We start from the raw sequence: 55,296 nt of genomic DNA on the forward strand, positions 1-55,296 counted from the left end.
CGGAGCCTGGGATTCAAAGCTTCGGTCAGGACCATTCATCAGGCGAAAGAGGAAGGCATGCTTTAGAAACGTATTTAGTTTTTGTTTAGCATATCACGCCGGAACTGCACCGGCGTGATATGGGTACGCTGCTTGAATAATTTATGGAAGGACTGTGGGTGCTCAAAGCCCAGTTGATAGGCAATCTCAGCGGTCGTCAGACCGGTGCTATTCAATAGGATTTTTGCTTTTTCTATCAGCGCCAGATGGATATGCTGCTGGGTCGTCTTACCGGTGAGCGATCTGAGCATGTCAGACAAATAGCGCTGCGATACATTAAGGTGCGCAGCAATATCCTGTGGCGAGGGCAGGCCATTGACCGTGGCACAGGAGCCATCGAAGTGGCTTTCCAGGCAGTCATTCATCCGGGTGATCAGTTCATGGTGCAGATTCTTGCGGGTATGGAACTGCCGGTGATAGAACCGGTCGCTGTGATCGAATAATAATTCTAGTAGCGATACCAGCACCTTATCACTGAATTGGTCGATCTGGTTCTCCAGCTCGGAAGCGATCGCCTGGAAGACCATTTCCACCGTCTGTTTCTCTTTATCAGAGAGGTATAAGGATTCGGCTACGGTATAATCAAAAAAACCATATTGGTAAATGTGTTGAGCCAATGGCTGCCCCGTCAAAAGCGACGGATGGAAATAGAGCGCATAGCCCTGGTAATCCTCTCGGTCACCCGGCATCTGCACCGATTGGCCCGGTGCTAAAAATGCCATTCCGCCTTCCTTAAAATCGTAAGTTCCCGGCCCGTACTTCACGCTGCCGTTAAAATCCCTTTTAAACGTTATCTTATAGAAATCCAGCAGGAACCAGTTCCCGGCATCGCGCAGGCTGATCGTGTCCTTGTCGTAATTGACCAGGCTGATCAGGGGATGGGCCGGCGGAGCCAGTCCCAGCCTTTTCATCAGATCGGTGATATTTTCAAACTTTAAAGTGTTCAAATCATGTTTTGTTAAGCTATTGAATTAACTCTGCACAGCCGGACGGATCACAATATCGCCGACATCTACATTGTCCGGCTGGTCAATAGCGTAAGCGATCGCGCGGGCTATAGCCTCTGCCGGGATCGCCATTTTTTCAGCATTTTTCTGAATGTTCGCCCGTAAAGCATCATTCTTAATTTTACCGGCAAATTCGGTGGACACATAACCTGGCGATACACCTGTTACGCGCCAGCGTCCCTGAGATTCCTGACGCAGGCCTTCGCTGATCGTACGCACTGCATTCTTCGTGCCGGCATATACGCCCATGACCGGAACGATGGTTATACCAGCGGTAGGGATCACGTTGATAAAATGTCCTGAGCCCGCTTCTTTAAATATGGGCATTGCAGCTGCTATACCATACAAAGTGCCTTTCAGGTTGACATCGATCATCTGTTCCCAGCCTTCCACATCAATGTCTTCCATCGGATATAACTGGCTTATCCCGGCATTATTGATCATAACATCAAGTTTGCCGAACTTGTTTACCGCCAATTCGGTTAGCCCTGTCAGGTCTTCCCGGCGTGTCACATCCACTGCCAAGAATGCTGCCTCACCGCCGTTCTGCTGAATTTTTTCAACGATTCGTTCTAAATGATCGTCCCTTCGAGCGCCGAGAACGACTTTAGCGCCCATGGCGGCTAGTACTTCGGCTGTAGCCTGCCCGATGCCGCTGCTCGCACCTGTGATCGCAACGACTTTTCCTGCAATTCTGTTTTCCATGATGCAAAGGTCAGGCAATGGACCGGAAATCATGAAGCCATTATGGCCAGATATGTAGCCTTTTTGGAATCTATAGCAATAATATACCCGAACCCAATACAGTCCGGGTATCTTTTCGGCATGCTACCGGCAGATCAAAACCGTAGCTTGGTTAGCCATTCTGCAGTATCCGGGTCCCGATGGTCAAAGAAAACGCTTTTGCCGGTATCAAGAGTTTTTATCGCCTTCATATCTTCCGTGCTCAATTCAAAATCCCAGATGCTGAAATTCTCTACCATCCGTTCTTCGCGAACTGACTTCGGTATCACGGCGATCCCCTGTTGGGCCAGCCATCGTAAAGTTACCTGCGCTATCGATTTGCCATATTTTTGACCTATGCCGGCAAGTATTTCATTCCTGAATATGTCATTTTTACCCTCTGCAAAAGAGGCCCAGGATTGGGTCAATATATTATGTTTTTGCATCAATTCGTTTTCTTCAGTTCTCTGGTAAAAAGGGTTGACCTCTATTTGATTAACTGCCGGAACAACTTCGTTATGGGCAATCAGGTCTACCATACGGTCCGGAAAGAAGTTACTAACGCCGATTGCACGTATTTTACCTTCCCTGTAAAGATCTTCCATAGCGCGCCATGAGCCGTAATAGTCGCCCAATGCCTGATGGATCAGGTAAAGGTCGAGGTACTCCAATTGTAGTTCTTTAAGCGATCTTTCAAAAGCAATTTTAGTTTTTTCGTAACCCGCATCCTGTACCCACAATTTGGTGGTGATGAATAACTCTTCTCTGGTTACACCACTTTTTTTAATAGCGTTGCCAACGGCTGATTCGTTCAGGTAAAATGCCGCGGTATCGATTAGGCGATAACCGGCTTTGATGGCGGTCAATACAGTTTGTTCGCATTCTTTCGGGTCGGGGATCTGGAAAACGCCCAGCCCCAGCATCGGCATATCCACGCCGTTGTTCAATTTAATTGTTTGCATGTTTGTTGAATTATGAGAATTGATATCAGGTAAATTATTTTGTAAGGTTATGTGACGGTGTATTTACTGCGATATGTCTTTGACCAACCATCGGGTGTTCATTGGATCGGAGATAAAAAAGCTGGATGTTTTGGCACTGAGTTGTTCTATATATGTCCGCTTCATTTGCGCCTCATGGTCAGCTACTGTTTGCCAACCTTCCACCAAGGCGAATTTGTTCGCATCTTCGGCATACCGATAAACATTGAATTCCAGATTACCATGCGCCTGGCGGGAACGCTTGGCCAGATCGGCCATAAGCGAAACGAACGCTTCACTTTTTCCCGGTTTAACATCGAACAGTATAATCACATACCGTGTCGTCTCGGGCTTTTCAGAAAGTACAGGTACCCGGGCGGGTATCTCGCTCAGTTCTTTTAACCCGATCGATTGCGGTTTGCCTCGTAGCGACTGCTGGATTACTTTAATGGCATTTTTGAAATAGTCTTGTTTTTTGTGATCGTTGTGGGAAACTGTATCCCTGTACCTTTCAAACCAGATGGGTTGAAGTTTCCCTTCCTCCGGCTTATACAAGCTGAAAGATAAATTACCTTGTTCTTTTCTGGAATGGCGGATATTGTTTTGCACAGCACTTACAAAATCAGTCCATTGCCATTTTTTAATATCACCAAAGAACCCTAACTCCTGGAAGGTTTTAGGCGTATCTGCAACAACTGATGTGTCAGTGCTGTTGGTTGGCCGGTATCTAGTCCTAAGGCCATCGCAACTACACAAAAGAGCGATACACCCTACAACCATCCATTGGATGATAGGAAGTTTGTCCGGGTTAATGATGTTGAGTTTATTAAAGATCATAACATTATTGTTTTAAACCTTTCGTTCCAAAATGGGGCAAAAAATATCAGGATATTGTGCTTATCAAAATTTCGGCGTTCTGCCGGGTTAGCTGTTCGTCGCCAAACAAGATGTGCGTATTGTAGATAGACACTAACCCGGAGACGAGGAAATGAGCCAACGCTTTAGCGGGCTTATCAGATTGGAGTTCACCAGCCTCTTTCGCTTTGGCCAGCAATTCTTCAAAAAGTGCTACAGCATTTAATGTTTGCCTGGCCAGTATCGCACCGACCTCCCTATCTGTGGTGCCTAACTCGAAGACCGAGTTGGTGAACAGGCAATTGGTATCTTCCAATGCCGATTCCAGCACCGAATGAATTATATTCTTAATAGCCTCTAACGGGCCTTCACCTTTTTCGGCAGCTTTGCGGTATTGCTTGTCTTTTTTCTGAATATAATTATTCAGGGATTTCAAGAATAGGTCATGTTTGTTCCCGTAGGTAAGGTACAGGCTGCTACGATTAATTTTCATGCCGTCAACCAGGTCATTTAATGTAGTTGCGTTGTAACCTTTCTTCCAGAAAAGATCCCTTGCAACTATCAATTTTTCGTTATGGTCGAATTCTTTGTTCCTTGGCATGACGGTACAAAAATATATATTAAACCTATCGTTCCAAATTAATCTTGCCATACCAATGTCATCAATTGGAGGGATTTGGTTCAGGAGTTTTTGTTTCCCTGCATCTTACCTAAATTTAAATGCCAATACCGAGCTTAAGAAAAAGCCGTCGTCATGATTTGGGATAACGTCATTAATGAATTTACCGGTTTCAAAATATTGAACACCCACGTTCAAATTCAGGAAACGGTTGATAGTCCAGGCCACCGTGGATATGTACGACGTTCCGATGTAGCGTTCTGATGATCCCGAAGAAGAAAGGTTAAGCGAGCCATCCGGCCGGTAGATCCCGTCCTGCAGGGAACGGCGCCAGTAAAAAACCGTCTCCATAGATAGCTTTACGTGCTTCAAGGGATACCAAATGATATTCGGGTGCAACGACCATAAGTTGGCAGGGCCAGCCTGCGGGTTCATCCCGAAATAACCGCCATTAGGATACATGGCATTAAATGTTCCCAGTTTGCCGTCGCCTTTCGTATCATCCCCGGAAATAAGGTCGGCTCTCAGCTTCATTACCGGTGTTCCGTAAAGGTTGTTGATGCGGTAGCCGAGTTCTGAGGAACCACCCCAGGCACGGATCTTCCCTCTGCCGAATGTGCCAAACTGGTAACCGATCTCAAAATTATAGAGCCAACTATTAGTGCTTGCCCATAAGCGTGTGCCAAGGGTATGGCGCAATTCTTTAGCGGCACCTTCATCAAATACAGCTTGAGGGCGGTTAATACCGAGATAATACAGATCTGCATTGATCATTTTTGCTGCGGCATAGGTACTGTAGGCACCCCACAAACCGGCTTTATGATTAAGCGGATTATCGAAGGCCCCGGTTTTTACATTAGCGTTGGCCATCACAAAGGCATCTATCTTAAAGCCGGGAGATGCATAGGCTATTTTCGCCCCGTCGAAATACTGGCGAAGGTTGGGCCCTTCCCGAACGTCGATGAGCCTGCCGCTGCCATATTGCAATTCTTGCCGGCCCAGGCGTAAGGCTAGCGACTTGCCGGCTGTTTTCCAGGGAATGATGGCGGCAAAAAGATTCTGTATGTTTAGTTGGTCTTCATCAATGGGGCGCGGGCCTGTTTTTCGTCCGTATTCCAGGCCGCTGCGTAACTGCGCAAATATCCTGAAACGGCTTCCGGCGTGCAGGCCGGCGTGTAAGTTATACCGCTGCAGCGAGAAGTGGTCCGTTCCGGGGTTCCTTGCACCCCAGTCTTCATTATGCGCACGGTCAAATTCCTGGCGTACCTCACCGCCAAAGGAAATATAGGTGCTGCCATCTGCAGATAGGGGCAGGTATTTCAGCAGATTATAAAGAGTTTTTGAACTATCCTTTAAATTTGAATAATCCTCATCGTAACGTAACAGCTTGAAGTTCTGAGCACGCACAACATTGAATGACAAAAGCAAACCGATCAATAAAAAGCGCTTGATTTTCATGATAGGCCTATCGATGGATCAAATTCGGTTACGATATTGATAGTTCCCTTAAGTATCTTGGAGATAGGGCAGTTTTCTGCTACTCTTAACAGTCTTTCCAACAGGGCCGGATCTTCGATTCCCGGAATAACAATTCTGCGGTAAATATGCATGGCCGCGCCATTCTGGTCCAGCTTATGTATCATATTGGCTTCAACAACCAGTTCCGGCAGCAGCAGCCCTTTGTGGTCGGTATACATTTTGAGCGTGGCGAGCGTACAGGATACCAATGATGCCAGCAACAACGTATAAGGATCAGGGCCAATATCCCTGCCGCCGATCTTTTCGGGTTCATCGGTTATTAGTATACCATTCCGCCAGCGGATCTCTGTTTTATATTTCTCCAGGCCTATCGTTCCTGCGACAGGCGATTCCAGCAGGTATTTCATGAAGCCTCAACTTTAAACCAGATATCTGCATATACTTCAGGATGGTGCCTGAACTGCAGGTTAACGTAGGGGCAAAGCGGAATGATCTTCATGCCATTTTCCTTTGCATAACTCACCAATTTGTTGAGCAATATTTTGGCGAAACCATGGCCTTCATATTCCGGTTCAACTTCCGTATGATATACGGTGACGTTTCCGCCCGTGATGGCGATATCCATTTTCCCGATCTTATTATCGCCCGAAAAGAGCTGAACCTCACCGGAACGATGGTTCGTGAAGACGACTTTGGTAGTTTCCATTAGCTTTTTGTCTCGTTGTTGGTTATTAATTCTTTGATACTTAAAGCACCCGAAGGGCATTGAGTTACCTGGTCGACGAGTTGCCTGGTAGTAGAATTTTCAGGCCTTATCCAGGGGCGTGCTTTGGGGTCATATACCTGCGGTAATGTTTTTACACATATCCCCGAGTGTATACAGGCTTTGGGTTTCCAGAGGATCGTGATCTCCCCGTTGGAATATTCAAGAGTTTCCATTTGGCAGAATTTGTTTTGCTGAACTTATAAGGGAGCATCAGAGTTTTCCCCTGTAGGGTATCCGGTATAAGTTGAGTAGCAAACATCACCAATCGGGAAAAAAGAGAAAGATGATATAAGTCAAAAAAAAAAGTAGACCTAAGTCTACTTTTTGGAGAAAGCCCGAACGGCTTGTTCGTTTATCGCTGCAGAAGCTGCCGTTTTACGCGGCTCAGCGTATCTTTAGTGATACCAAGATAGGACGCAATGATGTGCTGCGGAAAGCGCTCGACTAAGACAGGGTAGCAGGCTACAAAATCAGCGTATTTCTTTTCTGCAGTTGCACTTATAGATGAAGTAAGCCTGCGTTGGTTGGCAATGTTGTTGCGTTCGTCGAGCTGGCGCATCATTTCATAAATAAAAGTTGTTTTGTTAAGCAGGTCTAAAATGCTCGCCCTTGTAACCAGCAGCATTTCCGTATGTTCCCAGGCATCTATATTGTAATTGCTCGGTGTTTTCATCACCCAGCTTTCCCGGTCACCCATCCACCAGTCTTCCACGCCAAGGCGTACAATGTGTTCGGTGCCTTTATCATCTACGGAGTACTGGCGCATGGCACCTTTCACCACAAATGCAAAATATTTGCAATGGTCGCCCGCCTGTAGCAGGTATTGTTTTTTTCTAAGTTTAAAAGGCGTAAATACCTGCCTGATCAGTGTCTTCTCCTCATCAGTCAGCGGTTCTGATTTAAATTTTTTTAAGTAGTTAAATAAAGCATCGTGCATTATTAAACAGCGCCCACCCAGCGGTTTTTAGTTAAAATAAATAAGTTTTAAAGATCGGTAATTTTATATGTAAAAATAAGCTTAATTGGGCATTGTTAAACAAAACTGCTTTGGAGAACCGATCCATAAGCCTTAGTGTTTTAAAGTTATGCGCCTGTTAACTTTTCTTTAAACATAAATCTTATAAAGGTCGCAATAATCCTTGTTGCTGGTTGTAGACATAAGTCTACTCTTTTTTATGATTTATGTCATCTTCCTGGTTTTGCGGGTTAATGAAATTTGTCCCCGGCGAAAGTCCAATAATTAACCATACAACTATCAAAACCATGTCGAAAAACGTAAAATCGGGCCTTGAAGGCTTGCTAACTCCGGACAACAGTATCCTTGTGCTGATCGATCATCAGCCCTTTCAATTTTCGAACCTGAACAGCCACGAACCAACAATGATCATCAATGCGGTTACAGGGCTTTCTAAAGCAGCAAAAATATTTAACGTGCCCACTATCCTGACCACGGTTGTGGAAGAACGCGGTGGTTTGATTATTAAACAGATACAGGATGTGTTCCCTGAACAGAAACCTATCAACCGGACATTCATTAATACCTGGCAAGACCCCAATGTTACCGATATAGTGGCAGCAAGTGGCCGCAAACAGTTGATTATCGCCGGGCTATGGACAGAGGTTTGCGTAGCTATGCCGGCTATACAGGCGGTAGGCGAAGGCTATGATGTTTTTGTTGTGACAGATGCCTGTGGCGCAGTTTCCGAAGAAGCGCATGATATGGCCATCCGCCGTATGGTACAGCATGGCGTTACGCCCATTACCTGGTTATCAGTTGCATCAGAATGGCAACGTGATTGGGCACGCCTTGAAACGGCTGGCCAGTTAGCCTCACTAATGATAGACCATGCCGGCGCTACAGGCGTAGCTTATTCCTGGGAGCAACAACTGTTAAATACCCCGATCCCCCAATAATTCCTTTCTGATTCAGCACCCCCGGGCAATCGGGGTGCTGTTTTTATCTGATTACCACAATTAACTCTACAGCTATTTACCTATGACAGACCACGCAGCCCAAATGATGGAAGACAACCTTAACCAGGTATGGAACGAAAGAGACCCGGCCACAAGGTTAAAGGCCATCGAAAAAATTTACAGCCCTGCCGCCACGCTTAATCACGTTGGCGAACAGGTTAGCGGTTTCGATGCGATAAACCGGAGCGTGTCGGCAACACAAAACTTCCTGCCGGCCGATTTCGTGTTCACAACGTTGAAACCGGTTATCATTAACAACAGCATCGGCAGGCTGATTTGGGGAGCGGGCCCTGCCGGGCAGCCGCCCGTTGCTACCGGGATGGACCTGGCCCATTTCGAGAACGGTAAAATCAGGTCGCACTACGTTTTTCTCGACAATTGATCGGTACAGAAACACTAAATCTCACACAAATCAACTACATCATTCACATCAAGATCGACATGTCAAATAAAGAGATCGTCGTTAAGGCAATGAAGGAATTCTTTGTTGACCGAGACCATAATGCCATTGAAAAATACTGGCAGGAAAATTATATACAGCATAACCCCGGAATGATAGATGGGCACCCCGGGTTAAGGGATATCCTGAAAAACAGCATCGATTCGGGCTTTAAATGGGAGCCTGGCATCTTTGTAGAATCGGGCGATTTGGTTATCGCTCACAGCGAGGTGCATGGCTGGGGGCCCAACCCGCTGATCGTAGTGGATATCTTCCGTTTTGAGGACGGCAAGATAGCCGAGCACTGGGATGTGGTGCAGGAAGAAGTACCTGCTTCAAAAACAGCGAGCGGCAACTCCATGACTTCTTTCAATCGGAAAGGTTCGGACAAATGAATAATAACCTAACCGGAAAAATGTTCCTGGCCGACCTGGGCGCATTCAAATCAGAGTTGTATTTCGAGTCTGGCGATACCCTTACTTTCAGGATTGTGGAGGGAGGCGGCCCCGGGGAACCCGGTCATACGGAAAAAGTGAAAATTACTATTGCCGAAGTCCGCCCGCAGGTTTTTATGGTTTGCTGGAAAGAGGCAACCGGGGCTACCGTTACGCACGTGGAAGACCATGAGCATGGCATTCTATACAGTAACGCCACCTTGCCTGATGGTAGTTTCTATCCGATGAAGGGAACGATCACACCGATACAGCAAAACAGGTTTTAAACCCGAACAAGGTAGTTTTTCCTCGGGTTTAAATTCCCTAAACCTTAAAGGATGGCAGATAAGTCTGCCATCCTTATCTGTTATTACCCGCTAATCCCAAAACTTAAAACAATGAGCCCACAATTAAATGATAAACAGAACAGCCCGATCAGGATCGGATACAGCCTGTCGCTTACCGGGCCGGTTGCTGAGAACACCAAAGCGGCAAGGCTTGCGCACAGGCTTTGGGAAGAAGATGTTAATGCAAAAGGCGGTTTATTAGGCCGGCCCGTTGAACTGATGTGTATAGATGACCTCGGCGATGCCTCCATTGTTCCCGGCATTTATAAACAGCTGCTCGATGGCGATAAGGTAGACCTGGTTATTGGCGGTTATGGCACCAATACCATCAAGGCATCGTTGCCGGTGGTAATGGAAAGAAACCGTTTGCTGATTGGCCTGATGGGGCTGGGCGTAAACGGCGATATTCAATATGAGAACTACTTTGCGATGATACCGACGGGGCCGGATCCGAATGCAGCGCTAACGGAAGGCTTTTTTGAGCTTGCCGCGGCCCAGGATCCGAAACCACGCACCGTTGCGCTACTGACCGCTGATGCGGAGTTCTCCAAAAATCCTGTACTTGGCGCGCGGGCTAATGCGGCAAAATATGGCTTTGATATTATTCACGAGCAAACCTATCCGCTGTCAACGCAGGATTTCGGGCCGGTAATTCAGCAAATGAAGGAGATAGATGCCGATCTGCTTTTCCTTTGCTCATACCTCGATGATTCTAAAGACTTGGTTAGAGCTATCCACGATAGCAGCTACCGTCCGAAAATGGTGGGGGGCGCAATGATTGGCCCGCAGAGCGCAATGGTTAAAACAGAGCTTGGTCCGCTGCTGAACGGCTTTGTGAATTATGAATGCTGGATGCCGGTACCCAAAATGGATTTTCCGGGCGTGGCCGATGTGTTGCGCAGGTACCAGCAAGAAGCCGCTGCGAGGAAGGTAGACGAACTGGGATTTTATGTGGTGCCGTTGGCGTATGCTCAATTGCAGGTGCTGGAGCAAGCGGTAAGGGCAACCGGTTCGCTGGATGATGCCCTGCTTGCAAAATATTGCAGGGGAAATGCTTTTGATACTGTAATGGGTACCATAAGTTTTGGTAAGGGCGGAGAATGGACGGAGCCCCGCGTGGTGCAGGTACAGTTTCAGCACGTAGAGAACGGCCGCCTGGATACTTTTAGGGACAGCAAAGTGCAGGTGGTTGTTTCTCCCGAAAGCTATGCATCCGGAAAACTGATCTATCCATATGACCCGTCGAAATAACGGCATCCTTTTAAAGTAAAGGGACTGAAAACAAGAATTAATAAAAAACGAGAAAATATAATATGGAAATAGGCATAGATAGTTTTGCATCCGCAATGTATGGCAGCAATGAGTTGAGCAGTGTTGACGCGATGGAGCAGCTGCTGGATAGGATTGTTGCTGCTGATGAGGCCGGGCTGAATGTCTTCGGTATAGGTGAACATCATAAAAAAGAATTTCTCGACTCTGTTCCCGCCGTGATACTGGCAGCGGCAGCAGCTCGTACCAAAAGGATCCGTTTAATGAGTGCGGTGACTGTATTAAGCACCTCGGACCCGGTGCGCGTATTTCAGCAATTTGCCACATTGGATATTATTTCAAAAGGGCGCGCGGAGATCATAGCCGGCCGGGGTTCTGCTACGGAAGCGTTCCCATTGTTCGGTTATAACCTTGATGATTATGATGCCTTGTTCAAAGAAAAATTAAAATTGCTGCTGCAGATACGCGACGAAGAATTTGTGACCTGGTCGGGTAAGTTTAGGGCTCCGCTGAATAACCAGCCGGTATATCCGCGCCCGTTGCAGAAGAAGCTGCCTGTTTGGGTAGGCGCAGGCGGCACGCCGCAATCTTTTGTGCGTGCCGGGATGCTCGGACTGCCTTTAATGGTGGCTATCATCGGTGGCGAAACCGCGCGTTTCAGGCCGTTGGTAGATCTTTACAGAAAATCCGGCGAAGAGGCCGGATTCAAACCGGAAGACCTGAAAGTCGGGTTGCATTCACCGGGCTATGTGGGCGATACCGATGAATCGGCCATTGCAGATTACTACCCGGGCTATGTTGAAAGTTGGACCAAAATAGGCCGCGAACGTGGCTGGCCGCCGGTTACCCGGGCGCAGTTTGATGCCGGCGTTGGGCCGGAAGGTGTGCTGGTTGTAGGCGGGCCGGAAACCGTAGCGGAAAAACTATTAAGGCACAGCGAAGCCCTCGGCGGCGTAGACGTTTTTACTTTCCAGATGGATATAGCCGGGCTTAAACACGAGCAGCTTATGCGTTCGATAGAACTAATCGGTTCGAGAGTGATCCCGCTCGTCAATGAAAAAGCATAAATTATTAACAATAACGCGAATAAGGAATTCGCGATCAATTTAGTACATGAAAAAGAAAAGCAGTTTTTCAACCCAGGGCCAAAGGGCAGATATAGGTGATCTGGTTATCTACAGGATACTGGCCAACCGTTATGCGGATGCCGTAGGCCCCTTCGTTTTTTTAGACCATATCGTACCAAAGATCCAAACCAAAGTTAATAAAGAGGGGACAGGTGCGCATCCGCACCGCGGAATTGCTACCTTAAGCTATATACTTAACGGCGAAGATGAGCACTTTGACAGCGCAGGCAATTATGCCATGGTGCATTCGGGAGGTGTGCAGTGGATGAACGCCGGCAACGGGATCATCCATGATGAAACGCTGAATTACGATTCAAAAACAGATTCCAAACTTACCCATGCCTTTCAGTTCTGGATAAACCTCCCCGCAAAGATCAAGGCCGAAAAGCCGGGCTACTTGGCCATCGAGGGTGATAAAGTGCCGGTAAAAGATCTGTTGGACGGTGCAGGCTGGGTTAAGGTTATCGTTGGTGCTTATGAAGAACTACGCTCCGCGATCCCCAGCTATTCGGAACAGTTCCTGTACCATATCCACCTCGAACCTGGCGCGGTATTCAACATTGATCTGCCGGAGAAGGCCGAAGTAGCGGCTTACTTGCCACTGCTTAAAGCGGTGATCAATGATGAGGAGTTTAAAGCCGGTGATTTTGTTGAATATGACCGCAATGCCGGCAGTATAGAGATCAAAAATATTAACGCGAAACCTTGTGATGTACTGCTTTTCGGCGGTGAACCGTACGGTGAGCCCATTGTTGCCGAGGGGCCGTTCGTCATGAATTCCAAACTGGAGATAGCTCATGCTTACCGGGACTATTACAACGGAGATTACGGCAAAATAGATCACGAGCGGCAGCGTGCGGGGAAATAAGTTTCAGTTTTTTACACCTCGTATCGGATAAACGACAGGATAAAGTGTGATAATGGACTGATAACATCCTGATATACTTCAATACAGCATATGTTTAAATTAAAATTGTCTTTTGTGCTGATCGGCTTTTTGCTTTGCTGCCCGGCCGTCGTTTTAAAGGCCCAGGTGATCGAAAAAGTGCCAGAACTCCACGGTGAGGTCGTTACCTTTCCGCTTATCATGATCGATGTTTATCCTTTTATATCAGCCACCGTTGACGGGGTAGAAGGTAAATTGATGTTCGACACCGGATACGGAACATCTATATCGCTTAACGATAATTTTATTACCCTGCCCCACAAAAAGCCGAAAAGCGTTGGAGTTGCCGGTAGCGGCCAGTCGTTCAATACAAATGTTAACGATACGATCGGAGAGGTCAAATTTCGGAACGGCCTTATTTATCGTAACCTGTTGGCCATTTCCAGTGCAAATTATGAGTTTCTGCAGAAAAATATCACGCCTGATTTCCTTGGGTTCATCGGACACGATCTTTTCAAGGGTTATCTTTTTAAACTGGATTATCTACACCGGAAGGCCACTTTCTATAAAGCCACGGCCGAGCGGAACACATCGATGGATTTTCTGATAGGCGAGAAGGTATTGGCGGTTGTAGATTTCGAGATCCGAAAATTGGTTAACCATCCGCTCGTTAAAATGAAAATAGACGGAGTAGATGTTGTGGGGGCATTTGATACTGGCCAAAATGGCTTATTGCAGTTAGATCCACTTTCTGAAAAGCGGCTTAAAAGTAAGGGTTCTGTGATGATATCCGATACGGATAGTTATGGCGATACTTTGCTTAACGTTAAGAACATCGTCATGGGCGGAAAGTTAACAACCTCGTTAAAAGGGTTGGTATCGACGGATCTGAAAAGTACGCAGATACAACGAGAGAAGTCGGGAATTATTGAGCCTAACTTAATGAATATTGGGTACAGGTTTCTTGCGCAATATAAAACGGTTTGGGACTACGCTAATAAGAAGATATATATTTTAGAGTACTGACCCCATACCGTTAACTTATAACTACCTATTAAAAACATACAAATGCAGATGGAAAACAAAACGATTTTTATTACCGGGGCATCTTCCGGCATGGGAAAGGCTACGGCCAGGTATTTTCATGAAAGAGACTGGAACGTAATTGCCACGATGCGCGACCCTGGTAAGGAAAAGGAGCTTATACATCTCGAAAATGTTACCCTTTTACCGCTGGATGTAACCGATCCGAAACAAATTAAAAACACGGTTGCCGACGCTATCGCTACGCATCCTATCGATGTTGTTTTTAACAATGCAGGTTACGGGCTGATGGGTGCTATGGAAGCTTTAACCGATGAGCAGATACTGAAAGAGATAAACACTAACCTGATAGGGGTGATCAGGGTAACACACGAATTTATTCCGCATTTTAGAAAAAGGCAGAGCGGGGTATTCATCAGCACAACCTCAATGGGCGGGCTATTAGCTTTTCCACTGCATTCCATTTATCATGCCGCCAAGTTCGGCGTTCAGGGCTGGTCGGAAGGAATGTCCTATGAACTGGGGCTTCACAATATCAAGATCAAAACTGTTGCGCCGGGAGCTGTTGCTACAGATTTTTTAGGGCGGTCGTTAGAGAAAGCTTTGCATCCTGCTTATAAGGAACTGGAAGATAAATTATTTGCCACTACCGAAAGCATGATGTCTCAGGGCGTATCGCCTGAGCGGATCGCTGAAGTAGTTTATGAAGCTGCAACAGATGATAAAGACCAGGTTACTTACATTGCAACAGATGATGCCAAAGCAGCGTACAACAGGCGTTTGGAGATCGGGAGCGAAGCCTCGAGAATAGAGATCAGGAAACAGATATTGGGGCGTTGATTGCGAACCGATCTGCTAAGCGCGGTATGGTGCAACTTAAAGAAGTCCATTGAAATATACGGTTCCAAATGCTTGCATTTGGAACCGTTGTTAGTATAAAATTGATCGCCATTATTTCACTACGGGGAAATTACCGCCATCGATAAAATAATTGGCACCGCTGATGTAAGAAGCTTTTGGTGATACCAGGAAGTAAACCAGTTCTGCGGTTTCCTCCGGTTCGGCCATTCGGCCCAGCGGTACACCGCCAACCCTATCGAAAAGTTTCTGTGTCATTTCCTCAAGCGTTATTCCGGCCTGCTTTGCAAGTTCGGTTAGGAAGGCCGACATCGCTTCTGTTTTATTTAAGCCCGGCGACACGGTAATTACTCTCACGCCCTGCGGCCCGGCCTCGTCTGCAAGCGACTTGCTATAGGAATTTAGTGCAGATTTGGCAGCACTATAGGCCATGGTGGATTCCCAAATTGGAAACTGCCCGCTGGTTGATGAGATATGAATGATTACACCGCTTTTCTTTTCTAGCATTGCGGGTAATAACGCACGGTCTAAACGTACCGAAGACAGCAGATTGATCTCCAGTGCCTTGTACCAGTGTTCGTCGGTAAGTGTGGTAAAGCCGCCGCCCGGAAAGGTATTGGCTCCCATGTTGTTGATCAAAATATCTACCCCGCCAAAATCGTTGCTGATTTGTGCTGCTAACTTTGCCACTTCATCCGGCTGCGAAAGGTCGGCTGCTATAAAATGATAGGGCGGGTGCTGTTCGTCCGGTTCGTTTCGGGCGGTTACTATAACGGTAGCGCCGGCTGCCAGTAAACGGGTGGTGATTGCTTTGCCTATGCCCTTGGTGCCGCCGGTAACCAGCGCCGTTTTTCCTTTAAGGCCTTTTACCTGATCTTGTTGATCATTCATGTTTATGAAATTTAATTTACTTTTGTTTCATAAAGTTACTAAAGCGTTTTCCGGCTGCATCAGGCTTGCGCGGAATAAGTGGTTACAAGGTTGTAACTAAAGGCAAATAATGGTAACCTATTGGTAACTAACACATGAGAAAAATGCTGCAAAACCCCGAGAACTGTGCTGTAGTACGCACGGTTGGCTATATAGGTGGGAAATGGAAACCGATAATTTTGGTGAGATTACTTAACGGCGAAAAGGTACGCTTCGGCAAACTGACTGTTCAGATGCCGGATATCTCCCGGAAAATACTCAGCCAGCAATTAAAAGAACTGGAGGAGGACGGCCTGATCATCCGCCACAGTTATATGGAAAAGCCGCCGCGTGTTGAATATGAACTAAGCGAACTCGGTAAAACACTTATCCCTGTTTTAAAGGCCATGTACGATTGGGGTAACCAGATTGCCGCACCGGAACATAAAGGCACCTGGGACCCGATTGTGAGGTAACGGATAAGAGGCCTAAGCCTTTTGCGGTGACAAATATTACTGTGTAGCTCTGGCTCTATCTCTTCAAAATAACTTTACTATACGTTAATTCTTTTTCCCGGTTTGGCATATACAAAATGCCCTTTTACATAATAGAATTTAATCAGGAAGCAAGCCAAACTACCTTCGTTCAAGGTTTTCGCAGGTTGCTGATGGGGCATGCTGCAAAGTACAGGTAAATGCCCGGCACCACGCGTAAATCAAGTTAACATCTATTATTAATTACTATTTAAAAAAGAATTAAAATGAAAAAGGTAACAGTATTTTCACTGATCTCGTTCCTGGTTATGGGCTTATTGGCGGCATGTTCTACGCCATCGTATTTTGGGAAAACGTATTCTCCCACCAATAATGTGGACGTCTACCTGGCTAAAGGAGACGTTAAAAAGAACTATACAACCATGGGTACTACCAAGGTTGGCAAAGGGTTCAGTTCACTGGAATCTGCGCAGCAAAAGGTTATTGAATTAGGAAAAGCTAAAGGCGCAGATGGCGTGATTATGGAACTTACCGAAGAGGTAGTGAGTACGCAGCAAACCGGCACAGGCGTAGTGACACAATCAAAGAGAAAGAATGTTATTGGTACCAGCAGTTCATCTACCATGGATATTAAACAGAAGAAAATAACCGCTACTTTCATTAAATACGAATAAGGGCTTGCCAAGCAGTACCTTGCCAAATACAGATAGCATGTTCCGAGCAACATTGAGGTTCGTAAAAATTAACTGCAGGCGCTTATTGCTCCTGACTATGTTCTCGTTACTCGTTTACGGCTCGTTCTTCATGCTGTCGTACCTGGTTACTCCTGAGAAAACAGCGCAAAACTTCGCCGGGCAAAATGGGCTGGCCTTTGGGATACTCAGCTTTGTTGCAGAATCGGTGGTTACGCAATACGTCCTCATCTTCGTGGTGATACTCCCGGCCATGCACAGGCAACGTAGCCGGCGAAGTGCATTAGCCATAGCGGTGATTCTTTTTCTTGTGAAGTTTGCGGTAAACTATGGTACTTATTTGCATGAGAACGGTAGCAGGGCCGGTGCCGGTAACAGGTTGCCTGAGAATTCGTTTGGTTGGATATTGGTGGTATCTTATCTCTTTACATTGGTCAGCAGCCTGTCTGTAGCTTTATTGGTTGAGTGGGTAAACAAAAGCAAAGAGCGCATTATGCTGGAAAAGCAGAAAACCGAAGCAGAACTCAGTGCCTTAAAACACCAGATCAATCCTCATTTTTTATTCAACTCGTTAAGCTTTATTTACGGGAAAGTGATGAAAACAGATAAAGAAACAGCAGATTCGGTACTGATGCTGGCTAACATCATGCGGTACGCATTAGGTACCAGTGAAAATGTTGACGGGAAGGTAAATATTATGGATGAACTGGAATATCTCAAAAATGTTATCGAGATTAACCAGCGCCGCCATAACCATGGCTTAAATATTCAATATGAGGAGCAGATAGACGACCAATCCATAAGCATTTTGCCGCTGGTACTCATCACCCTGGTAGAGAATGCTTTCAAACACGGCGACTTGCACGATTCGGGCCACCCTTTGCATATCAGGATAAGCACCGGGGTAAACCAGCTTACTTTTTACATCGAGAATAAAAAGGGAAAGGGAATAAAAGAGCTATCTAATGGTGTTGGCCTGCAAAATATCAGGCAGCAGCTTAAACTTGCCTATAGCAACCACTGTTCATTTGTGATCAGGCAAACCGATCACCTTTTTAGTGTAACCTTAAATATAACATTCCCGGTATGATAGACTGCGTGATAATAGATGACGAGCAGCATGCAATAGACCTGCTTGTTCAGCATATAAGCCAGGTACATTTTTTGCGTATAGCAGGTACAGCTACCAACCCGGTAAAAGGGCTGCAAATGGTTGCAGATTTAAAACCGGGGCTGGTATTCCTGGATGTACAGATGCCGCACCTTACCGGTATAGAAATGCTGAAGCTGATTAGTAAAGATAGCCACATCATCCTGACCACCGCATACAAAGAATACGCTTTGGAAGGGTTTGAACATGCCGTGGTAGATTACCTGTTGAAGCCGGTCCAGTTCCTTCGTTTTTTGAAAGCTGTTAACCGCTTATGGACCATACACAACAGCCTGCGGCCGGCATCGGAACAAGACCACTACGTGTTTGTAAAAACCGAACAGAAGGGCAAACTGCTGAAGATAGATTCCCGCAGGATAACTTACATTGAAGGGCTGAGTAACTACGCGATCATTCATATGGACGATAAGAAAAAAATTATTACTTATCTCAAATTGAAAGAGCTTTCTGAAAGCCTTTCTGCCAGGGGATTTGTAAGGATACACAAGTCGTTCATTATCTCACTCAGCCATTTAACCGCAGTGGAGGGAAATATGGTCAGGATACTTAATGAGGAACAACCCATCGCCATAGGCGATGCCTACAAAAAAGATTTCTTCGACTTTATTAACGCCAAAATGCTATCCATACCGCCAGACAGCACAATCGGGTAGGCATCGTAAACCCGGCAAATTGTGCGCAGGCATTGTTGCCCTGTCGCTAAAAACGCTTCCGCTGCTTCAGGAGCAGCGTTAATCCATTATTTAAAACAACATGAGGCCATGCTTACCAAAAGCATAATGGCTGCGCTATGCCCGGTTTATTACTTAGGGATAGGTAAGATCTGCATCTATTCGTTAACTAAAAAAACAAAAATGAAAAATAACACACACGAGTGCCGTACATTCAGAAAAACTACGGCAAGAATTCTATGTACCTTGTTTTTGCTTTCAGCATTTGCTATACAGGCAACAGCGCAAAAAGCATTAGTGCTTGCCGCACTCTCAAAATATGGTGTGGATCAGTCTTTTCTGGATCCCGCAAACCTGAGGCTTCCTGTAGATCACTCCTTTGAACTGAAGGAATCGGCTACTACCGCGGGTAAAGCAAAAGTGACCCTGGCCAAATTCAATCCTTCGGCTAAAGATGGTGAGCAATGGAATGTAATTTCGGTGGACGGGAAATCGCCATCGTTGTTCGAAGCCAATACCTTCCGTAATACCAGGGCAAAACCCCCGGTAGATAAGCCCGACGAAAAGACTTATAGGATAGATAGCCAAACTGCGGAGCAAATAATCATTAGCTATAAATTAGATGCAACAATCATCCCGATGGATGCACGATTCCTGAAAGACTGCCGGGCAGTGTTAACCGTCGACCTTAAGGACAAACAATTAAAGCAGTTGCAGCTGGTAAATGAGAAACCGGTTAAGATAGGGCCGCTTACCGCTAAAAAGTTTGAAATAACTACAAAGTTCGTTTATGATAAGCAGGCCCGGCGCTATTTCCCCATAAACGACAACTTGAATATGGAAGCGGCATTTTTAGCGAAAACCTTAACCACCGTGGTAGAAACCGTTTATTCGAATTACGCCGGCAAACGTTAGTCATTTTATAATTAACTGATAACAATTCTTCCCTTAAGGTTTTCATCTTTAATACAGCGGGCGGATCGATATTAGAGCCGGCAGAAATAGCAGAAACTTTCGAAAGCCCTACATGAGCCAAAAGCGTTGACATTTGTCAACGCTTTTTTTTATCAATTATCATCGTCTTTGGGCACCCTTCAGCAGCAATTTTACGCGGTTAGATCACTGAAGTATAGCTGCGAAAAACCTGGCCGGGATGAAGCAAAATATGCATTAGGTTTTCAGCAAGCATCGTTCAAAATTTCTCAAAATCACGTATGAAAAAAGCATTTACATTACTTGCAACAGCTATCTTTTCTCTCGGGCTACACGCTCAATCAGTTAATTCCTCTGCCGGGGCAGACATGATCGTTTATCACGCTAAGATCACGACGCAGACAGCAGCACAGCCAGAGGCATCGGCGCTGGCCGTAAAAGCCGGGCGGATTTACGCCGTTGGCGCTGATAACGAAATTTTAAGCCTCAAAGATGGCCACACCAAATTAATAGATGCGGATGGGAGAAGGCTGATACCGGGCCTGGAAGATTCGCACATGCACCCATTGAACGAACGCAATTTTACACAAAAGGTAAAGTGGGACGGCGTGCCCACATTAAAACGTGCGTTGGAAATGCTGACTGAACAATCGGCAAGGACACCGGAAGGCCAATGGGTAAAAGTAACCGGGGCATGGTCTCCCTATCAGTTCAAAGAAAACCGCGAACCTACTATTGAAGAATTGAATAAAGCGGTGCCGGATAAGCTTCTGTGGGTACAGTATGCCTACAATAAATTATGGCTTAATAAGCCCGCTATGAAGTTCTTTGGCATCGGCACGCCGAAATTTAAGGCAGATCCGGGCACTGTGCTTCAGAAAGACAGCAAAGGGAATTACACAGGAATTATCGAAGCAAATACGTTCGTGTTTGTGGCTTTGGATGCCATGATGCCCACACCGACTGCCGAAGAGGAGATAAGTTCGCTGGAGTACCTGATCAGGGACCTGAACCATTTCGGGCTGACTACGGTTATTGAAAACTCCAGCGTTATTCCCTACCCTCAGGGCCACGCACCCATCGAGGCCCTTATAAAAGCGAACAGGATGAATATTCGTTTTCCTTTCGTCGACCTCGGGTTTAATTATGACCCTAACAAAAGCTGGGTGGATACCGAAATAGAAAGGGTAACCAGGACGTCGCCCATAAGCCCGGGGCAAAACCTGAACCCGAATATGGAGCACGGGCATGAATACGAGGGCACCGGTGAGGTAATTAGCCCGGAGGTACACGACCATGAAAATTTTGATAAACCGGCTATCATCATTCCTTATGAGACGATGAAGAAATATGCTGAAGAGTACATTCGTAAATTTATCGAAAAGAGGATACCGTTCCGGGCGCATATGTCATACAACGAGAATCTGACACCGTTTCTGGACGCATTTGAGGAAGTGGTGAAAACCACGCCGCTGGATGGCATGCGCTGGGCTGTCGAACATGCCGAGACGCTAAGTGATGAAAACATCGCAAGGATAAAAAAGTTAGGCGGCGGCATAGCGCTTGATAATAAAATGGCGCTGCATGGTGAAAGCTTTGCGAAGACCTATGGCCTTGATAAAGCGATGTATACACCAAGGTTTGGCGCGCTGAAGAAAAGCGGTATCCCTTTATCATTAACCACGGATGCCTTCCGTGTATCGCCGGCCAACCCGTGGACGGGTATTAGCTGGGCAGTCACCGGTAAATCAGTATCAGGTAAAGTGATCTTGGCCGAGGATAATCGCCTTACAAGGGAAGAAGCCCTTAAGTTGTATACAACGGGCGCGGCCTGGTTCGAAAATGAGGAAAATGAAAAAGGGCGTATAGCACCCGGTAACCTTGCCGATTTTGTATTATTGAGTGATGATTATTTTACTATCCCCGAGGATGATATTAAGGGCCTTACATCCGTACTAACCGTACTAGGCGGAAAAGTAGTATGGGGTTCCGGCAAATACAGTGGCCTTTCTCCCCAGCTCGGGGAGGTACTGCCGTCATGGTCGCCTATAAAATATTTTGGCGGTTACTACTTTAAAAAACAGTAATACATTCCAATGCCATTTCGATAAACAGAGGCCTGTCTTAGTTTATCTTCAAAAATGCGGCGAAAGGCCGGAACTGATCAGTTAATAAAACACGCTTTAGTTCTGCTTTCGCCGCTATTTACTTCAACATTATTTGACCTTAAAATGCCTTTCGGGGGCATTCGGCCATAAACCCTCACAACACACTTATCCGGGAAATATCGAAGTGTTATGACAGGCTGTTAGATCCTTAGTAATTGATCAGCTATATTATTAAGTGGTTTGTTTACAAGCTGTGCTTTTTCTACAGCATGTTTTTATTATTCGTAAATTCGAAAGAGATAGGGGGCTTCATAAATGTATCAGAATTTAATTAATTACATCACCAATTATTCCGGTTTACCACTAAGCTTTCAGGAAACAGGATTGATACAAAATATTTTTCAGCCAAAGAAACTGCGGAGAAGGCAGTACCTGTTACAAGCGGGCGATGTTTCTAAATACACGGCTTTCATTACAAAGGGGGCCATGCGCCAATATTTAATAGACGATAAGGGAAACGAGAAGGTTGTACAGCTGTATATAGAAGATCACTGGGCAGACGACCGCGCCAGTTTGCTGTCGAACAAACCTTCGGTTTATAATATCGAAGCATGGGAAGATACCGAGATGCTGATTATAAGCCCCAAAGATTTTTATGAACTGGCAGATAAAATACCTGCTATGGCGCAGATGCTTAGGGTTATGGACGACAGGCACGCTATTGCTTTGCACGGAAGATTAAATTCCATGATACGTGATACGGCTGAGGCACGCTATATGGAGTTTGAGCGGAAGTATCCGCATTTTGTACAACGGTTCCCCCAGCACCACATTGCATCGTACCTCGGCGTTACTAAAGAAACGTTAAGCCGGGTAAAAAGACAATCCATGAGGTAAATTAAGAGCCGATTTTCATCGACCCTTAATTATAACGGAATAGTGATTAAACTCAGTTAGGGTAGCTTACCAGGTTCAACACCGATAGAGCTTTCCCAAATTCGGTTATTGGCGAACCCTGGTCAAGGCTGCCCAGGTCAACTCCGGCAAACCCGAATTGTGTAATGATGTTCCCAACGGTTTCTTTGGCAGACGGATGATTACCGGAATAGAAAATAACGCGCTTGCCGTTATCAACAACAGGGTCGGTATCAAGCGTCGCCGCTATCAGAGTATTAAACGCCTTCACTACTTTAGCGCCGGGGATCAGCTCAGAAATTGCAGCACTTGTTGGTTTGTCAGCAGCGCCGCTATTCATGTTATTGGTGGTGTCGATTACGATCTTGCCGGCAAGCTGATCTTTTACTTTTGCCAATGCCCCCGGTATTTGATCCCACAATACGGTGAGGACAACCAGGTCTGCGGTAGCGGCATCTTCGCTTGTACCGGCAGTTGCTAAGCCCCCGAGTTCGTTAACCAGGGGCTGCAATGATTCAGGGCCCCTTGAATTTGAAATGATGACAGGAAATCCTGCATTAACAAATTTTTTAGCAAGTGCTTTTCCGATATGGCCTGCGCCAATAAATCCAATTTTCATAAGGTTTATGTTTTCAATGATTTGTAATACCGTAAATATGACGCAGGCAACGGTTCTGTAACGATGAGGTATGATAAAAAATAACGTTGACAATTGTCAATCCTGCAAAGGCATCGTGTATGTCAATTTTCATTATTTACCAAATGGTAAATAAACTGCCGTTAATAAAGCCGAAATTTAACTTATGGAAGCGTTCGTTAATTACATTCTCCAATTCGGGAACCTCAATAAACAGCAAACAGATTTTATTCTGAGCAAGGCCAAAACACTGGAACTTCATAAAGAGGATTATTTTTCTGAAGCCGGCAAAATCCCCAGGTATGTTGGCTTTCTGCTGGATGGTGTGGTTCGTTTTTGTTATTATAACAACAAAGGTGAAGAGATAACACATTCGTTTATTGATGAGAATAATTTTGTTTCCGACCAGCAACGGTTCGAATCACAGGTAGTCGCATCCGAATATATACAAGCGGTTACCAATTGTAAATTCCTTGTTTTCTCGAAAAAAGCCTGGGACGAGATAGGCAACACCGTTGTTGGCTGGAAAGATATTGAGCACCTGATTTTAAAGAATTGCCTGTTGAAAACCATTGAAAGAAGAAGCCCGCTGGTATCAGAAGATGCCACCACCCGTTATTTATCGTTTATCGAGCATTTCCCGGGCCTTCTCAGCCGTGTACCGCTCTCGCATATTGCTTCCTACCTTGGCATCACGCAGCAATCGTTAAGCCGTATCAGAAAAAATATACGTTAAAATCACTTTTTACCAAATGGTAAATGTTTTCATTTTTAAGTTACCAAACTTTGCATCATCAACTTATATAAAAAGAAAATGAGCAAAAAAATAGTTTTAATAACAGGAACAAATAGTGGTTTTGGATGGCTGACCGCCCATAGCGTTGCAGCTTTAGGGCATAAAGTTTATGCCACCATGAGAGATACCAAAGGTAAAAATGCTGAAAAAGCACAAGAACTGTCGGCTGTAGAGAACGTGACTGTATTGGATGTTTCGCTAACTGATGACGAAAGCGTAAAACAGGCTGTAGATACCATTATAGCAAATGAAGGCAGAGTTGATGTGCTGGTTAATAACGCCGGTGTGTCAATGAATGGGGTAGCGGAAAGCTTCACCACAGCCGATGTAAAGGCCATATTCGATGTAAACGTATTTGCGCCCTGGAGATTCATTAAACAGGTACTACCGGCCATGCGTGAGCAAGCCGATGGCCTCATCATCAATGTAACCAGCGGTTTTGGCAGGGTTTCCTTTCCGTTCGCAACCATATATGCAGGGTCCAAGTTCGGCCTTGAAGGAATTAGTGAGGGCTTGCACTATGAAGTTAAACGCCTTGGTATAGATGTCGCCATACTGGAGCCGGGTGCATTTCCTACCGAAATGTCTCAGAAAACACAATACGCCTCAGACCAATCGGTGTTTGAAGGTTACAGTGCTATCGCCGAAATTCCCGGGAAAATGGTGGGAGCGATCACCGAGCTGATACAAAGCCACAACCCCAACCCGAAGGATGTTGCCGATGCTATTGTAGAATTGATCGGTGCAGAAAAAGGCAAAAGGCCATTGAGAACCGTTGTTGACCCGATAACCGGGAAATACATACATGCTGCTAATGAGGCAGTAGCTGAACAATTTGCACCGGGCCTAACGCTGTTTGGCATGGGCGAGCTGTTAGCTTAAAGGGGAAGGTTTGAATAAGGTTTAAAATTGTTAAGGGCGGTGGTGGGCGATGACCCGCTACCGTTTTTGCTTTAAATATTTCCGGCGGCGTTCTTTATCACGAAAGCGTAAATTTTAAAAGGGTGCTTGTAGGTATTTAGGTAAATGCCTAAATTTGTGGTATGAAACTGCTAGAGGTAATAAAATCTTTATCTAACCAAACTCGCCTGGATATCCTTACCTGGTTGAAAGATCCCTTTGCTTATTTTGCGGCTGAGGAATTGGACGACTATAAGCCCTCGTTAGGCGTGTGTGTATCTGATATCGCTAAAAAGGCAAAAATGTCTATCCCCACAGTTTCGGTTTATCTTAAAAATATGGCAGCAGCTGATCTTTTGGTGGCAACAAGAAAAGACCAGTGGACATATTATAAACGTAACGAAGCGGCTATACAACAGTTGGCATCGTTGATCAAAGATAGCTTATAAAATTTTTTGATTATAGAATTAGAAGTTTACCTAAATAACTAAATATAAAATGAAAGCAGCAGTATTGAACGAGTTCGGCTCGGTTGAAAAATTTGCAATATTAGATGTGCCAACCCCACAACCGGGAGTTGATGAAGTGCTTGTAAAAGTGATGGCGACATCAGTGAATCCGCTGGATTACCAGGTACGACGGGGGGATTATAAAAATGAATTGCAGCTTCCCGTCATTACCGGGCATGATGTGTCCGGCGTGATCGTAGAAATAGGGACGGGTGTTAAAAATTTTAAGGTTGGTGACGAGGTATATTATACGCCGGAAATTTTTAACGGACAAGGAAGCTATGCAGAATACCACGTTGCAAGAGAATCGATAATCGGCATCAAACCTAAAAATGTAAGCCATTTAGAGGCTGCGACATTTCCGTTGGCAGCGGGTACTGCCTGGGAGATGCTTTACACCAGGGCGCAACTTAAGGCCAACCAAACTATTTTGATACACGGTGGTGCGGGTGGGGTGGGTATCCCCACTATTCAGATGGCAAAGGCTATGGGTGCCATCGTTTATACCACGGCAAGAAGTGTTCATCAAAGGTTTCTCAAAGAACTGGGAGCGGATCATGTCATCGACTATGAAAAGGAAAACTATATCGATGCGATATTAGAACTGACAAATAACAATGGTGTGGACATTGTGATTGATACCATAGGCGGTAATACACTTTCGGATAGCGGTAAGATCTTGACCCAGATGGGCCAGGTAGTAACCATTGTTGATATTGAAAAGCCGCAAAACCTGATCCACGCGTGGGGCAAAAATGCCACTTACCATTTTGTGTTCACCAGGCAGAACAGAAACAAATTGGACGAACTCACCAAACTGATAGAGTCCGGGAAACTAAAGCCTGTGTTAAACAAAGTCTTCCAATTGTCGGAAATTGGAAAGGCGCATAGCCTGCTTGAATTTAAAGAAGGCGATAGAAATTTCTATGGGAAGATTGGCGTACAGATAGGCAATTAAAACAGGTAGGTATAGGCAAAATCCGGGCAATCCATTTTTACATACTCGTTTTTCAGTTCCACCTTCGCTCCATAATAAAGAATATTATGGCAGCAATAGACATAGTCACCAAGGAAGGCCTAAACCGCTTTAAGAACGAGCTTTTTGATGAACTTAAAGAATTGCTCAAACCTGCAGCGAATACAGGCCAAAAACAATGGCTGAGAAGCCAGGAAGTGCGGCACTTACTTCATATCTCACCCGGCACACTGCAAAACTTCCGCATGAACGGTACACTTAGTTTTACCAGGGTCGGTTCGATGCATTACTATAAACTGGATGACATCAATGCTTTGCTGGAATGAGGGTTTACATCATGAAAACATTTCAACCGCTGACTTCTCGCCTGAGCGGAGATTCAATATTATTGGTATCGCATGTAGCCCTGTTTTTTGCGCTGTTCAAAAGCCGGCAACGGAACGGGCATGCTGCACCATTTCAGGTCAACCGCCGGGAACTGATGCGCATCTCAAAGATAAGCTCGATTGCCACATACCACCGGTAGATCAGGGGCCTGAGCAAAAGGAGTATATCATTTACCGCCCCAGCTATCATCCGAAATTAGGCAGCCAGGTAGACTGGCCTAAATAAAGCCAGCGTCAAACAGCCTAAAATCCAATTACATCGACGGGCTGTAGGCAAGGGGATCCTTGGCCTCGCAAGCGCCCAGCAAAGATGTATTTTCGTCCACGAAAACCACTTTGCTTGTTGCCGCAAGGAAATCAGGGGCGGCGGAACTTGCCCCTTTGCCGGGTGTGGAGGATTCGGAGGCCTTAACCACCAGATTATGCAAATAATGGAGCAATGATTCCGCAACACTTTGACCATTGCAATCAGTTAATTACAACAAGCTATTTTGATTTCCGTATTACACAAAATGATGCTCATAAGAGGACGTATTAGAGTGGTCAATGGCTCCGTATTCTCCACCTGGGCGCCGAAAGGTAGAACAGGCGGCATTACTCGTACATTTTTTCCCCAAGGTATCTATCGGGCCTAAGTTTTTGATATCAAACTGTTTCGGTTTAAAGTTCTCAATTGGCCTCCACTACCTCTCATTTGAGCCCCCACATCAGGTTACCTGTCCCCATTATCAGTGATTTTTTGGCAAGCCAAAGGCGGGCAACTTTGCGGCCATCTAAGGCAGATCAATGCTAAGAGGGGAGGCGATATCACTTCCAAAAAAAGATCGAAAAAAAAAACGGGGCTGTTGCTTTTCGTAAATGCCCCCCGTTATACCGGGTAAAACAAAGATCAAGAATATGAAAACAACCATGATGAATTACACAAAATTGTTCAAACCTGCTGCCGGCCTTTTAGCCATCGCAATGCTATTCACTGCTTGTACAAAGGACAACAACGCGGTCGTGACACCGGGTGCCGCAGCACTATCAGTGATCCATGCTGCACCAGGTACGCCTGAACTTCATTTGAAAGTGAATGGCACCAAAAGTGACCTGAAAGCCCTGACATTCGGTACGGCCAGTCCTTATGGCAAGATACAGGAAGAGAATTTAGAGTTCAGCATCACCAAAAAAGACTCTTCACGCATCATTACCCGTTCAACCTTGCCATTACGCAATGGTAAAAACTACTCTTTGTTCATTGCGGACATCCCGGCCAGGGCTGCGTTTACCCTTATTGAAGATGACCTGAGCGCGCCGGCTACCGACAAAGCGAAAGTTCGCTTCGTGAACATGAGCCCGAACAGCGGCAACCTTGACCTTGTGTTAACGGGCCAAACTGCGCCGGTAACTACGAACACCGCATTCAAAGCAGGAACAGCTTTCGCATCAGTAACTCCCGGAGCGGAATTGAACTTCGAGATCAGGGAGAACACTAAAACAGAGGTATTGGCAAAGATCGAGAAAGTGAAGATCGAAAAGGGCAAGATTTACACGATATGGGCTAGAGGATTGAAAGCAGCGGCCGATTCGACTAAACTTTCACTGGCTGTGATCACGAACAAATAATCTGAAGAAGCTGAGCGGCCATTCACGGTAACCCCGTGAATGGCCGTTATTGTGATGAGAGCGAACGCACTGTTATCTACATTTTGGGGGGCGGCCAAGGTCAGGCCGATCAGGAAGCTGGAGGACATCCTTGCCGGGTGCCTAGTAGGTGACGAGCATTGCCGGGAATGGCTGTACCGCTCTTTTTATGGCTATGTGATGGGCGTGGTCATCAGGTACCATAAGGATAACGAGGCGAATGAAGAACTGGTGAACGATAGCTTTATTAAGATCTTCAGGCATTTACATTCTTTCAATTATACCGGCCCGTCAGACGAGCTGCCGAAATTATTCCGTGGCTGGATCGCGCGGATCGCTTCGCGGACCGTTATCGATTTTCTTCGTATCGACAAGAACCGATTCCAAAGTGAGGAGATCAGCGATCTGCATATCACCGGCGTCCAGGCCACGGTCATGGAAAAGATGAATGCAGAAGAGATCTTACGGATGCTCGATCAGCTGCCTGAACTTCAAAAGGTCATCTTCAACATGTTCGAGATCGAAGGATTCAAACATGAAGAGATCGCCGCTCATCTTAATATCCCGGTTAAGCATAGCCGTGTCTACCTTTCCCGTGCCAAGGAAAGGCTTCGTAGTATATATCAGGAATATAATCATCGTGAACGAACATGAAAGAGGAACTGATCGATCACATCAGAACGCAACTAACTGAATTTGAAGTGGGGTATCGTGATGGCGCTTGGGAGCGGTTCAACCGGCAACAGGGCCGTCGCCGGCGTGTGGTATTTTGGACGCGTTTAGCCGGGGCCGCTGCTATATTATTGTGTATACTCCGTATCATCGTGCCGTGGGTACACCAGGATGGAGTGGTAATACAAAATCATCCACAGGCACAAGCCAACAGGATCCGGCCCGTTACACCTATTGCTGAGCAGCAGCACAGCCCGCCTGCCAGGGCTGTAGCGGTATCCCGCATCATTAAAAAAGCCAGACCAACGGTAGCGGAAGGGGGGGCTTTAACCGAAGAAACGCCGGGCCGCCTCACGGATAGCCTAAATAGCATGCGCCCGCTACTTGCCGCAATGGAGAACCCGGGCCCGATGGCCCTTCAAGTGGCCGGCCCTTTCACGGAAAGTGGCCACGAGGAAAAAATACCGCCGGGCGAAAAGCAAGAGGTCCGTACGGGCGTCCGTGAACGGGCTTCCGGAAAATGGCGGTTAGCTTTCGCATTCGGGCAAGCGATGGACAATCGTTTGAAGGCCGATATCGGTTTAGGCCTGGACATAGCTTACAAAGCCACTGGCCGCCTTTCGATCTCCGCCGGTGTGCATTTTAATCAGCTTGGCGGCGGGTTCAGGGACCGTCATCCGGATCTTAGCACCAGCACCGGTAAAGTGCTGACCGGTTCCCAGGCGAGTTTGCAGGGAATTGAGATCCCGTTTGGCCTGGAGATTAAAGCCAGTAGCAGGCTGTATGCGCATGCGGGCATATCAGCCTACGCAGTTACTGGCCAGCGACAGCATCTTGATTATACCGAACAAAAGACCACGGTTAACACCTATGTAGATCCTGACGGGAATATGCGGTCGGAAACGGTGACTGTAAATGAATTTTCTACAGAAAGTGTACCGGAAGAACAACTCAGGCGGCGCTCCGGTGTATTCGGGCTCTATAATTTTGCAATTGGCTGGCGGCAGCAAGTGGCGAAAAAATACGCGGTCTCTATTGAGCCATTCGTTAAAGTGCCGTTAAGCCGCTATTCAGATCAAAACCTGAACCTTGTGCAGGGAGGGCTTCGTCTGAAAGTCGATCTTTGACCAGGTCATACCGTCAGGCCGAGCGGCGGTAAGTACTTGGATTTTGGCCGCAATGCTTCTTAAAGAACTTGCTGAACACGAACTGGTCGCTGAAGTTTAAGGCTTCCGCGATGTGAGCGATCGGCATGCCCGATTCGTTCAAGAGCACTTTTGCTTCTACAACGAGCATTTCGTCGATGAGTTCACCTGCGGTCCTTCCGGTCAGTTCCCGCGTGGCGGTGGTCAGGTATTTGGGCGTGATATTCAGCATATCGGCATACGCCTGAACGCTTTTTTCTTCTTTAAATTTTTTGGTGACGAGTTTAAGGAACTGGTGCACCACATACTCCTTTCGGTGCCCGGACACCACATAAGGTTTCTCGAACCGCTGATATAAGGCGCCGACCTCGAAAATGAGTGCGGAAAAAAGGTGCCGCAAAATATCTTCGCTATAAAACGTATTCGCACGGGCATGCCTGAGCCTTGTTCCGAGCGCGTTAAGCTGCGTCACGACCAGGTCGGACTGATCGTCGCGCAGCGACACCACCGGGTCAATAATGCCGGACAAGTAGTCGAACGCCTCCGCGGTCTTTGAAGGAAGGGCCGAACTTAAAAGGTAGTCATTAGAGAACAGCAGATTGATGGAGGTGCAATCCGGCGTTACCGTGCCAAAATGCCTCACCATATTGGCTGTGAATAATACCAGGTCGTTTTTTTTCAAAGTGTACTCCAATAGGTTGACTTTGACATTAACCTGTCCCCCGGTGATTAGGTGCACGGAATTATGGTCAGAACGATATGGCGATATGCCGGACGTATCCATCTCTTGCGCATCCGTATCAAACACGTATAAACCATTACAGGTGGTATCGAGGTCCAGCCTCGACCGCAAGAGGTCTATCGTTAAATTTTCTATCGTCTGTTTTTTCTTTTTCATGCTACCGAAAGGCGCTATCGTAAGTGTTTGACCATCAGCGTTACAGCTTAAAGTTAATAAGATAGTGATAATTTACCAAATGAGCCCCGCCATTGGTGTTTTTTAGTGGGACGTTCCGAACATATTTAGGCGTTGTCCGGCTATGTTTCTGCGTAATGAGATATCCGAGATTTGTGATGTAATCAAAAGCAAATATCATGGATAGGCAACAAACATCTGTAAACGGGTACATCATCAACTGGGCTTTGATGGTGGCGGCATCGTTCACCTGGCTACGTATCTTCCCGGTCCCGTTAGGCCTGTTGGCCGGTATCCCTGCACTGCAGCATGATCTTTATTTACAGCTTTTGGCCAGCCTAGCTTTCGCTAACAAAATAGCTTTTTTAAGTATCCTGGCCCATATTTTCATCAAGAGGAACCTGGCGTTTCTGAGGGCGCCATTATTGATATTAGCCATCGAGGCCGTTCTGAACCTGCAATTGCTGATCGTCCTATTAGTTGTCGTATCAGGCCTTACCTACGGTTTTGATCCCTCGCTAAAGTCCGAAAAAGACATATCCGACGGTCAATACCCTGACGCTATCCTACATGATCGTCGGTATCGCGCTGACCAATAGCCTCATCATGTTAGCGAATATGCTGATCGTAGATCTATCAAAGGTGCTTCGTCGAGCGCGTAAACAGACTCCGCTCGTTACCATGGAATTGGGCTCGCTTTCATTGGAACGGCATGGCTTACCGGACGCGCACAACGTTACCAAAGCCCGCGGGATAACCAACGGTGTTTTGACAAGTACCAAATCAGTTGGCCTGCACGGGGCCGAAGCACCGGCCCAGTACGGTGAGAACCACGGCCCGGATAAATGGCGGTTCACTTACCATGATGAACTTATATTTTTCTTCGGCTACTGCATGTGCCTACCGGAGCATTACCAGGACTATGTAGGCCCGCCCTAGCGTTATAGCAGGCCATCAGGCTAAGGAACGGATCCTTGCGCCTTCCGGGTGAGCGTCGGAAGTTTCAACTGAAGATAGTGCGGTTCGCCTTAAAATGACCCTGCGCAACCGGTCCTGGTGTTCATCCCCCCAAAGTCCGATGGAACTGATCAGCGGGATCAGTGTTTTGCCAAAATCGGTAAGGGTGTATTCCACTCTGGGCGGCATAACCGGAAAGATCTTTTTGGTGACTAATTCATGGTCCTCCAATTCTTTCAGCTGCACATTCAGCACCCGCCTGGTAACATCCGGGATCTTTCGCTGAAGTTCGCTTGGCCGCAGGTTGCCTTCGTTAATGAACCACAGTATACGGATCTTCCATTTGCCATAGAGGACCTCACCGACCAGGTCAAGCCCGCAATTTTAAGAGGGAATAGTCTTTTTTTCATACATAAATACAAATATACAACAGGCTCGATAACTGAACAATACGGATAAATTTATCACTATCTGATTCGTAACCCCGTAATTGTTTGATGCCCGCGTACTGTTGAGATTTGGCCCAAAAAACAATAATAATCATGACGCAACAAATCAATTACAGCAATGAATTATCAGGCAAGATCGCCTTGGTAACAGGTGGTACAAAAGGAGCCGGAAAGGCGATCGCTGAAAGGCTGTTGCAAGCCGGAGCAACAGTAATTATAACTGCGAGGAATGCACCGGAAGAAGAAAACGGTGGCCTGCAGTTTATTTCTGCAGATCTGAGCAAGGCGGAAGATGCGCAGAAAGTGATCAGCGAAGTGCTGTCAACCCATGGCAGGCTGGATATCCTGGTAAACAACCTTGGCGGTTCATCCACACCCGCCGGTGGTTTTTCAGCATTGAATGATGAGGATTGGATATCCACCATTCAAGCTAATTTACTGGCTCCTGTCAGGCTTGACAGGGGGTTTTTACCGCAAATGGTCGAGCGGAAAAGTGGTGTTATTATTCACATCGCTTCCATACAGGGCATATTGCCGCTGTATGATTCTACCCTGCCTTATGCGGCCGCAAAAGCAGGATTGATCAATTACAGTAAAAGTTTATCGAAAGAAGTCACGCCAAAAGGTGTCCGCGTGCTGGCTGTTTCCCCGGGATGGATAAATACATCAGCATCGATCGCCTTTTTGGGCGAACTCGCAAGAAATGCAAATAGTACTGTAGAAGAAGCTCAGCAAAGCGTCATGGATGCTTTGGGGGGTATACCTTACGGCAGGCCTGCCCATCCGGAAGAAGTAGCCGAACTGGTCGGTTTTCTGGTTTCACCAAGAGCCAATTACTTAACAGGAGCCAATTACGTTATTGACGGCGGTACCGTACCAACCATTTAAAAACAAATAAATAGAAACCATGGAATTACCACAATTAGTAGCGCGTTTCGTAGAGACGCTGAACACCCAGGACAGCAAGGCTTACGTGGAGTTGTTCACCGAGGACGCCATCGTTCATGACGAGGGCAAAACCCATAACGGCAAACAAGAGATCCTCGAATGGATCGAAGATGCCAATGCGAAATATGAATCTTTTATGGAACCACTTCAATACGAAGAGTCGGCATCTAACGGAACATTGACGGCTAATGTATCCGGTACATTTCCGGGAAGTCCGATCGTTCTCCAGTTCCATTTAGGTTTTAAAGACGGCTTGATAGACTCCTTTAACGTGACCGGCTAAACAGCGCCTTAAAGCATTGAAACAGTTTGAGAGAGAACCGCCGGTTCATAGAAGGCGGTTCTCTTTTTTGAACAGTAGCAAACCCGTAAACCACCTTAATGACCATTCAGGATGAAAAATAACATTTTTGCCAACAGTCTTAAAACCATTGGTTCAGTGCTTATTGACAGCAACAACCTGGACCAGATCAATTCGGACCGGTATAAACCATATATCAAGGTCATATACCTACCCGAAGGTGGGCATGTACAAGTGGACTTCGCCGTACATCAGGCGCAAGGGCCGGCACTATTCTTTATAAGTCCCAACCAAATATTGACCGTATCAAGCGTTTTTAAAAACCCCGGTTACCTTATCTATTATAACCGTGATTTTTACTGCCTTCAGCTTCGCGATGAGGAAGTAGCCTGTGATGGCCTGCTATTCAATAATATCAATAGTATGCCTATTACCCACGTTCCTGAACAGGAGGTCGCTTTCATCGATCACCTTATTACGGAGATCGAAAACGAATTAGATTCGGAGGACACCGCGCAGGAGGAAATGTTGAGGGCTTACCTGAAACAGTTAATGATCAAGGCGGCCCGTTTCTGGAAACAGCAGCACCTCGGCGGTGTTTTGGCGGACGAGATGAACGGCGCGGATGATTTCAGGCAATTTACCCGCCTGGTGAATACCCACTACAAACAAAAACATACGGTGGCGGATTACGCCGGCCTCATGCTGATCGCGCCGAAAACACTGACCCACAAATTTAAAAGAATGAATTTGCCGGCTCCTAACGAGGTGATAAAAGGCCGCATCATGCTGGAGGCAAAAAGGTTGCTGGTCCATACCGCGATGTCAGCTAAGGAGATCGCTTACGAACTGGGCTATGATGACCCCGCTTATTTTAGCCGGTTGTTCCTGATCAAAACAGGCGAGTCGCCTTCCGGATTTAAAACAAAATTCCTGGCGCGAGCTGATACGGGAAAAGCAAGTATTTTATCGGTAGCATGAACCGTATACAGCTAACCAGCGCTATTATGTAACCACTTTTGTATTTATAAAATTTAAACAAATGAAGTTTTCGGGTAGATTCTTAATATATATGATGATCGTTATACTGTTCGCCGCAGGTCGCAGCAGTATGGCACAAACCGCGAAACCGGCCCGGCCAAAAGCCGGCCTGGCAGCTATCCAAAAAAAATATGGACTGGACCCTAAAAGTTCCCTGGTATCGCGGCTAACAACCACACCTGCTTATGTCATGGATATTTTCCGGAATGCCGGGATGTCCCCAACTGAGCATCAGGTGACGAAAGATGAATCACGTATCCTGTCGGAGGCGATAGCGGTGCTTCCCCCTTTACACCAGCGTGTATTGAAACAACACCTGAAAAGTATCAGTTTTGTGGATAATATGCCTAACACCGCGATCACCGCACCGGTCACTAAAGAGAAAGAAACAAAGCTTTTTCACATCGCGTTCCGTGCAGGCATACTGCATCAGACCATATCGGAGTGGGTGACTGAAAAAGAAAGAAATTGTTACACCAAGGGCGACTCGGCCATGTCGGTATCTATTCAGGCCGGCCTGATGAGCGCGTTGACTTATGTATTACTCCATGAAGGCACGCACGTCGTCGACGGGGCTCTTGGCCTACTCAACACCGATACCATTGCAGGCCGCCCGGTGCCCAACCCGTTCAGGGCAGGCTTTTCTAAAAATATCTGGAGCGATATCGGTACACATATCTGGCCATTCCCGGATTCACTGGCCGCTAAAAGTATTTTCAGGCCTGGAGGGCGACGGTTCGCTTTGTCCGAAGCGGAACAGGTCTATAAAGCCCTTTCCCAGACACCTTTCGTCTCCTTATATGGATCAGCGAGCTGGCATGAAGACCTTGCGGAGTTGCTGACAATCTATCATTTAACAAAAATGCACGGCCAGCCTTTTCAGGCCATCGTAAAGAAGAACGGAAACGAGGTATTTCGCTTCGAACCCATCTCTTCACCGGCAGTGGAACGCCGTTTCGTCCAACTGGACCGCTTTTACCGTAAGGCCGGTTGATGCGTGTAAACATTTTTAATTATAGCGCCGGAGAACCGTCTTCAAAGACCAGGTTTTTCGGCTTTTTTCTTGATGGTGCTTATCCCTATCCCGCCATCTCCGGAAAATCACTCAGCCGGGTAATAACAGTGTCCGGTAAGTATGGCCGGCCACCTGTGGCGGGTATGCAGGTGCCTGTAAACACCCCTTTCGCCATGATCTTCTTGTTCAACAATATACTTTGTTTGAAATGCAGTTTCGGTAAGCCGTTCCTGTCTTTGTGTACCGAGCAGGTGGCCGTAAATTCGTCACCCTTTTTGAGCGGCCTTACAAAATCCAGGCTGTAGCCGGACAAAACCATGTAAATGCCCTTCCTGGCCTGCTCCTCAAAGTCGAAGCCCAGCACTTCCTTGATAAACGCATGCCGGCACCATTCCATATAAAAGGGATAATACAAGCCATCCATAATTCCCTGTATATCGATGTGTTCGTCTTTTACGGTATAAGCTCTTGAATATTCCATATCGGTGATTTTAAAACGCAAAAGTAGGGGGATCATCAATGGCCTGAAATAACCGATAAAGGGGATATGCCCACTTGTCTGCGGCATCCTTTTGATAAGCGCCGGGAAAAATCTGCAAGACACTCAGCGATATGTGCATTCCAGGAGTGTGGGGTGGTTCGCACCTTTGTAGTGTTAAACAACAGCAATACAAATAGATAATAGATCAAAAAGAAAAACAATGAAAACATTCATCACAACCATCAGTCTTTTAGCGGCCCTGGCTTTTGGCCAGTCAGCCATCGCGCAGGTTAAAAGAGCGCCTGCTTCCGCCGGCCGTTCAGAATATATCGAAGTAGAAAAGAATGTTAAACTACATGTGACCGATCTTGGCGAGGGCCAGCCGGTGGTGCTGATCCATGGGTGGCCACTGAACGACGCCATGTACGAATATCAATATCAATACCTGGTCAAAAAAGGTTTCCGGGTGATTGGTATCTCCCTAAGAGGTTTTGGTAAGTCAGACAGCCCTTACGGTAAATATAACTTTGATGTGTTCTCCGACGACATCAAAGTAGTACTGGAGAAACTCAAAATAGAAAAAGCGGTACTTGGTGGCTTTTCACTTGGCGGCGCGGTGGTAACGCATTATGTTACCAAATACAATAGCGCGCATATTAGCAAATTGGCGCTATTTGGGGCAGCCGCACCATCATGGAAACAGCGCCCGGGTTCACCTTACGGCATCAGCGATGAAGGAGCTAAGGGCCTCATCAAAACCATAGAGACCGATCGTCAGCAACTAATTGAAGGCTTTGGTAAAGGTTTTGGTGCCACCGAGACCAGCCTTTCAGCACCGGCAGCAAACTGGTTGGCCAGCATTAGTGCCGATGCATCTCCCTACGCCACTGCACAAGCAATTATTGCACTTCGCGACTTAGACCTGCGCCCGTCACTAGCCAAGATAAAAATACCAGTGGCCATATTTCACGGCACTCAGGATAAACTGTGTGACTTCAAATTTGCAGAGGAACTGCACAAAGGGATCAAGAACTCCTACATCGTGAAGTTTGAAAAAAGCGGACACGCATTGTTCCTGGAAGAAATGGACAAATTCAATACCGAACTGGAAAAATTCGCCAGGTCATAAAAAATCGACGGACAGGCTGAAACGGCCTGTCCGTTACCATCAACTGATGCGGCAGCAGTATGCCGAGTAGTTTAAGCCCGGCCAACCCGATGATCATGAGACAACACATTTTTGAGAGTGCTGGAAGAAAGATAGGGATGTTGCAGCTCAGTGAATCTAACCTGCATCTCATCTTATCAGAAGCGATCATGCCATTTATCAAGGTCGCTTACCTGTCGGAAGGCAGCATCATCACGATAGATCTCAGGCGTTTTACGATAGGCGTGCCGACGTTGGCCTTTATCAGGCCCGGCCAATTCTTTCACGTCGCGGAATTACCTGTGGCCCCTGGCTACCTGCTGTTTTTTAACGATGCCTTGTATGGCGTGCAAATGAACTGTCTTGAGGGGGAGTTATTTAGTAACCCACCCGATATTATGCTGGTGGCCTTACCCTTACCGCATGTCAAACCTGTCGTTTACCTGCTCACGCTGATCGAAAAAGAACTTCAGCTGGATGAACCCGATACAGAAGATATGCTGCTCGCATTTTTAGAGCAACTCCAGATCAGGGCCGGCAGGCTATGGCGGAGGCAACATCTGGGCCCAAATCGTTGATCAATATGAATTTAAAAAGTAAACAAGCGATCCTAATGGGGCTTGCTTCAGCATTGCTATTCTCCATCACGTTCATTGTAAACAGATTGATGTCCGTCAGCGGGGGTAGCTGGGTCTGGAGTTCGGTGCTTAGGTTCTACTGGATGCTGCCTTTTTTCTTCCTGATCGTAGGCCTAAAAAAGGGGGTAACACCATTATTTAGGGAGATCGCCGCAAGGCCGCTTCAATGGCTGCTCTGGAGTACCGTTGGTTTCGGGTTGTTCTATGCGCCACTGACCTTTGCAGCTGCTTATACGCCCTCCTGGCTGATCGCGGGAACCTGGCAGTTCACCATCATTGCCGGTTTGCTGGTCGCACCTTTCATTAACCGGAAAGGAACGAATGTCCGTACCGGCCATCATTCGGCGCTATTGTATTCAGGTATTATTCTTCTCGGCATCGTAGTTATGCAGGCCCGGGAAGCCATATCGTTACCTCCCGAAAAGGTGATCAAAGGTGCTGTGCCCGTGCTCGTTGCAGCATTCGCTTATCCGCTCGGTAACAGGAAGATGATGCAAGTAACCAATGGCAGATTAGATGTGTATCAGCGTATTCTCGGTATGGTTTTATGCAGCCTGCCGTTTTGGCTAATACTGACGACCGGCGAGATCGTGTTATCCAAGGCCGGGCCTTCACCCGGCCAATATGCGCAGACCCTGGTGGTCGCCATTTTTTCGGGGGTTCTGGCAACGGCCCTGTTCTTCTCCGCGACCGATAAGGTAAGTGCGGATGAAAAAGGGCTTGCCGCGGTCGAGGCCACTCAATCAGCAGAGGTGCTTTTTGCCCTTGCCGGCGAGGTGATCCTATTGGGCAGCCCGCTCCCTGATCTTTATGCGCTGGGTGGTATGGCTTTGGCCATGCTTGGAATGATCCTCCACAGCCTAGAAAGTTAGGGTACCATATGAGCTACTCACGCCGGCCGGTAGCTATACCCCCGATATCGGGGATATGCCTTCGCCAGTTTTAGGGATAGTTTTGCCTTTTAATATTGAAGGGCTTTGCCGAAACAGCTTAATTCATCAGCATCCGCTTTGGCCAGGCAGCATACTGCCAAAGGAAATAAAAGAAAGCCGATTATTTTATACAAAGCCCCACAAAAGTTCCAGACAATGAAGTATCCTATTTTTAGCGAACCTGTTAACATTTTTGCGCTGTTCACATTGCTGATACTGTGTTGTATTTTATGCAGTGTAAGCCGGGTGCAGGGGCAAAATAAGGACCGTTTTTTTAGAACCGTCGGGCCTGAACAAGGACTGTCGCATGCCAAGGTAAATGCTATCATGCAGGACAAGCGTGGTTTTTTATGGTTCGGGACGGAAGATGGGCTCAACAGGTATGACGGAAGGTCCTTCAAGGTCTTCAAAAGTCAGCAGGGACTGCCACAGGGCTTATCGGGGAATATTATCACCGATCTGCACGAAGACGATATGGGGGTGATCTGGATCGCAACGGCCGATGGCGGGTTAACGCGCTACGACTACCGGTCCCGGGCTTCTGGCCAGTTCAGGCAATATAAGCACGACCCGAAGGCAGTTAACAGTATTCCCGATAACAGGATAACCAAGATCGCCGATGACGGGAACGGCCACCTGTGGCTGGCCACCGGCAATAATTACATCGTGCGGTTCAATAAAGCGCGCGGTACATTTGACATTGCTTATAGTAAAAGCCCCAGAAATATATTAACACTGAGTGTGGTCGGGAATGATACCATTTGGGCCGGCCAGGCAGGCGGAGGCTTGATAAAGATCAATACCCGTACCCTCATCGTAAAAGCTTACCCCCGTCACAGCGACCTGTACCTGCCGGGCCCGGAGAAACCGCTGCCATCTGACTTTACAGGCCATGATAACCGCATAAGGGATAGTTTTCTGGTCAACTATCAGCGCCGCTACGACAGTTCAGCGCCGCACATTACAGGAAGGCAAGATGACGATGTTCCGTATGGTAAGATCGTGCCGTTTATAGAAGACAGATCAGGGCATATCTGGATGGCCGGGGCCAACGCAGGTGTTGTGGTGTTGGATCCTAAGAACGGGTCAAGGCGTGAGTACGGGCACCGTAACGAAAGTGGATCGATAGCCGATAACAAAGTCAATGTGATATATACCGACCGGCAGGGTATTATCTGGATCGGGACGGACAACGGGATCAATGTCTATGACCCGGTATATACACCATTCAAAAAAATATTCCTTCCGTCGAAAGGTAACGATATCGTTATTAACGATTTCCACCTGGACAATGCGGGCGATCTATGGATCGGTACGAGTAACGGCATCTATATCAAACGGGCAGGAAAGAAGGGGTTCGAATACCGGAAGGCCCGTTATCGTCAGCAGGCACTGGCGGTTACCAAGTTCTTTTTAGACGTGGACGGCACCTTTTACCTCGGTACGGATTATGCACTATTCAGATATGACAAGCTGACGAATAAAGCCACCCTGCTGCCGAATACGTCTTCAGATCACGTGATGAAAAAGCTAATGGGTTCAAGGATCGTCTCGGTCGTCCGCGATACGATCGGCCAGCACCCTGTCCTGTTGGTATCTTCCTATAGCCATCATATGGCCTATTACGATCTGGCCGATCAAAAATGGGTTGCCAAACCCGGATCCGGGGCCAAAAGATTAGATGTTATGGGTAACCTGATCAAAAAACTGTACAAAGATAAAAAGGGGAATATCTGGCTGGCGACCGATCGCCTTGGATTAGGCTCCTGGGAACGGCCTGTGTCTTCGATCCGCTATTACACCAACGATCTGAACGATATGGCCTCGATCAGCAATAATGATGTTTTTGATCTGAACGAGGATAGGCATGGTAATTTTTGGATCAGCACCTACGGAGGAGGCCTGCATTATTTTGATATCCGCAGTCAAAAATTCGAGCATATTGCGGGTTCGAGCAACCTGACGGAGGGGCTGGAGGCAGACCGGCAGGGCTATTTATGGATGATCTCTAATGGACATTTGCATGGTTACGCCCCCTCCAGTAAAACCTACAGTTGTTATGACCTTCCGGATCTGAAGTCAGGTGCCGGTGTTAAAGGGTACATCTACAAGGATGGGGCGGGGCGGCTTTATGCCGGCGGGACTAATTATTATATTACGTTCGATCCTGCCGAGGTCGCAAAGATCAGCAGCCAGCCCGAGGTTTATTTTACTGATCTCCGGATATTTAATACCTCCTACAGCCATTTGCTTGGTAACCGCGAGATCAGGCTGAATCATGCCCAGAACTATTTTTCGATCGAGTTCTCCGCGCCCGAATACAGTAGCAACCACGTTAAATACCAATATATGCTGGAGGGGTTTGACCAGGGTTGGGCCGATGCAGGCCAGCATGGTTTTGCCAGCTATTCGAACCTGCGCGGGGGGCGATATGTCTTTAAGGTTCGGGCGGCCAATTGGGAGGGCAACAGTATCAGTAAATTCAAGTCGCTCGTGATCCGGGTCAGTCCTCCTATCTATTTCCAATGGTGGTTCTATACGCTATTACTGATCATTCTCAGCGCGGTTGCATACTTGTTATACCGCTACAGGATGCAGGAGTTCCTTAAACGCCAGTCGATCAGGAACACGATCGCACAGGACCTTCATGATCAGATCGGGTCTACCCTCAGTAGTATTTCTATCTATAGTAAAGTAGCGAAAGTTTACCAGGAGCAGCAAAAACAGGACAGGCTTAAACTGCTGCTGGATACGATCAACGAAACGGCTACGGATACCATTAGCGAAATGTCCGATATCGTCTGGGCGATTAACCCTAAGAACGACCATATGAGCAGTTTGGTACAAAAGATCCAATCGTTTGCGCGGCCGCTGTGCGCAGCGAAGGGCATCCGGTTCGCTTTCAATTGCGATGACCGGGTCTTGCAATTGGTACTGGAGATGTCCGCAAGGAAAAACTTCTACCTGATCCTGAAGGAGTCGTTGAATAATGCTATTAAACATTCCGGCTGCCGGACGCTGGCCGTAGATATCCGATCCAATAAGGCCCGGGTGGAAATGGCCATCAATGACGACGGTGCAGGGTTCGATCCGTTGCAAAGCGCTACCCCATTCTGCGGTATCCGGGAAGGCAACGGGTTGAATAACATCAAAGCCCGGGCAAATGAATTGGGTGCTGAATTGCAGATCAGCAGCGAGTCTGGTAAAGGAACGATGATCAGCATGGCATTCCATATTTGAGCATGCGGGCGATTAAAAAAAAAGGTAAATTAATTCAAAAAGCGATGTGCATTCGAGTAGCGATCTTTGATGATAACAAGAACATACGGAACAGTATCATTTTACTACTGAATACTGACCCATCCTTCGAGGTGGCCGGCAATTTCAGTGACGCAGGGAATTGTGTCCATAATGTGCTGGCCTCAAGGCCGGATGTTGTGCTGATGGATATTGAGATGCCGGGAACGGATGGTATTGCTGCCGTTAAATTGTTATCGAAGGAGTTCCCACATATTCCGATCCTGATACAAACCGTATTTGAGGACGACGAGCGTGTCTTTGAATCCATCTGCGCGGGGGCTTCAGGGTATATCCTTAAAAACCAACTGACGAGTTCGCTGACCGATGCGATCAAGGAACTGCAAAGCGGCGGCTCGCCGATGAGCCCTTCGATCGCGCGCCGGGTACTGAATTTGCTACAACGGGGGTATCAGGCTAAAAAAGAGCCCGTTAACGACGAATATAAACTGACCCTACGAGAAAAGGAAGTCCTCACGGCCATAGTGAACGGCTTGAGTTATAAAATGATCGGCCATGAGCTGGGTATCAGTTATGAGACCGTACGCAGCCACATGAAGAACATCTACGAAAAGTTGCATGTGGCCTCCCTGACGGAGGTCGTGGCCAAAGCGATCCATCAAAAACTGGTTTGAACGCCTGTAAATAAACAATAATTCATTCAAAATGGAGATCAAAAAAACACTGATACTGGGCGCTTCGGCCAATCCGGAGCGATATGCTTACCTGGTGGCCAACAAATTGGTGGCGCATGGCCATCCGATCGTCAATGTAGGGCTCAAGGCGGGCATTGTGGCCGGCGTGCCGATCGAAAGGCCAGGAAAAATACACCGGGACATCGATACCATTACGTTGTATGTCAGTCCGGAGAACCAACCCCCACTGTATGATTATATTCTCGAAACAGGGCCAAGGCGAATCATATTCAATCCGGGGGCAGAGAATCAAATACTTCAGCAACTTGCAGTGACACAAGGAATAATTATTGACTATGCGTGTACGCTGGTACTGCTATCCACCGGTCAATTTTGATAAAACAACAGGCAAGATCAACTGCCTGGCCATTAGTTCTCCCCACTTTGAGTGATGCACCTCCCGCCATCGGTGATTGATTACAGAACCCCGGCCCGCCATCTTTGCACTATAAATGTGATCAGCTAATTAAAAATTCAGGGCGCTACAGCGGGAACAGATCCCCGGTCAAGTGCTGGCCGGCCATCAGCCTGCTGGCCCTGTATCAATTAACGAACAAAAAATAATTAAAATGACAAATCAGCAAAACCGCACCCTGGGTGCGTTCGAAAAGACCTTTTGGCTGCTCGACCAGATCGATTCTAAAGATTTCGCCCTTGCCGCAGAGATTGAAGGCCGGGAGACCGTTGAAGCGTGGCAGCAGGCATTGGTGAAACTACAGCAACGCCATCCGAACTTATTCGCGAAAGTTGTACTTGACCAATTTTCAAGGCCTGTACTCGAACATGTGAACGGGATAACGATCCCTTTACGCGTATTGAACGTTGATGATAATTACAGATGGGAAGAAGAAGCCGAAAAAGAACTGGCCACCCGATTCAATACCGCTGAAGCACCACTGTTAAGGGCTGTATTGATACAAAAGCCGGCCATAACAGTTTTAATACTGGCAAGCAGCCATATCGTTGCCGACGGTACTTCTCTTACTTATTTGTTCCGTGATCTGCTGAACGCTTTGGCCGGCAAAGAATTACAGGCCATGAAGCCTCAACTGTCGAACGATGAGAGCTTAGGCCTTCCGGAAGATATTATCATCACAGATGCATCCCATATTGCGTCACTCGCTAATGACTTCAAGGCGGTCACTCCGAAAGTATCTAGCATCAGGGTCGTTCCGGCTATTACACAGAGGCTTATTGAAAAGGCCCGCGAAGAAGGCACGACCGTTCACGGAGCGATATGTGCCGCGGTTCTCACGGCAGTGAGAACGAAGCGTAAGGAATGGTCTGACAAAAAGATCGAGCTTATTTCACCGATATGTGCCCGTGGCCCATTAAAACTGGATGATAACTATGGCCTGAATATTACGACCCACCCGGTATTCTTCGAGGGGGAGCAAGCATATGATTTTTGGGAGATCGCCCGCCTGGCCAAGGCAGGCCTTGCCGGTACGGATACCGAAGAGCATGTAAAAAATTACATCAACTTCTTCCGCGACCTGACCTTTAACAGTCCTGATCTTCAGCAAATGATCGACATCCTGAAAAATGCGTTCAATCACGAGATCATGGTGACCAACCTGGGTAAGTTGAAATATGGTACCGACTTTGGTAAACTTAAACTAAATGCGGTGTACGGGCCGATCGTGCGTTCTGGAAAAGGCATGGAACAGACCGTTGGCGCGCTCAGCAGCAATGGCGCTCTTTGCCTGACCAATACCAGTGACAATCCAATCGAGGGCTTGTTGGAAGCTATAGTGGAGACCCTGGCCGAGGCCTGTAAAGCGGATCAGTATATCGCTGTATAAAATGTAGTAGGCCGCTGACCCTGATGGGATATTAATGTTGTTTCGTTTTGTTAAAGCCTGCGATGCCATTCGCAGGCTTTCTTTTTTGCAAAGAAGATGCCTCTTAATCCTTTGCCCACATCGGGTGGTGTTCCATGACTTTATTAAACACTGGGCAATTATCTATATGCGCGCCCGGCAAAAAACCTATACTCATCAGGAATTCGTTCACGATCTCGCCGCCCGTAAAACGAAAGGCCTTTTTAAATAGTTTGATCCATTCTTCTTTGGACTTAGGATGATGATGTTCGAGCCATTTTAAAAATGAGCCATATTCAGCCTGAATACCCATGATGGCCTTGGCATTTTCGATAGCAGCATTTACCTTCAGGCGGTTGCGGATGATCCCGGGGGCAGCCAAAAGACGCGCGCGGTCCGCATCGTCATAGGCTGCCACTCGCCTGACATCAAAATTATGATAAGCGTTCCTGAAGGAAACCTCTTTTTTTAAGATCGTTTCCCAACTCAGCCCGGCCTGGTTGATCTCCATGATTAAGCGGCCAAAAAGCTCGTTGTCATTAGTTATGGGATAACCGTAATGGCCATCATGATATTTTTTATGGAGGTCCTTTCTGTCCCCTGCCTCCATGTTCGTGATCGCTGTGCAATAACTCATGTTCAATTATTTGTTTATATAGATGATGTGCTTGATGAACCGATATGGTCCCGTAAAATGGCCTCGGTCAACTGTTCCTGGTGCTCTTCTGCCCATTTTCCGGCAATTGATAACACCGGGATCAGCGTTCTTCCGAAATCTGTTAGCGTGTACTCCACTTTCGGGGGCATGACCGGGTAGATCGTCCTGGCCACTAATTCATGCTCTTCCAACTCCTTAAGTTGAATATGGATCACCCTGCTGCTTGCATCCGGCATTTTCCGTTGAAGTTCGCTTGAGCGTATGTTCCCTTGATGGATGAACCACAATATACGGAACTTCCATTTTCCGTACAGGACTTCGCAGGCCAGGTCAAGCCCGCAGTTGAGGGATGGAGTAGTCTTTTTTACATACATAAATACAAATGTACAACTGCCTATATATCTGTGCAATATGGATAAATTTATCCCTGTGGTGTCCGTGCGTTCATAGTTTTATAGTAACCGTCTAACACTATCCATTGCACTGCTTCTACAAAATTAGCACCGCAGCAAGAACGTCAAGGCTATACAAGCGGGCCTGCGCTTAACAGCGGAGTCCCGGCCTTGACATTCTTGCTGCTTGCTGCTTTTCGGTTGTTTACGCATTGCAATGGATAACTGTGTGCAATAAGTAAAACCTGTCTTATATTTGTGTGGTATGGTAAAACTGTTCATAGTCGGCATCCCGAGGGATATGGATGAAGTCGAACTGGTAGAGTTATTCAGTGCACACGGCACGGTCGACACCGTCACGGTCGTTACGAACCGGGTTACGGGCGAAAGTAAAGGCTATGGCTTTATTACAATGGCTGATCCGGCGGGGGCAGAACGGGCGATAGCTGCCCTCGACCAGGCCGAGATCGACGGACGTACGGTCAGCGTGCGGTTCGCAGAAGAGCGACACAAAAGCGGAAGAGTGCCGGATCCTTCGCGACTTGCAGGGCATCGCTCTACTGGTCAGGGCAAGCCGGAAAATGCCCCCCCGCCAAAAAAGGCCTCGTATCACGAAGCCTTGACGGTGATATTTGTTACCCGATGTCGCGTGGCATAAGCCTATTCCTCAGGTTTCGGGAATTTAAATCCAACAGGTTCCCTTGGTTCCCTTTTTTCTGCCAACAGATGTTTCAGCAGGCCGAATAGTTTTTGTATTTGGCCATCGTGGTCTGCCATAATGTTCTCCAGGCGTTCAAGTTTGAGTAATAGTTCCTTATTGCTTAATATCAATTCTCGTATTTTAATGAACACCTCGATGATCTTGATGCTCATTGAAATGGCCTGTTCGCTTTTGATCACGTTCGCCAGCATCAGGATGCCGTGTTCACTGAAGGCATAGGGGGCACTGCCGCCAAGGTGCTGCCTGGAAGGTATCGCATTTTGCGATACCATGAATTCTATTTCTTCTTCTGTTAATTGAAACATAAAATGCCCGGGGAATCTCGTGGCATTCCTTTTAACTTGTTCGCGTAACCTGATGGGTTTTACACCGTAAATATCAGCAAGGTCTTTATCCAGCATAACTTTGATGTTCCGGATAATATATATTTTGTCGAAGATATTTTCTTCGTTTAGCAGTGATGGGTGTGTCATATCGATGGTGCTTGTGTTTTGCTTTTTTTACTTGTGGAAAGCTTTTTTCTCAGCGCTTTCATGTCCTGGCTGACCTTCACGTCCAGTATCTTGGCGTAATGCTGGGTGGTCTTTAGAATAGTATGGCCAAGCATTTTGCTTACTGTTTCGATAGGCACGCCATTAGATAGGGTGACCGTAGTTGCAAACGTATGCCTTGCGAGGTGGAAGGTGAAGTGCTTGGTGATACCGCATAGGTCTGCGATCTCTTTCAGGTATGCATTCATCTTTTGATTGCTTAAAACAGGTAGCACCACGTCCTTAATTTCACATTGAGGATGGCCGTTATAGCGTTTGATGATCTTTGCCGCCTGGGGCAATAATGGAATACGGGAACTGGTATCGGTTTTAAGCCGGGTCGTAAATATCCATTGCTCATTATCTATGCCTTTTCCGATTTCGCTTCTTTTTAGTTTTTGGACATCGGCGTAGAACAGGTCGGTGTAGCAACAAAACACAAAAATATCCCGAACCTGTTCCAATCGTTCGATCCCGAATTCCTTATCGGTGATGCGCTGCAATTCATCCGCCGTTAGAAATGTCCGCTCTTTTGCTTTCGCCGTAGATTTGAAATTAACGAAAGGGTTAACTGTCAGCCAGTTGTTCGCCAGGCAATGGTTGGCCATTTTTTTCAGGTGCTTGATGTATTTTTCTGCAGAAACGCCGCTGCATTTGCAAGTTGACTTTAAGTAATACTCAAAATCTACAATAAAAGCATGGTTTAAGCTTCTAACGTCAATATCTGTCTTGCCATAATTAGCTTTTAGAAAGCCGGATAAATGTTTTACAGAAGTATTGTATCCTTTCAAGGTATTGGCTTCAAAGCCATTCCCGATCAAAGATTTCATTCTTCTGTTATGCTCATCGAAGATCTGCATTAAATACCTTGTCTTTTCGGCGTTGCCGGATAACTGGTTTTTGAGGTTCTCAGCCGTTACCTCCATCCCGCTGTCGAGTAAGATCTGGTGAGCATGCCTGGCTTTTGTCTGCAAAGTATCCAAATAGGTGTTCAGCATTTTTGCTTCTTCCTTATTTCCCCGGCACCTGCCGGCATCTGAATTCCATGTGTTTATTTCGCAGCTTCTTCCGGATGAAAGCTCTGATCTTTTGCCGTTTACAGTGATGCGGATGTAGATAGGAATAGGGCCCTTGTTCCATACTTTTGGCTTCTTTAAATAAAAAAGCAGATTGAAATTTGTGTTCATAACAAGCAATTAGTGGTTAACAAAATTAAACTTGCAATTGCGGCTGAACAAGATGTTTAATTACTGAACATGTTGTATGTCAGTTAATTAAACGAAATTTGGTGAGTGTTTTCTATGCCTTAAATTACTCTCCTCACTCCTCACTTTTTTGGTGGGTTTTGGTGAATAAAATGGCACCTTGACTAAAACAAAAAAGGCTGTAAATCAACGATTTGCAGCCTTTTAGTGTCTTTTGACATTGTTTTTAGTAGCCCGTAGGGGAATCGAACCCCTGTTTGAAGAATGAAAATCTCCTGTCCTAACCCCTAGACGAACGGGCCGTCTTTTGTAACTTGGGAATTTTGTTTTTTTTAAACTTTATTTCCTTTGTTTTGGGATTGCAAAGATAGAGTTTGTTTTAGAAAATAAAAATAAAATTTTAAAAAAGTTTCTGTAAGGTTTTTAAGTACTTGACGACTACCGTTTTGAATGAAAATGATAATGCATCCGCCAAACAAAAAAAGCTGTGGGTACTTTATTATTGCGGTGCCATTGCGGTATCTTTATGCACATTCAACCTGCCAACATGAAAGCCATCCGTACAGCCCGGGCACTTGCCCCGTGCAGCAAGGCCTTTGTTGCTCAACACAACTGATATGAAACATTACGATGCAATTGTTATTGGCTCGGGCCAGGCGGGTTCGCCGCTTTGCAAAAAACTGGCCGCCGCCGGGCTTAAAACCCTGCTGGTAGAGAAACGTTACATTGGCGGCACCTGCGTAAACGATGGCTGCACACCTACCAAAACCATGGTGGCCAGTGCGCGGTTAGCCTATTTGGCCGGCAAATGCAACGATATGGGCATCACCATAAAAGGCTACACGGTGGATTTGAAGCAGGTGAAGAAACGTGCCAACGGCATCGTACTCAAATCGCGCAACGGGAGCCAGGCGGCCATGGAGAAAACCCCGAACCTCGACCTTATTTTCGGCGAAGCAACTTTTATCGATAAGAAAACCATTTCGGTAAACCCCAAAACAGGCAAGGCAAGGCAGTTTACGGCGGATAAGATATTTATTAACGCAGGCTGCAAAACCGTTATCCCCAAAGATATTGAAGGGCTGGATGAAGTAGATTACCTCACCTCAACCTCCATGCTGGAACTGGAGAAGCTGCCCGAGCACTTGCTGGTTATCGGCGGTAATTATATCGGTTTGGAGTTTGGGCAAATGTTCAGGCGCTTTGGCAGTAAGGTAACTATTGTAGAGCGTTCGGGGCGGATTTTGTCTCACGAGGATGAGGATGTGTCGGAGGAGATAGCTAAACTCTTGGAAGAGGAGCAGATAAAAATATTGGCAGATAGTAAAGTCATCAAGCTTAAAAACAAAGGCAAAAACCAAATTACCGCAACCATAAAAACTGCCGATGGCGAGAAGAAGATAAAGTGCAGCCATGTGTTGGTGGCCATAGGCCGCGAGCCGCAAACCGCCCGCTTAGCACTTGATAAAACGGGTGTGGAATTGGATGATAAAGGTTACATTAAGGTAAACGATAGGCTGGAAACCAACGTACCCGGCATTTATGCCCTGGGCGATATTAAAGGCGGCCCGGCTTTTACGCATATCTCGTACCACGACTATACTATTGTTTACCGCAACCTCATCGAAAAGCAAAACCTCAGCATAAAAGACCGTGTAGTACCCTATTGTATGTTTACCGACCCCGAACTGGGCCGCGTGGGTATTACCGAGGCAGAAGCCAAGGCGCAGGGCTTGAACTATAAAGTGGCTAAGCTGCCAATGGCCCACGTAGCGCGGGCATTGGAAACCGGCGATACGCGCGGATTTATGAAGGCCGTGGTAGATGCCGATACCAAAAAGATACTGGGCGTGGCGGTGATAGGCGTAGAGGGCGGAGAAATTATGTCGGTACTGCAAATGGCCATGGAGGGCGGCATTACTTATGATAAAATACGCTACGGCGTGTTTGCGCACCCCACGTATTCCGAATCGTTAAACAACCTTTTTATGAAATTGGACTAAGCGCCCGGTATGATAAAAGTTGAAGCCCTCGTAAAAACATTCGGTGCAACAAAAGCGGTAGACGGTATTTCGTTCGAAGTGGCGGAAGGCGAAACCCTGGCCTTACTGGGCACCAGTGGTTGTGGCAAAACCACCACGCTTAAGATGCTGAACCGCCTGATAGAGCCCGATAGCGGCAGCATTGCCATTAACGGTAAAAACGTTATGGACGAAAAGCCCGAAACCCTGCGGCGCGGTATTGGCTATGTGCTGCAAAACAACGGGCTGTTTCCGCATTATACCGTTGCCGAGAATATTGCCATTGTGCCGCAATTGCTGGGTTGGGATAAAACCAAAACCGATAAGCGTATTAACGAGCTACTGGGTAAGCTCCATCTGGATAAAAAATACCTCAGCGCATACCCCAATGAGTTAAGCGGTGGCCAGCAGCAACGCATAGGCCTGGCCCGCGCCTTAGTTGCCGACCCACCCCTGTTACTGATGGACGAACCCTTTGGCGCGCTGGATAACGTTACCCGCGCAAAAATTCATGGCGAGTTTAAAGCCTTGGACGAGCTGAAGCGCAAAACCATCATATTGGTAACGCACGATGTGCAGGAAGCCTTTGAACTGGCGGATAGGATAGCGCTAATGGATAAAGGCAAAATTGTGCAGATAGGTACGCCAGCCGAATTGCTGTTTCACCCTAAAAATAAATTAGTGCGGGATTTTTTGAACGAGCAACGCTTGCAGTTAGAGTTTAGGGCAATCAAGGTGACTGACTTATGGAAATACTTGCCGGATGGGGGACGTAAAACCAATACTTCATCGCTATCGGCGGAGGCAGACTTTTGGGCGGTGCTGGAGCAATTTAAATTCGAAAAAGGGGAGCATATCAGTATTCAGCATCCATCGGAAGAAAAAGTCAAAACCATCACATTCGAGCAATTAATGGCAGCTTATTCACACTATAAACAACTACAAGCGCATGAATGAGCAGCAACAAACGCTTTGGCAATTTATGGCACAACAGGCGGACAAGCTGGCGGTGCAAACTTTGCAGCACGTGGGGCTTACCTTTATTTCGCTGCTGATAGCTGTGCTTATCGGCTTGCCTTTGGGCATTTATATCACCCGAAGAAAAAACTTTTCGGGCTTGGTATTGGGTATTGCCGGCGTTTTGCAAACCATCCCCAGTATTGCCCTGCTGGGTTTCATGATACCTCTGCTGGGCATTGGTGCCAAACCGGCTATTGTGGCGCTGCTGCTTTATGCGCTGCTGCCTATCATCCGCAATACTTACACGGGTATTATTGGTGTAGATGCCAGTGTGAAAGAAGCCGCCCTTGCCATGGGCATGAGTAAATGGCAGGTGTTGTTTAAGGTGGAATTACCGCTGGCTATGCCGGTGATATTGGCGGGCATCCGTACGGCTACGGTTATCAACGTTGGCGTGGCTACGCTGGCATCCTACATTGCTGCCGGTGGTTTGGGCGAGTTCATTTTCGGGGGCATATCGCTTAACAATACAAACATGATATTGGCGGGGGCAATTCCAGCAGCTTTGCTTGCCGTTGTGTTCGATTTTCTACTCTCAATGCTGCAAAAACTGAATTTTAAAAAGGTGAAGGGCGCGGTAAAAATCGCGCCGGTATTGCTGGTGCTGCTATCGGGCATGTACTTTATTCCATCTGCTTATGGCAGTAAGCTTACCGCCGGTTTTACGCCGGAGTTTATGGGCAGGCAGGATGGTAACCTGGGGCTGCAAAGTAAATATGGGCTCAAGATACACACTATCGTTATCAGCGATGCAGTAATGTACAAAGCCGCACAGGAAAAAGAACTGGACGTGATAAGCGGCTACTCTACCGATGGTCGGCTGAAGGCTTACGATTTGGTAGTGCTCGATGACGATAAAAAGATATTCCCGCCCTACTATGCCGCACCAGTGGTTCGCGAAGATGCCCTGCGCAAATTCCCCGAGTTGGAAAAAACACTGAACCTGCTTTCGGGACTGATAAATGATTCGGTGATGACGGTGTTAAATTATCAAACCGACTATCTTCACCGCTCGCCCGAACGTGTGGCGAAAGATTTTTTGGAAGCGAAAAAACTTTACCGGGCAGATAGAGGCGGCAACGCCGGCGTGGTGCGTATAGGCTCAAAAATATTTGGCGAACAGTACATTTTGGCAAGTATGTATACCATGCTGATAAAAGGCTACACCAATTACAACGTAGCCACCAAAACCGGGCTGGGCGGTACCAAAATAGTATTTGATGCCCTCACTAACGACCAGATAGACCTGTACCCCGAATACACCGGCACAGGGCTGTTAGCCATTTTGCAGGCATCGCCCAAAACGGTGACACAGCTACAGGCAAGTAAGGATAGCACCTACAATTATGTTGCCCGGGAGTTTACAAAACGCTACCAATTAAAATGGCTGAAGCCGATAGGTTTCAACAATGCTTATGCTTTAATGATGCGCGAAAAGCAGGCAAAAGAACTGCGCATCAAAACAATTTCAGACCTTAAACGCTATTTGGATAGCAAATAATGCCAATGGACTTAGCCGACTGTTACAAAAAAGTACGCGCGCGCACCGAAGCTATATGCGCCCCCCTGCAAACCGAAGATTACGTGGTGCAGCCCGTGGTGGATGTTAGTCCGCCTAAATGGCACATTGGGCACACTACCTGGTTTTTCGAAACTTTTATACTGAAGCCCTACTTTATGGGCTACCAGGAATTTGATCCCAACTACAACTATGTTTTCAATAGCTATTACGAAACGGTGGGCAACCGCGTTATTCGTACCGATAGGGGTAACCTTAGCCGCCCAACGGTGGTGGATATAAAGCTTTACCGCAAGTATGTGGATGATGCCATGCAGCACTTTATTGCCTCGGGCGATATGAGCGATGAGGTGAAGGAACTGCTGGTATTAGGCTTCAATCACGAAGAACAGCACCAGGAACTTTTACTAACCGATATTAAATACATCCTCGGCAACAACCCGCTGTTCCCGGCTTACTCGCACGATTATGTGAAGCCTAAATTCGAGGAGCCGCAGGATTCCGCCTGGGTGAAAATAAACGAAGGCGTTTATGAAGTTGGCTTTAACGGTGAGGGCTTTTCTTTCGATAATGAACTGAACCGCCACAAGGTTTACCTGAACGCCTTTGAGATAAGCCCTGCGCTGGTAACCAATGCCGAGTATTTAGAGTTTATTGAAGCCGGAGGTTATCACGATTTCCGACACTGGCATGCCGCCGGTTGGGATTGGGTGAACACCAACAAGGTGGACGCACCTATGTACTGGCACTTGATAGATGATGAATGGCATTACTACACCTTCCATGGTTTCGAGCCGCTGCATTTGCACGAGGCGCTTTGCCACATCAGCTATTACGAGGCTTATGCCTATGCATCATGGAAGGGCATGCGCCTGCCCACCGAGTTTGAGTGGGAAGTTGCTGCCACGCAATTTAACTGGGGCAGCCGCTGGGAGTGGACCGAAAGCAGCTACCTGCCATACCCCGGTTTTGCCAAAGCGCCCGGCGCCATTGGCGAATACAACGGCAAATTTATGGTGGGGCAAAAAGTATTGCGCGGCGCATCAGAAGCTACGCCGCCAAACCATAGCCGCATCACCTACCGCAATTTTTTCCAGCCCGAACTGCGCTGGCAATTTACCGGCATACGCCTTGCCAAATAGAAAAACATCAACACCTGCCCCAAATGGAAAACACCACCACCTGCCAACAAACAACAGATATGCCTACGGACATAGCCTGCACGCAATTTTACAAAGATGTAATTGCAGGCTTAAGCGCAGAACCCAAGCATCTCGATTCGAAATATTTTTATGATGCGCATGGCGATAAACTCTTTCAGGACCTGATGGCTTGTGAGGAGTATTACCCCACCAATTGCGAGATGGAGATATTCACCCAAAAAACCGCAGAGTTGGGTGATGCCATTATTGCCGGTGGCGATGCTTTTGAACTGATAGAATTAGGTGCGGGCGATGCCACCAAATCGAGCCACTTGCTGCGCTACCTGATGGAGCAGAGCGCCGATTTCGCTTATCTGCCTATCGATATTTCGGCTAACGTAATATCCTACCTCAGCATTACGCTGCCAGTTACCTTGCCGGGTATAAAAATTACCGGTTTACAGGGAGAGTATTTCAAAATGCTGACCAAGGCAGCTAAACTATCCGATAAACGCAAGGTGGTGATGTTCCTGGGCTCAAACATTGGCAATATGCCTGTGGATGAAGCTACAGAGTTTTGCCGCGAACTGCGCCGCCACCTCTCGCCCGGCGATATGGTACTGATAGGTGCCGACCTAAAGAAAAACCCGCACACCGTTTTAGCGGCTTATAACGACAAAGAGGGCATTACCAAGCGCTTCAACCTCAACCTGCTCGAACGCATCAACCGCGAATTGGGCGGCAATTTCGAAGTAAACAAATTCGACCATTACCCAACTTACGACCCGGAAAGCGGTGCCTGCAGAAGCTTCCTTATCAGTCTTAAAGAGCAACAGGTAAATATCAATGGTGCCGAAATTACCTTCGCCAAAGATGAATACATCGATATGGAGATATCGCAAAAGTTCACCCTGCAGCAGGTAGATGATATGGGTGCATCGGCAGGGTTTAAGCCGCTGCATCGGTTTTTAGATAGCAAGAGCTGGTTTGTGGATGCTATCTGGGTGGCGGAGTAATCCCCGGTTTTTTCTAAATTGTAGAGACGCGATACTTCGCGTCTCG

General features: G+C 46.9%; 62 protein-coding genes and 1 tRNA gene. 43 read left to right on the forward strand and 20 right to left on the reverse strand.

Annotated elements, in window-relative coordinates:
- Window positions 1–74: 74 nt before the first annotated feature.
- The 10 genes from BC343_RS17450 to BC343_RS17495 all read right to left on the reverse strand — a co-directional run bounded on the left by BC343_RS17450 (window position 75) and on the right by BC343_RS17495 (window position 7,405).
- A complete protein-coding gene (locus BC343_RS17450) occupies window positions 75–986 on the reverse strand; it encodes an AraC family transcriptional regulator (protein WP_238381745.1) in 912 nt (303 codons plus the stop codon).
- A gap of 24 nt (window positions 987–1,010) precedes the next feature.
- A complete protein-coding gene (locus BC343_RS17455; RefSeq protein ID WP_078347722.1) occupies window positions 1,011–1,751 on the reverse strand; it encodes an SDR family oxidoreductase in 741 nt (246 codons plus the stop codon).
- Between the two features lie 134 nt (window positions 1,752–1,885).
- Window positions 1,886–2,731, reverse strand: a complete 846-nt coding sequence (locus tag BC343_RS17460) for an aldo/keto reductase (protein WP_078349091.1) — start codon at window positions 2,729–2,731, stop codon at window positions 1,886–1,888.
- A gap of 63 nt (window positions 2,732–2,794) precedes the next feature.
- On the reverse strand, window positions 2,795–3,586 hold the full coding sequence (locus BC343_RS17465; RefSeq protein ID WP_078349092.1) for a putative quinol monooxygenase: 792 nt from the start codon (window positions 3,584–3,586) through the stop codon (window positions 2,795–2,797).
- Between the two features lie 46 nt (window positions 3,587–3,632).
- On the reverse strand, window positions 3,633–4,205 hold the full coding sequence (locus tag BC343_RS17470; RefSeq protein WP_162276892.1) for a TetR/AcrR family transcriptional regulator: 573 nt from the start codon (window positions 4,203–4,205) through the stop codon (window positions 3,633–3,635).
- Window positions 4,206–4,310: 105 nt separating this feature from the next.
- Window positions 4,311–5,681, reverse strand: a complete 1,371-nt coding sequence (locus BC343_RS17475; protein WP_078349094.1) for an alginate export family protein — start codon at window positions 5,679–5,681, stop codon at window positions 4,311–4,313.
- Window positions 5,678–6,109 carry an OsmC family protein gene (locus BC343_RS17480; protein ID WP_078349095.1) on the reverse strand — a complete coding sequence of 144 codons (432 nt, stop codon included), beginning with the start codon at window positions 6,107–6,109 and terminating at the stop codon, window positions 5,678–5,680. Before BC343_RS17480 ends, BC343_RS17475 begins: the two co-directional genes overlap by 4 nt.
- Window positions 6,106–6,408, reverse strand: a complete 303-nt coding sequence (locus BC343_RS17485; RefSeq protein ID WP_078349096.1) for a GNAT family N-acetyltransferase — start codon at window positions 6,406–6,408, stop codon at window positions 6,106–6,108. The genes BC343_RS17480 and BC343_RS17485 overlap by 4 nt, the downstream gene beginning before the upstream one ends.
- Window positions 6,408–6,641, reverse strand: a complete 234-nt coding sequence (locus tag BC343_RS17490; RefSeq protein ID WP_078349097.1) for a (4Fe-4S)-binding protein — start codon at window positions 6,639–6,641, stop codon at window positions 6,408–6,410. The genes BC343_RS17485 and BC343_RS17490 overlap by 1 nt, the downstream gene beginning before the upstream one ends.
- A 179-nt stretch (window positions 6,642–6,820) precedes the next feature.
- The gene (locus BC343_RS17495) at window positions 6,821–7,405 is read right to left on the reverse strand and encodes a Crp/Fnr family transcriptional regulator (protein ID WP_078349098.1); all 585 of its coding nucleotides are present in this window, start codon (window positions 7,403–7,405) and stop codon (window positions 6,821–6,823) included.
- Between the two features lie 326 nt (window positions 7,406–7,731).
- Between BC343_RS17495 and BC343_RS17500 the strand changes: the two genes are divergently transcribed.
- The 9 genes from BC343_RS17500 (at window position 7,732) to BC343_RS17540 (ending at window position 14,828) form a co-directional block, all read left to right on the forward strand.
- The gene (locus BC343_RS17500; protein WP_078349607.1) at window positions 7,732–8,382 is read left to right on the forward strand and encodes a hydrolase; all 651 of its coding nucleotides are present in this window, start codon (window positions 7,732–7,734) and stop codon (window positions 8,380–8,382) included.
- Between the two features lie 82 nt (window positions 8,383–8,464).
- Complete coding sequence (locus BC343_RS17505) at window positions 8,465–8,824, forward strand: nuclear transport factor 2 family protein (RefSeq protein ID WP_078349099.1); 360 nt, start codon at window positions 8,465–8,467, stop codon at window positions 8,822–8,824.
- A 59-nt stretch (window positions 8,825–8,883) separates the two neighbouring features.
- Window positions 8,884–9,276 (forward strand): nuclear transport factor 2 family protein, encoded by a 393-nt coding sequence (locus tag BC343_RS17510; RefSeq protein ID WP_078349100.1) that lies wholly within the window; start codon window positions 8,884–8,886, stop codon window positions 9,274–9,276.
- Window positions 9,273–9,602: a phenolic acid decarboxylase gene (locus BC343_RS17515; protein WP_078349101.1), complete on the forward strand. Its 330-nt coding sequence runs from the start codon at window positions 9,273–9,275 to the stop codon at window positions 9,600–9,602. Before BC343_RS17510 ends, BC343_RS17515 begins: the two co-directional genes overlap by 4 nt.
- Before the next feature lie 111 nt (window positions 9,603–9,713).
- A complete protein-coding gene (locus tag BC343_RS17520; RefSeq protein ID WP_078349608.1) occupies window positions 9,714–10,913 on the forward strand; it encodes an amino acid ABC transporter substrate-binding protein in 1,200 nt (399 codons plus the stop codon).
- A gap of 62 nt (window positions 10,914–10,975) precedes the next feature.
- Window positions 10,976–11,998: an LLM class flavin-dependent oxidoreductase gene (locus tag BC343_RS17525; protein ID WP_078349102.1), complete on the forward strand. Its 1,023-nt coding sequence runs from the start codon at window positions 10,976–10,978 to the stop codon at window positions 11,996–11,998.
- 46 nt (window positions 11,999–12,044) lie between these two features.
- The gene (locus BC343_RS17530) at window positions 12,045–12,926 is read left to right on the forward strand and encodes a pirin family protein (RefSeq protein ID WP_078349103.1); all 882 of its coding nucleotides are present in this window, start codon (window positions 12,045–12,047) and stop codon (window positions 12,924–12,926) included.
- A 90-nt stretch (window positions 12,927–13,016) separates the two neighbouring features.
- Window positions 13,017–13,970, forward strand: a complete 954-nt coding sequence (locus BC343_RS17535) for a hypothetical protein (protein WP_078349104.1) — start codon at window positions 13,017–13,019, stop codon at window positions 13,968–13,970.
- Between the two features lie 48 nt (window positions 13,971–14,018).
- Window positions 14,019–14,828 (forward strand): SDR family oxidoreductase, encoded by an 810-nt coding sequence (locus BC343_RS17540; RefSeq protein ID WP_078349609.1) that lies wholly within the window; start codon window positions 14,019–14,021, stop codon window positions 14,826–14,828.
- A gap of 111 nt (window positions 14,829–14,939) precedes the next feature.
- Here BC343_RS17540 and BC343_RS17545 read toward each other — a convergent pair whose 3' ends face one another.
- Window positions 14,940–15,737: an SDR family oxidoreductase gene (locus BC343_RS17545; protein WP_078349105.1), complete on the reverse strand. Its 798-nt coding sequence runs from the start codon at window positions 15,735–15,737 to the stop codon at window positions 14,940–14,942.
- Between the two features lie 134 nt (window positions 15,738–15,871).
- On the opposite strand from BC343_RS17545, the gene BC343_RS17550 reads away from it, so the two are divergent.
- From BC343_RS17550 to BC343_RS17580, 7 genes are all read left to right on the forward strand, one after another.
- The gene (locus BC343_RS17550) at window positions 15,872–16,231 is read left to right on the forward strand and encodes a winged helix-turn-helix transcriptional regulator (protein ID WP_078349106.1); all 360 of its coding nucleotides are present in this window, start codon (window positions 15,872–15,874) and stop codon (window positions 16,229–16,231) included.
- A 284-nt stretch (window positions 16,232–16,515) separates the two neighbouring features.
- Window positions 16,516–16,923 (forward strand): DUF1471 domain-containing protein, encoded by a 408-nt coding sequence (locus BC343_RS17555; protein WP_078349107.1) that lies wholly within the window; start codon window positions 16,516–16,518, stop codon window positions 16,921–16,923.
- 97 nt (window positions 16,924–17,020) lie between these two features.
- Window positions 17,021–18,031, forward strand: coding sequence for a sensor histidine kinase (locus BC343_RS17560; RefSeq protein ID WP_162276893.1), 1,011 nt, complete (start codon window positions 17,021–17,023; stop codon window positions 18,029–18,031).
- The gene (locus BC343_RS17565) at window positions 18,028–18,765 is read left to right on the forward strand and encodes a LytR/AlgR family response regulator transcription factor (protein ID WP_078349109.1); all 738 of its coding nucleotides are present in this window, start codon (window positions 18,028–18,030) and stop codon (window positions 18,763–18,765) included. Before BC343_RS17560 ends, BC343_RS17565 begins: the two co-directional genes overlap by 4 nt.
- 201 nt (window positions 18,766–18,966) lie before the next feature.
- Window positions 18,967–19,698 carry a hypothetical protein gene (locus BC343_RS17570; protein WP_143822246.1) on the forward strand — a complete coding sequence of 244 codons (732 nt, stop codon included), beginning with the start codon at window positions 18,967–18,969 and terminating at the stop codon, window positions 19,696–19,698.
- A gap of 299 nt (window positions 19,699–19,997) precedes the next feature.
- Window positions 19,998–21,803, forward strand: a complete 1,806-nt coding sequence (locus BC343_RS17575; protein ID WP_078349111.1) for an amidohydrolase — start codon at window positions 19,998–20,000, stop codon at window positions 21,801–21,803.
- Window positions 21,804–22,139: 336 nt separating this feature from the next.
- Window positions 22,140–22,721, forward strand: a complete 582-nt coding sequence (locus BC343_RS17580) for a Crp/Fnr family transcriptional regulator (protein ID WP_078349112.1) — start codon at window positions 22,140–22,142, stop codon at window positions 22,719–22,721.
- A gap of 52 nt (window positions 22,722–22,773) precedes the next feature.
- Here the strand turns inward: BC343_RS17580 and BC343_RS17585 are convergent, their stop codons facing one another.
- A complete protein-coding gene (locus BC343_RS17585; protein WP_078349113.1) occupies window positions 22,774–23,358 on the reverse strand; it encodes an NADPH-dependent F420 reductase in 585 nt (194 codons plus the stop codon).
- A 184-nt stretch (window positions 23,359–23,542) separates the two neighbouring features.
- Between BC343_RS17585 and BC343_RS17590 the strand changes: the two genes are divergently transcribed.
- The 8 genes from BC343_RS17590 to BC343_RS17630 all read left to right on the forward strand — a co-directional run bounded on the left by BC343_RS17590 (window position 23,543) and on the right by BC343_RS17630 (window position 30,368).
- Entirely contained in the window at window positions 23,543–24,112 is a 570-nt protein-coding gene (locus tag BC343_RS17590) for a Crp/Fnr family transcriptional regulator (protein WP_078349114.1), read from the forward strand.
- Window positions 24,113–24,190: 78 nt separating this feature from the next.
- Window positions 24,191–25,054: an SDR family oxidoreductase gene (locus BC343_RS17595; RefSeq protein WP_078349115.1), complete on the forward strand. Its 864-nt coding sequence runs from the start codon at window positions 24,191–24,193 to the stop codon at window positions 25,052–25,054.
- Between the two features lie 161 nt (window positions 25,055–25,215).
- A complete protein-coding gene (locus BC343_RS17600) occupies window positions 25,216–25,521 on the forward strand; it encodes an ArsR/SmtB family transcription factor (protein WP_078349116.1) in 306 nt (101 codons plus the stop codon).
- A gap of 49 nt (window positions 25,522–25,570) precedes the next feature.
- Window positions 25,571–26,539 (forward strand): zinc-dependent alcohol dehydrogenase family protein, encoded by a 969-nt coding sequence (locus BC343_RS17605; protein WP_078349117.1) that lies wholly within the window; start codon window positions 25,571–25,573, stop codon window positions 26,537–26,539.
- Window positions 26,540–26,625: 86 nt separating this feature from the next.
- Entirely contained in the window at window positions 26,626–26,883 is a 258-nt protein-coding gene (locus BC343_RS17610; RefSeq protein ID WP_078349118.1) for a helix-turn-helix domain-containing protein, read from the forward strand.
- A gap of 957 nt (window positions 26,884–27,840) precedes the next feature.
- Window positions 27,841–28,551, forward strand: a complete 711-nt coding sequence (locus BC343_RS17620) for a DUF4397 domain-containing protein (RefSeq protein ID WP_162276894.1) — start codon at window positions 27,841–27,843, stop codon at window positions 28,549–28,551.
- A gap of 39 nt (window positions 28,552–28,590) precedes the next feature.
- Window positions 28,591–29,223 carry an RNA polymerase sigma factor gene (locus BC343_RS17625; RefSeq protein ID WP_078349121.1) on the forward strand — a complete coding sequence of 211 codons (633 nt, stop codon included), beginning with the start codon at window positions 28,591–28,593 and terminating at the stop codon, window positions 29,221–29,223.
- Window positions 29,220–30,368, forward strand: coding sequence for a hypothetical protein (locus BC343_RS17630; protein ID WP_078349122.1), 1,149 nt, complete (start codon window positions 29,220–29,222; stop codon window positions 30,366–30,368). The genes BC343_RS17625 and BC343_RS17630 overlap by 4 nt, the downstream gene beginning before the upstream one ends.
- Before the next feature lie 13 nt (window positions 30,369–30,381).
- Here the strand turns inward: BC343_RS17630 and BC343_RS17635 are convergent, their stop codons facing one another.
- Window positions 30,382–31,284 (reverse strand): AraC family transcriptional regulator, encoded by a 903-nt coding sequence (locus BC343_RS17635; protein WP_078349123.1) that lies wholly within the window; start codon window positions 31,282–31,284, stop codon window positions 30,382–30,384.
- A gap of 197 nt (window positions 31,285–31,481) precedes the next feature.
- Here BC343_RS17635 and BC343_RS17640 point away from each other — a divergent pair, with 197 nt between their 5' ends.
- On the forward strand, window positions 31,482–31,901 hold the full coding sequence (locus tag BC343_RS17640; RefSeq protein ID WP_078349124.1) for a hypothetical protein: 420 nt from the start codon (window positions 31,482–31,484) through the stop codon (window positions 31,899–31,901).
- An 82-nt stretch (window positions 31,902–31,983) separates the two neighbouring features.
- Window positions 31,984–32,241 (forward strand): hypothetical protein, encoded by a 258-nt coding sequence (locus BC343_RS17645; RefSeq protein ID WP_078349125.1) that lies wholly within the window; start codon window positions 31,984–31,986, stop codon window positions 32,239–32,241.
- Window positions 32,242–32,256: 15 nt separating this feature from the next.
- Here the strand turns inward: BC343_RS17645 and BC343_RS17650 are convergent, their stop codons facing one another.
- Window positions 32,257–32,628 carry a winged helix-turn-helix transcriptional regulator gene (locus BC343_RS17650; RefSeq protein ID WP_262493457.1) on the reverse strand — a complete coding sequence of 124 codons (372 nt, stop codon included), beginning with the start codon at window positions 32,626–32,628 and terminating at the stop codon, window positions 32,257–32,259.
- A 173-nt stretch (window positions 32,629–32,801) separates the two neighbouring features.
- Between BC343_RS17650 and BC343_RS17655 the strand changes: the two genes are divergently transcribed.
- From BC343_RS17655 to BC343_RS17670, 4 genes are all read left to right on the forward strand, one after another.
- Window positions 32,802–33,596 carry an SDR family oxidoreductase gene (locus BC343_RS17655; RefSeq protein WP_202909815.1) on the forward strand — a complete coding sequence of 265 codons (795 nt, stop codon included), beginning with the start codon at window positions 32,802–32,804 and terminating at the stop codon, window positions 33,594–33,596.
- Window positions 33,597–33,615: 19 nt separating this feature from the next.
- Window positions 33,616–33,939, forward strand: a complete 324-nt coding sequence (locus tag BC343_RS17660) for a nuclear transport factor 2 family protein (RefSeq protein WP_078349126.1) — start codon at window positions 33,616–33,618, stop codon at window positions 33,937–33,939.
- 111 nt (window positions 33,940–34,050) lie between these two features.
- Window positions 34,051–34,938, forward strand: a complete 888-nt coding sequence (locus tag BC343_RS17665) for a helix-turn-helix domain-containing protein (protein WP_078349127.1) — start codon at window positions 34,051–34,053, stop codon at window positions 34,936–34,938.
- A 91-nt stretch (window positions 34,939–35,029) separates the two neighbouring features.
- Window positions 35,030–35,992, forward strand: a complete 963-nt coding sequence (locus BC343_RS17670) for a hypothetical protein (protein ID WP_202909816.1) — start codon at window positions 35,030–35,032, stop codon at window positions 35,990–35,992.
- Between the two features lie 85 nt (window positions 35,993–36,077).
- On the opposite strand, the gene BC343_RS17675 is transcribed toward BC343_RS17670, so the two are convergent.
- Entirely contained in the window at window positions 36,078–36,494 is a 417-nt protein-coding gene (locus tag BC343_RS17675; RefSeq protein WP_078349611.1) for an acyl-CoA thioesterase, read from the reverse strand.
- Window positions 36,495–36,714: 220 nt separating this feature from the next.
- On the opposite strand from BC343_RS17675, the gene BC343_RS17680 reads away from it, so the two are divergent.
- The 7 genes from BC343_RS17680 (at window position 36,715) to BC343_RS17710 (ending at window position 45,008) form a co-directional block, all read left to right on the forward strand.
- Window positions 36,715–37,623, forward strand: a complete 909-nt coding sequence (locus BC343_RS17680) for an alpha/beta fold hydrolase (RefSeq protein ID WP_078349129.1) — start codon at window positions 36,715–36,717, stop codon at window positions 37,621–37,623.
- Between the two features lie 95 nt (window positions 37,624–37,718).
- The gene (locus BC343_RS17685; protein ID WP_143822247.1) at window positions 37,719–38,219 is read left to right on the forward strand and encodes a hypothetical protein; all 501 of its coding nucleotides are present in this window, start codon (window positions 37,719–37,721) and stop codon (window positions 38,217–38,219) included.
- A 5-nt stretch (window positions 38,220–38,224) separates the two neighbouring features.
- Complete coding sequence (locus tag BC343_RS17690) at window positions 38,225–39,151, forward strand: DMT family transporter (protein ID WP_078349612.1); 927 nt, start codon at window positions 38,225–38,227, stop codon at window positions 39,149–39,151.
- A gap of 216 nt (window positions 39,152–39,367) precedes the next feature.
- Window positions 39,368–42,451, forward strand: a complete 3,084-nt coding sequence (locus tag BC343_RS17695) for a sensor histidine kinase (RefSeq protein ID WP_078349131.1) — start codon at window positions 39,368–39,370, stop codon at window positions 42,449–42,451.
- 2 nt (window positions 42,452–42,453) lie between these two features.
- A complete protein-coding gene (locus BC343_RS17700) occupies window positions 42,454–43,143 on the forward strand; it encodes a response regulator transcription factor (RefSeq protein WP_238381799.1) in 690 nt (229 codons plus the stop codon).
- A gap of 31 nt (window positions 43,144–43,174) precedes the next feature.
- Window positions 43,175–43,540 (forward strand): CoA-binding protein, encoded by a 366-nt coding sequence (locus tag BC343_RS17705; protein ID WP_394333383.1) that lies wholly within the window; start codon window positions 43,175–43,177, stop codon window positions 43,538–43,540.
- Window positions 43,541–43,772: 232 nt separating this feature from the next.
- Window positions 43,773–45,008 carry a condensation domain-containing protein gene (locus BC343_RS17710; RefSeq protein ID WP_078349132.1) on the forward strand — a complete coding sequence of 412 codons (1,236 nt, stop codon included), beginning with the start codon at window positions 43,773–43,775 and terminating at the stop codon, window positions 45,006–45,008.
- Between the two features lie 103 nt (window positions 45,009–45,111).
- On the opposite strand, the gene BC343_RS17715 is transcribed toward BC343_RS17710, so the two are convergent.
- Window positions 45,112–45,636 (reverse strand): DNA-3-methyladenine glycosylase I, encoded by a 525-nt coding sequence (locus tag BC343_RS17715; RefSeq protein WP_238381800.1) that lies wholly within the window; start codon window positions 45,634–45,636, stop codon window positions 45,112–45,114.
- Between the two features lie 41 nt (window positions 45,637–45,677).
- On the reverse strand, window positions 45,678–46,094 hold the full coding sequence (locus BC343_RS17720; protein ID WP_238381801.1) for a winged helix-turn-helix transcriptional regulator: 417 nt from the start codon (window positions 46,092–46,094) through the stop codon (window positions 45,678–45,680).
- Between the two features lie 247 nt (window positions 46,095–46,341).
- Here BC343_RS17720 and BC343_RS17725 point away from each other — a divergent pair, with 247 nt between their 5' ends.
- Window positions 46,342–46,734, forward strand: a complete 393-nt coding sequence (locus BC343_RS17725; RefSeq protein ID WP_078349135.1) for an RNA recognition motif domain-containing protein — start codon at window positions 46,342–46,344, stop codon at window positions 46,732–46,734.
- Window positions 46,735–46,736: 2 nt separating this feature from the next.
- Here BC343_RS17725 and BC343_RS17730 read toward each other — a convergent pair whose 3' ends face one another.
- The 3 genes from BC343_RS17730 to BC343_RS17740 form a co-directional block, all read right to left on the reverse strand.
- On the reverse strand, window positions 46,737–47,270 hold the full coding sequence (locus BC343_RS17730; RefSeq protein WP_078349136.1) for an ORF6N domain-containing protein: 534 nt from the start codon (window positions 47,268–47,270) through the stop codon (window positions 46,737–46,739).
- The gene (locus BC343_RS17735; protein ID WP_078349137.1) at window positions 47,267–48,514 is read right to left on the reverse strand and encodes a site-specific integrase; all 1,248 of its coding nucleotides are present in this window, start codon (window positions 48,512–48,514) and stop codon (window positions 47,267–47,269) included. The genes BC343_RS17730 and BC343_RS17735 overlap by 4 nt, the downstream gene beginning before the upstream one ends.
- Window positions 48,515–48,762: 248 nt before the next feature.
- A tRNA-Glu gene (locus BC343_RS17740) sits at window positions 48,763–48,834 on the reverse strand.
- Window positions 48,835–49,149: 315 nt separating this feature from the next.
- On the opposite strand from BC343_RS17740, the gene lpdA reads away from it, so the two are divergent.
- The 5 genes from lpdA to BC343_RS17765 are packed head-to-tail and all read left to right on the forward strand — an operon-like array spanning window position 49,150 to window position 55,250.
- On the forward strand, window positions 49,150–50,535 hold the full coding sequence (lpdA, locus tag BC343_RS17745) for a dihydrolipoyl dehydrogenase (protein ID WP_078349138.1): 1,386 nt from the start codon (window positions 49,150–49,152) through the stop codon (window positions 50,533–50,535).
- A 9-nt stretch (window positions 50,536–50,544) separates the two neighbouring features.
- Window positions 50,545–51,510, forward strand: coding sequence for an ABC transporter ATP-binding protein (locus BC343_RS17750; protein WP_078349139.1), 966 nt, complete (start codon window positions 50,545–50,547; stop codon window positions 51,508–51,510).
- The gene (locus tag BC343_RS17755) at window positions 51,503–53,074 is read left to right on the forward strand and encodes an ABC transporter permease/substrate-binding protein (RefSeq protein WP_078349140.1); all 1,572 of its coding nucleotides are present in this window, start codon (window positions 51,503–51,505) and stop codon (window positions 53,072–53,074) included. Before BC343_RS17750 ends, BC343_RS17755 begins: the two co-directional genes overlap by 8 nt.
- A 5-nt stretch (window positions 53,075–53,079) precedes the next feature.
- Entirely contained in the window at window positions 53,080–54,234 is a 1,155-nt protein-coding gene (gene egtB / locus BC343_RS17760; protein ID WP_078349615.1) for an ergothioneine biosynthesis protein EgtB, read from the forward strand.
- 23 nt (window positions 54,235–54,257) lie between these two features.
- Window positions 54,258–55,250 carry an L-histidine N(alpha)-methyltransferase gene (locus BC343_RS17765; RefSeq protein WP_078349141.1) on the forward strand — a complete coding sequence of 331 codons (993 nt, stop codon included), beginning with the start codon at window positions 54,258–54,260 and terminating at the stop codon, window positions 55,248–55,250.
- Window positions 55,251–55,296: the final 46 nt, after the last annotated feature.

Source organism: Mucilaginibacter pedocola, from assembly GCF_002013915.1.
Taxonomy (GTDB): Bacteria; Bacteroidota; Bacteroidia; order Sphingobacteriales; family Sphingobacteriaceae; genus Mucilaginibacter; species Mucilaginibacter pedocola.

What these genes read in the sequence shown, in the direction of transcription:
- BC343_RS17455 (WP_078347722.1), bottom strand. Translation starts at nt 1,751, where the DNA reads ATGGAAAACAGAATTGCAGGAAAAGTCGTTGCGATCACAGGTGCGAGC.
- BC343_RS17460 (WP_078349091.1), bottom strand. Translation starts at nt 2,731, where the DNA reads ATGCAAACAATTAAATTGAACAACGGCGTGGATATGCCGATGCTGGGG.
- BC343_RS17465 (WP_078349092.1), bottom strand. Translation starts at nt 3,586, where the DNA reads ATGATCTTTAATAAACTCAACATCATTAACCCGGACAAACTTCCTATC.
- BC343_RS17470 (WP_162276892.1), bottom strand. Translation starts at nt 4,205, where the DNA reads ATGCCAAGGAACAAAGAATTCGACCATAACGAAAAATTGATAGTTGCA.
- BC343_RS17475 (WP_078349094.1), bottom strand. Translation starts at nt 5,681, where the DNA reads ATGAAAATCAAGCGCTTTTTATTGATCGGTTTGCTTTTGTCATTCAAT.
- BC343_RS17480 (WP_078349095.1), bottom strand. Translation starts at nt 6,109, where the DNA reads ATGAAATACCTGCTGGAATCGCCTGTCGCAGGAACGATAGGCCTGGAG.
- BC343_RS17485 (WP_078349096.1), bottom strand. Translation starts at nt 6,408, where the DNA reads ATGGAAACTACCAAAGTCGTCTTCACGAACCATCGTTCCGGTGAGGTT.
- BC343_RS17490 (WP_078349097.1), bottom strand. Translation starts at nt 6,641, where the DNA reads ATGGAAACTCTTGAATATTCCAACGGGGAGATCACGATCCTCTGGAAA.
- BC343_RS17495 (WP_078349098.1), bottom strand. Translation starts at nt 7,405, where the DNA reads ATGCACGATGCTTTATTTAACTACTTAAAAAAATTTAAATCAGAACCG.
- BC343_RS17500 (WP_078349607.1), top strand. Translation starts at nt 7,732, where the DNA reads ATGTCGAAAAACGTAAAATCGGGCCTTGAAGGCTTGCTAACTCCGGAC.
- BC343_RS17505 (WP_078349099.1), top strand. Translation starts at nt 8,465, where the DNA reads ATGACAGACCACGCAGCCCAAATGATGGAAGACAACCTTAACCAGGTA.
- BC343_RS17510 (WP_078349100.1), top strand. Translation starts at nt 8,884, where the DNA reads ATGTCAAATAAAGAGATCGTCGTTAAGGCAATGAAGGAATTCTTTGTT.
- BC343_RS17515 (WP_078349101.1), top strand. Translation starts at nt 9,273, where the DNA reads ATGAATAATAACCTAACCGGAAAAATGTTCCTGGCCGACCTGGGCGCA.
- BC343_RS17520 (WP_078349608.1), top strand. Translation starts at nt 9,714, where the DNA reads ATGAGCCCACAATTAAATGATAAACAGAACAGCCCGATCAGGATCGGA.
- BC343_RS17525 (WP_078349102.1), top strand. Translation starts at nt 10,976, where the DNA reads ATGGAAATAGGCATAGATAGTTTTGCATCCGCAATGTATGGCAGCAAT.
- BC343_RS17530 (WP_078349103.1), top strand. Translation starts at nt 12,045, where the DNA reads ATGAAAAAGAAAAGCAGTTTTTCAACCCAGGGCCAAAGGGCAGATATA.
- BC343_RS17535 (WP_078349104.1), top strand. Translation starts at nt 13,017, where the DNA reads ATGTTTAAATTAAAATTGTCTTTTGTGCTGATCGGCTTTTTGCTTTGC.
- BC343_RS17540 (WP_078349609.1), top strand. Translation starts at nt 14,019, where the DNA reads ATGGAAAACAAAACGATTTTTATTACCGGGGCATCTTCCGGCATGGGA.
- BC343_RS17545 (WP_078349105.1), bottom strand. Translation starts at nt 15,737, where the DNA reads ATGAATGATCAACAAGATCAGGTAAAAGGCCTTAAAGGAAAAACGGCG.
- BC343_RS17550 (WP_078349106.1), top strand. Translation starts at nt 15,872, where the DNA reads ATGAGAAAAATGCTGCAAAACCCCGAGAACTGTGCTGTAGTACGCACG.
- BC343_RS17555 (WP_078349107.1), top strand. Translation starts at nt 16,516, where the DNA reads ATGAAAAAGGTAACAGTATTTTCACTGATCTCGTTCCTGGTTATGGGC.
- BC343_RS17560 (WP_162276893.1), top strand. Translation starts at nt 17,021, where the DNA reads ATGTTCTCGTTACTCGTTTACGGCTCGTTCTTCATGCTGTCGTACCTG.
- BC343_RS17565 (WP_078349109.1), top strand. Translation starts at nt 18,028, where the DNA reads ATGATAGACTGCGTGATAATAGATGACGAGCAGCATGCAATAGACCTG.
- BC343_RS17570 (WP_143822246.1), top strand. Translation starts at nt 18,967, where the DNA reads ATGAAAAATAACACACACGAGTGCCGTACATTCAGAAAAACTACGGCA.
- BC343_RS17575 (WP_078349111.1), top strand. Translation starts at nt 19,998, where the DNA reads ATGAAAAAAGCATTTACATTACTTGCAACAGCTATCTTTTCTCTCGGG.
- BC343_RS17580 (WP_078349112.1), top strand. Translation starts at nt 22,140, where the DNA reads ATGTATCAGAATTTAATTAATTACATCACCAATTATTCCGGTTTACCA.
- BC343_RS17585 (WP_078349113.1), bottom strand. Translation starts at nt 23,358, where the DNA reads ATGAAAATTGGATTTATTGGCGCAGGCCATATCGGAAAAGCACTTGCT.
- BC343_RS17590 (WP_078349114.1), top strand. Translation starts at nt 23,543, where the DNA reads ATGGAAGCGTTCGTTAATTACATTCTCCAATTCGGGAACCTCAATAAA.
- BC343_RS17595 (WP_078349115.1), top strand. Translation starts at nt 24,191, where the DNA reads ATGAGCAAAAAAATAGTTTTAATAACAGGAACAAATAGTGGTTTTGGA.
- BC343_RS17600 (WP_078349116.1), top strand. Translation starts at nt 25,216, where the DNA reads ATGAAACTGCTAGAGGTAATAAAATCTTTATCTAACCAAACTCGCCTG.
- BC343_RS17605 (WP_078349117.1), top strand. Translation starts at nt 25,571, where the DNA reads ATGAAAGCAGCAGTATTGAACGAGTTCGGCTCGGTTGAAAAATTTGCA.
- BC343_RS17610 (WP_078349118.1), top strand. Translation starts at nt 26,626, where the DNA reads ATGGCAGCAATAGACATAGTCACCAAGGAAGGCCTAAACCGCTTTAAG.
- BC343_RS17620 (WP_162276894.1), top strand. Translation starts at nt 27,841, where the DNA reads ATGAAAACAACCATGATGAATTACACAAAATTGTTCAAACCTGCTGCC.
- BC343_RS17625 (WP_078349121.1), top strand. Translation starts at nt 28,591, where the DNA reads ATGGCCGTTATTGTGATGAGAGCGAACGCACTGTTATCTACATTTTGG.
- BC343_RS17630 (WP_078349122.1), top strand. Translation starts at nt 29,220, where the DNA reads ATGAAAGAGGAACTGATCGATCACATCAGAACGCAACTAACTGAATTT.
- BC343_RS17635 (WP_078349123.1), bottom strand. Translation starts at nt 31,284, where the DNA reads ATGAAAAAGAAAAAACAGACGATAGAAAATTTAACGATAGACCTCTTG.
- BC343_RS17640 (WP_078349124.1), top strand. Translation starts at nt 31,482, where the DNA reads ATGGATAGGCAACAAACATCTGTAAACGGGTACATCATCAACTGGGCT.
- BC343_RS17645 (WP_078349125.1), top strand. Translation starts at nt 31,984, where the DNA reads ATGGAATTGGGCTCGCTTTCATTGGAACGGCATGGCTTACCGGACGCG.
- BC343_RS17655 (WP_202909815.1), top strand. Translation starts at nt 32,802, where the DNA reads ATGACGCAACAAATCAATTACAGCAATGAATTATCAGGCAAGATCGCC.
- BC343_RS17660 (WP_078349126.1), top strand. Translation starts at nt 33,616, where the DNA reads ATGGAATTACCACAATTAGTAGCGCGTTTCGTAGAGACGCTGAACACC.
- BC343_RS17665 (WP_078349127.1), top strand. Translation starts at nt 34,051, where the DNA reads ATGAAAAATAACATTTTTGCCAACAGTCTTAAAACCATTGGTTCAGTG.
- BC343_RS17670 (WP_202909816.1), top strand. Translation starts at nt 35,030, where the DNA reads ATGATGATCGTTATACTGTTCGCCGCAGGTCGCAGCAGTATGGCACAA.
- BC343_RS17675 (WP_078349611.1), bottom strand. Translation starts at nt 36,494, where the DNA reads ATGGAATATTCAAGAGCTTATACCGTAAAAGACGAACACATCGATATA.
- BC343_RS17680 (WP_078349129.1), top strand. Translation starts at nt 36,715, where the DNA reads ATGAAAACATTCATCACAACCATCAGTCTTTTAGCGGCCCTGGCTTTT.
- BC343_RS17685 (WP_143822247.1), top strand. Translation starts at nt 37,719, where the DNA reads ATGAGACAACACATTTTTGAGAGTGCTGGAAGAAAGATAGGGATGTTG.
- BC343_RS17690 (WP_078349612.1), top strand. Translation starts at nt 38,225, where the DNA reads ATGAATTTAAAAAGTAAACAAGCGATCCTAATGGGGCTTGCTTCAGCA.
- BC343_RS17695 (WP_078349131.1), top strand. Translation starts at nt 39,368, where the DNA reads ATGAAGTATCCTATTTTTAGCGAACCTGTTAACATTTTTGCGCTGTTC.
- BC343_RS17700 (WP_238381799.1), top strand. Translation starts at nt 42,454, where the DNA reads ATGCGGGCGATTAAAAAAAAAGGTAAATTAATTCAAAAAGCGATGTGC.
- BC343_RS17705 (WP_394333383.1), top strand. Translation starts at nt 43,175, where the DNA reads ATGGAGATCAAAAAAACACTGATACTGGGCGCTTCGGCCAATCCGGAG.
- BC343_RS17710 (WP_078349132.1), top strand. Translation starts at nt 43,773, where the DNA reads ATGACAAATCAGCAAAACCGCACCCTGGGTGCGTTCGAAAAGACCTTT.
- BC343_RS17715 (WP_238381800.1), bottom strand. Translation starts at nt 45,636, where the DNA reads ATGGAGGCAGGGGACAGAAAGGACCTCCATAAAAAATATCATGATGGC.
- BC343_RS17725 (WP_078349135.1), top strand. Translation starts at nt 46,342, where the DNA reads ATGGTAAAACTGTTCATAGTCGGCATCCCGAGGGATATGGATGAAGTC.
- BC343_RS17730 (WP_078349136.1), bottom strand. Translation starts at nt 47,270, where the DNA reads ATGACACACCCATCACTGCTAAACGAAGAAAATATCTTCGACAAAATA.
- BC343_RS17735 (WP_078349137.1), bottom strand. Translation starts at nt 48,514, where the DNA reads ATGAACACAAATTTCAATCTGCTTTTTTATTTAAAGAAGCCAAAAGTA.
- lpdA (WP_078349138.1), top strand. Translation starts at nt 49,150, where the DNA reads ATGAAACATTACGATGCAATTGTTATTGGCTCGGGCCAGGCGGGTTCG.
- BC343_RS17750 (WP_078349139.1), top strand. Translation starts at nt 50,545, where the DNA reads ATGATAAAAGTTGAAGCCCTCGTAAAAACATTCGGTGCAACAAAAGCG.
- BC343_RS17755 (WP_078349140.1), top strand. Translation starts at nt 51,503, where the DNA reads ATGAATGAGCAGCAACAAACGCTTTGGCAATTTATGGCACAACAGGCG.
- egtB (WP_078349615.1), top strand. Translation starts at nt 53,080, where the DNA reads ATGGACTTAGCCGACTGTTACAAAAAAGTACGCGCGCGCACCGAAGCT.
- BC343_RS17765 (WP_078349141.1), top strand. Translation starts at nt 54,258, where the DNA reads ATGGAAAACACCACCACCTGCCAACAAACAACAGATATGCCTACGGAC.